Source organism: Lysobacter enzymogenes (genome assembly GCF_017168095.1).
Taxonomy (GTDB): domain Bacteria; phylum Pseudomonadota; class Gammaproteobacteria; order Xanthomonadales; family Xanthomonadaceae; genus Lysobacter; species Lysobacter enzymogenes_D.
In genome coordinates, this window is record NZ_LXSD01000630.1 from 1 (window position 1) to 48,578 (window position 48,578).

General features: G+C 68.7%; 45 protein-coding genes and 1 tRNA gene. 23 read left to right on the forward strand and 23 right to left on the reverse strand.

All coding sequences use genetic code 11. The annotated features are described in order from the left end of the window. The coding region (locus A7A76_RS24365; RefSeq protein ID WP_206413743.1) for a hypothetical protein at positions 1-182 on the forward strand (182 nt) is incomplete at its 5' end. Positions 183-289: 107 nt separating this feature from the next. Here the strand turns inward: A7A76_RS24365 and A7A76_RS24370 are convergent. Continuing rightward, positions 290-1,225 (reverse strand): lauroyl acyltransferase, encoded by a 936-nt coding sequence (locus A7A76_RS24370; RefSeq protein ID WP_241201169.1) that lies wholly within the window; start codon positions 1,223-1,225, stop codon positions 290-292. Between the two features lie 130 nt (positions 1,226-1,355). On the opposite strand from A7A76_RS24370, the gene dtd reads away from it, so the two are divergent. The 3 genes from dtd to A7A76_RS24385 all read left to right on the forward strand — a co-directional run bounded on the left by dtd (position 1,356) and on the right by A7A76_RS24385 (position 4,388). Next, the gene (gene dtd, locus A7A76_RS24375; RefSeq protein WP_074870582.1) at positions 1,356-1,796 is read left to right on the forward strand and encodes a D-aminoacyl-tRNA deacylase; all 441 of its coding nucleotides are present in this window, start codon (positions 1,356-1,358) and stop codon (positions 1,794-1,796) included. Between the two features lie 95 nt (positions 1,797-1,891). Next, positions 1,892-3,757, forward strand: a complete 1,866-nt coding sequence (gene rpoD / locus A7A76_RS24380; protein ID WP_206413745.1) for an RNA polymerase sigma factor RpoD — start codon at positions 1,892-1,894, stop codon at positions 3,755-3,757. A gap of 196 nt (positions 3,758-3,953) precedes the next feature. Next, entirely contained in the window at positions 3,954-4,388 is a 435-nt protein-coding gene (locus A7A76_RS24385; protein WP_206413746.1) for a hypothetical protein, read from the forward strand. 192 nt (positions 4,389-4,580) lie between these two features. Here the strand turns inward: A7A76_RS24385 and A7A76_RS24390 are convergent, their stop codons facing one another. From A7A76_RS24390 to A7A76_RS24405, 4 genes are read right to left on the reverse strand one after another with little or no spacing between them, the layout of a single operon-like run. Continuing rightward, positions 4,581-5,795 (reverse strand): AGE family epimerase/isomerase, encoded by a 1,215-nt coding sequence (locus A7A76_RS24390; protein ID WP_206413747.1) that lies wholly within the window; start codon positions 5,793-5,795, stop codon positions 4,581-4,583. Next, positions 5,792-6,799 carry a carbohydrate kinase family protein gene (locus A7A76_RS24395; protein WP_206413748.1) on the reverse strand — a complete coding sequence of 336 codons (1,008 nt, stop codon included), beginning with the start codon at positions 6,797-6,799 and terminating at the stop codon, positions 5,792-5,794. The genes A7A76_RS24390 and A7A76_RS24395 overlap by 4 nt, the downstream gene beginning before the upstream one ends. After that, positions 6,799-8,097, reverse strand: coding sequence for a sugar MFS transporter (locus A7A76_RS24400; RefSeq protein ID WP_206413749.1), 1,299 nt, complete (start codon positions 8,095-8,097; stop codon positions 6,799-6,801). The genes A7A76_RS24395 and A7A76_RS24400 overlap by 1 nt, the downstream gene beginning before the upstream one ends. Then, on the reverse strand, positions 8,094-9,140 hold the full coding sequence (locus A7A76_RS24405; protein ID WP_206413750.1) for a LacI family DNA-binding transcriptional regulator: 1,047 nt from the start codon (positions 9,138-9,140) through the stop codon (positions 8,094-8,096). The genes A7A76_RS24400 and A7A76_RS24405 overlap by 4 nt, the downstream gene beginning before the upstream one ends. Positions 9,141-9,401: 261 nt before the next feature. Between A7A76_RS24405 and A7A76_RS24410 the strand changes: the two genes are divergently transcribed. Then, on the forward strand, positions 9,402-11,822 hold the full coding sequence (locus tag A7A76_RS24410) for a GH92 family glycosyl hydrolase (protein ID WP_206413751.1): 2,421 nt from the start codon (positions 9,402-9,404) through the stop codon (positions 11,820-11,822). Between the two features lie 48 nt (positions 11,823-11,870). On the opposite strand, the gene A7A76_RS24415 is transcribed toward A7A76_RS24410, so the two are convergent. Further along, a complete protein-coding gene (locus A7A76_RS24415) occupies positions 11,871-13,031 on the reverse strand; it encodes an alginate lyase family protein (RefSeq protein ID WP_206413752.1) in 1,161 nt (386 codons plus the stop codon). Positions 13,032-13,399: 368 nt separating this feature from the next. On the opposite strand from A7A76_RS24415, the gene A7A76_RS24420 reads away from it, so the two are divergent. Beyond that, positions 13,400-13,475, forward strand: a tRNA-Ile gene (locus A7A76_RS24420). Positions 13,476-13,480: 5 nt separating this feature from the next. Here the strand turns inward: A7A76_RS24420 and A7A76_RS24425 are convergent. Next, positions 13,481-13,738, reverse strand: coding sequence for a hypothetical protein (locus A7A76_RS24425; protein WP_206413753.1), 258 nt, complete (start codon positions 13,736-13,738; stop codon positions 13,481-13,483). A 119-nt stretch (positions 13,739-13,857) separates the two neighbouring features. Here A7A76_RS24425 and A7A76_RS24430 point away from each other — a divergent pair, with 119 nt between their 5' ends. Continuing rightward, positions 13,858-14,682 (forward strand): CPBP family intramembrane glutamic endopeptidase, encoded by an 825-nt coding sequence (locus A7A76_RS24430; RefSeq protein ID WP_206413754.1) that lies wholly within the window; start codon positions 13,858-13,860, stop codon positions 14,680-14,682. After that, complete coding sequence (locus A7A76_RS24435; protein ID WP_206413755.1) at positions 14,679-15,512, forward strand: CPBP family intramembrane glutamic endopeptidase; 834 nt, start codon at positions 14,679-14,681, stop codon at positions 15,510-15,512. The genes A7A76_RS24430 and A7A76_RS24435 overlap by 4 nt, the downstream gene beginning before the upstream one ends. A 54-nt stretch (positions 15,513-15,566) precedes the next feature. On the opposite strand, the gene A7A76_RS24440 is transcribed toward A7A76_RS24435, so the two are convergent. The 3 genes from A7A76_RS24440 to A7A76_RS24450 form a co-directional block, all read right to left on the reverse strand. Continuing rightward, a complete protein-coding gene (locus tag A7A76_RS24440; protein ID WP_206413756.1) occupies positions 15,567-16,451 on the reverse strand; it encodes an AraC family transcriptional regulator in 885 nt (294 codons plus the stop codon). Positions 16,452-16,627: 176 nt separating this feature from the next. Continuing rightward, positions 16,628-17,872, reverse strand: a complete 1,245-nt coding sequence (locus A7A76_RS24445; RefSeq protein ID WP_206413757.1) for a YcaO-like family protein — start codon at positions 17,870-17,872, stop codon at positions 16,628-16,630. Between the two features lie 74 nt (positions 17,873-17,946). Further along, the gene (locus A7A76_RS24450; protein ID WP_206413758.1) at positions 17,947-18,123 is read right to left on the reverse strand and encodes a hypothetical protein; all 177 of its coding nucleotides are present in this window, start codon (positions 18,121-18,123) and stop codon (positions 17,947-17,949) included. Positions 18,124-18,621: 498 nt separating this feature from the next. Between A7A76_RS24450 and A7A76_RS24455 the strand changes: the two genes are divergently transcribed. Next, on the forward strand, positions 18,622-19,383 hold the full coding sequence (locus A7A76_RS24455) for a hypothetical protein (protein WP_206413759.1): 762 nt from the start codon (positions 18,622-18,624) through the stop codon (positions 19,381-19,383). A 280-nt stretch (positions 19,384-19,663) separates the two neighbouring features. On the opposite strand, the gene A7A76_RS24460 is transcribed toward A7A76_RS24455, so the two are convergent. Further along, complete coding sequence (locus tag A7A76_RS24460) at positions 19,664-20,410, reverse strand: BPL-N domain-containing protein (RefSeq protein WP_206413760.1); 747 nt, start codon at positions 20,408-20,410, stop codon at positions 19,664-19,666. Positions 20,411-20,817: 407 nt separating this feature from the next. Further along, positions 20,818-20,979, reverse strand: coding sequence for a hypothetical protein (locus A7A76_RS24465; RefSeq protein WP_206413761.1), 162 nt, complete (start codon positions 20,977-20,979; stop codon positions 20,818-20,820). Positions 20,980-21,730: 751 nt separating this feature from the next. Here A7A76_RS24465 and A7A76_RS26115 point away from each other — a divergent pair. From A7A76_RS26115 to A7A76_RS24480, 3 genes are all read left to right on the forward strand, one after another. Further along, complete coding sequence (locus A7A76_RS26115) at positions 21,731-22,375, forward strand: LytTR family transcriptional regulator DNA-binding domain-containing protein (RefSeq protein WP_206413762.1); 645 nt, start codon at positions 21,731-21,733, stop codon at positions 22,373-22,375. Between the two features lie 110 nt (positions 22,376-22,485). Then, positions 22,486-23,229, forward strand: coding sequence for a hypothetical protein (locus A7A76_RS24475; protein ID WP_206413763.1), 744 nt, complete (start codon positions 22,486-22,488; stop codon positions 23,227-23,229). A 300-nt stretch (positions 23,230-23,529) separates the two neighbouring features. After that, the gene (locus A7A76_RS24480; RefSeq protein ID WP_206413764.1) at positions 23,530-24,540 is read left to right on the forward strand and encodes a hypothetical protein; all 1,011 of its coding nucleotides are present in this window, start codon (positions 23,530-23,532) and stop codon (positions 24,538-24,540) included. 63 nt (positions 24,541-24,603) lie between these two features. Here A7A76_RS24480 and A7A76_RS24485 read toward each other — a convergent pair whose 3' ends face one another. Together A7A76_RS24485 and A7A76_RS24490 are read right to left on the reverse strand one after the other, a co-directional pair. Further along, entirely contained in the window at positions 24,604-24,885 is a 282-nt protein-coding gene (locus A7A76_RS24485) for a hypothetical protein (RefSeq protein ID WP_206413765.1), read from the reverse strand. 111 nt (positions 24,886-24,996) lie between these two features. Further along, positions 24,997-25,986, reverse strand: a complete 990-nt coding sequence (locus A7A76_RS24490) for a trypsin-like serine peptidase (protein ID WP_241201170.1) — start codon at positions 25,984-25,986, stop codon at positions 24,997-24,999. Positions 25,987-27,424: 1,438 nt separating this feature from the next. Here A7A76_RS24490 and A7A76_RS24495 point away from each other — a divergent pair. The 3 genes from A7A76_RS24495 (at position 27,425) to A7A76_RS24505 (ending at position 32,012) form a co-directional block, all read left to right on the forward strand. Then, positions 27,425-27,850 (forward strand): hypothetical protein, encoded by a 426-nt coding sequence (locus tag A7A76_RS24495; protein ID WP_206413767.1) that lies wholly within the window; start codon positions 27,425-27,427, stop codon positions 27,848-27,850. Positions 27,851-27,968: 118 nt separating this feature from the next. Further along, a complete protein-coding gene (locus tag A7A76_RS24500) occupies positions 27,969-29,729 on the forward strand; it encodes a hypothetical protein (RefSeq protein WP_206413768.1) in 1,761 nt (586 codons plus the stop codon). Positions 29,730-30,215: 486 nt separating this feature from the next. Continuing rightward, on the forward strand, positions 30,216-32,012 hold the full coding sequence (locus A7A76_RS24505; protein WP_206413769.1) for an Ig-like domain-containing protein: 1,797 nt from the start codon (positions 30,216-30,218) through the stop codon (positions 32,010-32,012). 112 nt (positions 32,013-32,124) lie between these two features. Here the strand turns inward: A7A76_RS24505 and A7A76_RS24510 are convergent, their stop codons facing one another. The 4 genes from A7A76_RS24510 to A7A76_RS24525 all read right to left on the reverse strand — a co-directional run bounded on the left by A7A76_RS24510 (position 32,125) and on the right by A7A76_RS24525 (position 36,735). Further along, on the reverse strand, positions 32,125-32,598 hold the full coding sequence (locus A7A76_RS24510) for an SRPBCC family protein (protein ID WP_206413770.1): 474 nt from the start codon (positions 32,596-32,598) through the stop codon (positions 32,125-32,127). A 219-nt stretch (positions 32,599-32,817) separates the two neighbouring features. Beyond that, positions 32,818-33,363 carry a hypothetical protein gene (locus tag A7A76_RS24515; RefSeq protein ID WP_206413771.1) on the reverse strand — a complete coding sequence of 182 codons (546 nt, stop codon included), beginning with the start codon at positions 33,361-33,363 and terminating at the stop codon, positions 32,818-32,820. A 2-nt stretch (positions 33,364-33,365) separates the two neighbouring features. Continuing rightward, positions 33,366-35,096, reverse strand: a complete 1,731-nt coding sequence (locus A7A76_RS24520; RefSeq protein WP_206413772.1) for a S8 family serine peptidase — start codon at positions 35,094-35,096, stop codon at positions 33,366-33,368. A gap of 247 nt (positions 35,097-35,343) precedes the next feature. Further along, positions 35,344-36,735 carry a serine protease gene (locus A7A76_RS24525; RefSeq protein WP_206413773.1) on the reverse strand — a complete coding sequence of 464 codons (1,392 nt, stop codon included), beginning with the start codon at positions 36,733-36,735 and terminating at the stop codon, positions 35,344-35,346. Positions 36,736-37,056: 321 nt separating this feature from the next. Here A7A76_RS24525 and A7A76_RS24530 point away from each other — a divergent pair, with 321 nt between their 5' ends. Then, complete coding sequence (locus A7A76_RS24530; RefSeq protein ID WP_206413774.1) at positions 37,057-37,488, forward strand: hypothetical protein; 432 nt, start codon at positions 37,057-37,059, stop codon at positions 37,486-37,488. A gap of 188 nt (positions 37,489-37,676) precedes the next feature. Here the strand turns inward: A7A76_RS24530 and A7A76_RS24535 are convergent, their stop codons facing one another. Next, a complete protein-coding gene (locus A7A76_RS24535; RefSeq protein WP_206413775.1) occupies positions 37,677-38,096 on the reverse strand; it encodes an H-NS family nucleoid-associated regulatory protein in 420 nt (139 codons plus the stop codon). Between the two features lie 191 nt (positions 38,097-38,287). Then, positions 38,288-38,572 (reverse strand): Imm8 family immunity protein, encoded by a 285-nt coding sequence (locus A7A76_RS26120; protein WP_206413776.1) that lies wholly within the window; start codon positions 38,570-38,572, stop codon positions 38,288-38,290. Between A7A76_RS26120 and A7A76_RS24545 the strand changes: the two genes are divergently transcribed. Both A7A76_RS24545 and A7A76_RS24550 read left to right on the forward strand, forming a co-directional pair. Further along, complete coding sequence (locus A7A76_RS24545; RefSeq protein WP_206413777.1) at positions 38,571-38,792, forward strand: hypothetical protein; 222 nt, start codon at positions 38,571-38,573, stop codon at positions 38,790-38,792. The two genes, A7A76_RS26120 and A7A76_RS24545, sit on opposite strands and share 2 nt — an antisense overlap. 264 nt (positions 38,793-39,056) lie before the next feature. Then, on the forward strand, positions 39,057-39,398 hold the full coding sequence (locus A7A76_RS24550) for a hypothetical protein (RefSeq protein ID WP_206413778.1): 342 nt from the start codon (positions 39,057-39,059) through the stop codon (positions 39,396-39,398). A 21-nt stretch (positions 39,399-39,419) separates the two neighbouring features. Here A7A76_RS24550 and A7A76_RS24555 read toward each other — a convergent pair whose 3' ends face one another. Then, the gene (locus A7A76_RS24555) at positions 39,420-39,776 is read right to left on the reverse strand and encodes a hypothetical protein (RefSeq protein ID WP_206413779.1); all 357 of its coding nucleotides are present in this window, start codon (positions 39,774-39,776) and stop codon (positions 39,420-39,422) included. Between the two features lie 223 nt (positions 39,777-39,999). On the opposite strand from A7A76_RS24555, the gene A7A76_RS24560 reads away from it, so the two are divergent. Both A7A76_RS24560 and A7A76_RS24565 read left to right on the forward strand, forming a co-directional pair. Then, on the forward strand, positions 40,000-41,052 hold the full coding sequence (locus tag A7A76_RS24560; protein WP_206413780.1) for an AraC family transcriptional regulator: 1,053 nt from the start codon (positions 40,000-40,002) through the stop codon (positions 41,050-41,052). 91 nt (positions 41,053-41,143) lie between these two features. After that, on the forward strand, positions 41,144-43,171 hold the full coding sequence (locus tag A7A76_RS24565) for a serine hydrolase domain-containing protein (RefSeq protein ID WP_206413781.1): 2,028 nt from the start codon (positions 41,144-41,146) through the stop codon (positions 43,169-43,171). Between the two features lie 36 nt (positions 43,172-43,207). Here the strand turns inward: A7A76_RS24565 and A7A76_RS24570 are convergent, their stop codons facing one another. Further along, a complete protein-coding gene (locus tag A7A76_RS24570) occupies positions 43,208-43,873 on the reverse strand; it encodes a glutathione S-transferase family protein (protein WP_206413782.1) in 666 nt (221 codons plus the stop codon). 213 nt (positions 43,874-44,086) lie between these two features. On the opposite strand from A7A76_RS24570, the gene A7A76_RS24575 reads away from it, so the two are divergent. Then, a complete protein-coding gene (locus A7A76_RS24575) occupies positions 44,087-44,698 on the forward strand; it encodes a hypothetical protein (protein WP_206413783.1) in 612 nt (203 codons plus the stop codon). A gap of 73 nt (positions 44,699-44,771) precedes the next feature. Here the strand turns inward: A7A76_RS24575 and A7A76_RS24580 are convergent, their stop codons facing one another. Then, positions 44,772-46,400: a hypothetical protein gene (locus A7A76_RS24580; RefSeq protein ID WP_206413784.1), complete on the reverse strand. Its 1,629-nt coding sequence runs from the start codon at positions 46,398-46,400 to the stop codon at positions 44,772-44,774. Between the two features lie 248 nt (positions 46,401-46,648). Between A7A76_RS24580 and A7A76_RS24585 the strand changes: the two genes are divergently transcribed. Continuing rightward, positions 46,649-47,605 carry a hypothetical protein gene (locus A7A76_RS24585; protein ID WP_206413785.1) on the forward strand — a complete coding sequence of 319 codons (957 nt, stop codon included), beginning with the start codon at positions 46,649-46,651 and terminating at the stop codon, positions 47,603-47,605. 204 nt (positions 47,606-47,809) lie between these two features. Continuing rightward, a complete protein-coding gene (locus tag A7A76_RS24590; protein ID WP_206413786.1) occupies positions 47,810-48,517 on the forward strand; it encodes a PadR family transcriptional regulator in 708 nt (235 codons plus the stop codon). The last annotated feature ends 61 nt before the right edge of the window (positions 48,518-48,578 follow it).

The following is a 48,578-nucleotide window of genomic DNA, read 5'->3' on the forward strand; positions in this document are numbered from 1 at the left end:
GCGGGGGCGGCGCGGAGGCGGCCGCCTGGGACGGCGGCGCGAGCGGGGGCTCGATCGCCGATTGCGGTTCGTGCGCGCCGGCCGCGTCGGCCGGCGGCGGCGAGGATGCGGCGGATTCGGATTCGGAGCCGGGCGGTGTGGGCGTCATCGTGCGGCCAGGGCGAGGTTCTTCCCGAGTGTAGCGAGGTGAGTGGCGCGTGGCCGGTTTGTGCGCGCTGCCGGGCTCGCTGCGCGCAAGCGGCGGCGTGCGCCGCTGCCGATGGGGACGCGCAGCCGCGGCGCCAGCGGCTCAGCGGCGGTCGGTTTCGATCGACCGATACGGATTGTCGCGCCCGTCGCCCGACGGCCGCAGCGTGTAGCGCTTGTAGGTCCACTGGTACTGCGCCGGATCGCGCCGGGCGATGCGCTCCACCGCCTGATTGAGCGCGGCGCAGGCGCGGCGCGGGTCGGGATCGGCGATGCCCTCGGGCGCGGCCTCGATGTGCAGGGCGAAGCCGGGCCCGTCGGGGTGCTGGTCGATGCGCTCGCAGTAGCAGAACAGCACCGCCGCGCCGGTGCGCTCGGCGAGCCGGCCGAGCAGGGTCATGGTCAACGCTTCGACCCCGAAGAACGGAGCGAATTCGCCGTCGCCGGCCTTGGGCTGCTGGTCGGGCAGGATTCCGACCACGCCGCCGGCGCTGAGCCGCTTCCACAACTGGCGCACCGCAGCGCCTTCCGCGCGGATCTGGGTCACCCGTTCGGCGTCGGTATCGGCGCGCACCAGGTTCAGGAAGGCCTCGCCGACCGCCGACTCCGGCGGCTTGTACAGGATCGCCAGCGGCGTGCGCTGGGCCAGCCACTGGTTCAGCAGTTCCCAGTTGCCGTAGTGCGGGGCGGCCACGATCAGGCCCTTGCCGGCGGCCAGCGCGGCGTCGAACAGCTCGGTGCCGTGGCGCTCGCGCAGCAGGCCCAGGTTCTCTGCGTGGGGGCGGGTCCACAGGCGCAGGGTCTCGACCGCCTGGCGCGCGGTGGTGCGCACGATCGCCTGCTGCCATTGCTCGCGCTGCGCCGGCAGCAGCTCCGGATAGGCCAGGGCGAGGTTGACCCGGGCCACCCGCGCCTCGCGCGCGTCGCGGCGCTGCCACACCGAGGCCACGGCCTCGCCCAGGCGCCGCTGCCACGGCCAGGGCAGGCGGCCGATCAGGCTGGCGAAAAAGTACAGCAGGCGGGCGGCGAACTGGGTCATGCCGGCGAGTGTAGCCGCGCGCGCCGCGCCGGCACCCGCGCGCGGCCGCGGCGAACGCGGGCGAACGCCGCCATTGCCGGCGCGTTGCCCGCAGTACACTGGCGATCCCTGAAATTGACGGTGCGACGGCATGCTGAGCTTGATCCAGCGGGTGACCCAGGCCAGCGTGACGGTCGACGGCGAGACGGTCGGGGCGATCGGCCCCGGCCTGCTGGCCCTGGTCGGGATCGAGCCCGACGACGGCGAGGCCCAGATCGCCCGGATGGCCGACCGGCTGCTCGGATACCGTGTATTCGCCGATGAGGCCGGCCGCATGAACCGCGGCCTGGCCGACACCGGCGGCGGGTTGTTGCTGGTCAGCCAATTCACCCTGGCGGCCGACACCCGCAGCGGCATGCGTCCGGGCTTCAGCACCGCGGCCGCGCCGGCGCTGGCTGAACCGCTATTCAACCGATTGCTCGAAACCTGCCGTCAACGTCATTCCGCGGGGGTGGAAACCGGCCGCTTCGGCGCCCATATGGTCGTCAGCCTGGTCAACGACGGCCCGGTCACCTTCCTCCTCCGGTCCTGACCCGACGCTCCTCCCCGCGGCCCCGCCCCGGCCGGGGGCGCCGGACCTGATATACTGGAGCGTTCCCTATCCTCACTAGCGCGGTGGCGCAGCCCATGGCCAACGAACGTCAGCCCCCTCCGTCCGATATCAAGCTCCTGATCTCCAAGGGCTTGGAGCAGGGCTATCTGACCTATGCCGAGGTCAACGATCACCTGCCCGACGATTTGGTCGACGCCGAACAGATCGAAGACATCATCGGCATGATCAACGGCATGGGCATCGAGGTGCACGAAGTTGCGCCCGATGCCGAAACGCTGTTGCTCGCCGACGGCAACACCGGTAACCGCGAAGTCGACGACACCGCGGCCGAAGAAGCCGCCGCGGCGCTGACCGCGCTCGACGGCGAAGGCGGCCGCACCACCGATCCCGTGCGCATGTACATGCGCGAGATGGGCACCGTCGAACTGCTGACCCGCGAAGGCGAAATCGCCATCGCCAAGCGCATCGAGGAGGGCCTGAACCAGGTCCAGGCCTCGCTCGCGCTGTACCCGGGCACGATCCAGCTGATCCTGGAAGACTACGAGCAGCACAAGGCCGGCAAGAAGCGCCTGGCCGAGATCGTGGTCGGCTTCAACGATCACCTCGACGAAGAACCCGAGCCCGCCGCGCCGCCGGCGCCGGTGGCCGACGATGCCGACGCCGAGTCCGACGAGGACGAGGACGAAGCCGCCGGCGGCGACGAAGAAGCCGAAGAGACCGTGTCCGGTCCCGACCCGGTCGAAGTCGCCGCGCGCATGGAAGCCATCGCCGACCTGCACGGCAAGTTCCTCAAGGCGCACGCCAAGTACGGCTCGGCGCACAAGAACGCGACCAAGCTGCGCGAGGACATCGCCGCGGTGTTCGTCACCCTGAAGCTGCCGCTGGCCCTGACCGACACGCTGATGCGCAACCTGCGCGAAGTGGTCGGCTCGATCAAGGACCACGAGCGCAAGATCCTCGACCTGGCCACCCGCGTGGCCAAGATGCCGCGCAAGGACTTCATCCGCGCCTGGGAAGGCAACCAGACCAATCTGGAATGGGTGGACGAGCTGCTCAAGCGCAAGCAGAAGTGGTCGTCGGGCCTGCGCGACGTCAAGGACCAGATCGTGGCCGAACAGCAGGCCACCATCGAAGTCGAGACGCGCTCGCTGCTGACCCTGGAAGAGCTCAAGGAAATCAGCCGCGCCGTCGCCTACGGCGAGGCCAAGGCGCGCAAGGCCAAGAAGGAGATGGTCGAGGCCAACCTGCGCTTGGTGATCTCTATCGCCAAGAAGTACACCAACCGCGGCCTGCAGTTCCTCGACCTGATCCAGGAAGGCAACATCGGCCTGATGAAGGCGGTGGACAAGTTCGAATTCCGCCGCGGCTTCAAGTTCTCGACCTACGCCACCTGGTGGATCCGCCAGGCCATCACCCGTTCGATCGCCGATCAGGCCCGCACCATCCGCATCCCGGTGCACATGATCGAAACGATCAACAAGCTCAACCGCATCAGCCGCCAGATGCTGCAGCAGTACGGCCGCGAAGCGACTCCGGAAGAGCTGGCGAAGGAAATGGACATGCCGGAGGACAAGATCCGGAAGGTCATGAAGATCGCCAAGGAGCCCATCTCGATGGAGACCCCGATCGGCGACGACGAGGACTCGCATCTGGGCGACTTCATCGAGGACACCAACGTGGAGTCCCCGGTGGAAGCGACCACCAACATCAACCTCTCCGAGACGGTCCGCGACGTGCTCGCCGGCCTGACCCCGCGCGAGGCCAAGGTGTTGCGCATGCGTTTCGGCATCGACATGAACACCGACCACACCCTCGAGGAAGTCGGCAAGCAGTTCGACGTGACCCGCGAGCGCATCCGCCAGATCGAAGCCAAGGCGCTGCGCAAGCTGCGTCATCCGAGCCGGTCGGAGCAGTTGCGCAGCTTCCTCGACATCGACTGATCCGTCGCCAGGACGCAACCCGAACAGGCCCCGCATCGCGGGGCCTGTTTCGTTTCGGCGGCCGGTGCGGGCGCTAAGATCGCAGTCGTCACCTGCACGGAAGGGCCGCGGCGATGGAACCGGACAGCCTGCGATGAGCGAGCCGCGCGAACCGCAGCCGCCGGTCGTCGATCCTTACCGCGCGCCGAAAGCGCCGTTGCGGGCGCCGGCGGCGGACGATGCGTCGATCCGTTTGTTCGGGCCGGCGTCGTTGGCGATCGCGGGCTTGTTCGGTACAGCCATCGCCGGCGGTATTCTGATCGCGCTCAACTATGCCGCGATGCGGCGTTATGCGGCGATGGCGGTGGCTGCGTTGATCGTCGGGCCGACGTTGTTCGGCCTGCTGACTTCGCTGGTCGCTTATTCGGCGGGGCCGCAGGATCCTGGTTGGCAGATCGCGTTGAATTTCGTCGCGCTGCAATCGGCGGCCGCGGCTGCGGTGGGCGACATGCTGCAAGGTCGGTTCGTGCGTGCGCGACTACGCGCCGGTCAAGCGCTCGCTTCGCGCTGGCTGGCGCTGATCGTCGCGATCGTATCGCTGCCGCTGGTGGCGGTGATCGGCTTGCCGATCGTCGCGGCGACGATGCGCTGAGTCCCGGCTCGGTATCGTTGCTGGCTCAGCCTTGGCGGCACTCTTGCCCGTCGGCAGGCGGCGCATGAACGCGCGCTGTTGCGCGCGCTACCTGTAGGAGCGGCGCAAGCCGCGACCGCGACACCGCACATACGACGCAAGCGCGGTGTCGCGGTCGCGGCTCGCGCCGCTCCTACAGGGGCTTCGGGCGGCTTACGGGGTGCGCAGCCAGCGGATCACTTCGTAGCACGCGCCCATGGTGTGGTAGTCGGTCTTGCCGGCCGGGCTCTTCTCGTCGCTGTACTTGCCGTTGCGGCGGTCGAGGATGCGGTACCACGCGCCGTAACGGTGATCGACCAGGTGCTGCCACGCATACGCCCACAGCTTGTCGTACCACTGCCAGTACAGATCCTCGCCGGTGCGCACGGCCAGCAGCGCCGCGGTCGCCAGCGATTCGGCCTGGACCCAGAAGTATTTGTCGTCGTCGCAGATCGAGCCGTCCGGCGCGAAGCCGTAGGCGAGGCCGCCGAACTCGTCGTCCCACGAGCGCGCCACCGCGGTGTCGAACAGATGGCGCGCGGTCGGCACCAGCCACGCCGGCGCGTCGCCGCGCGCGGACAGGTGGCGGTCGAGGATCAGCAGCAGCTTGGCCCATTCGGTCTGGTGGCCGGGCTGGAAGCCCCACGGCCGAAACAGGTGCTTGGGATCGTCGCGGTGGTAGTCCCAGTCGATGTTCCAGTCGCGGTCGTAGTGCTCCCACACCAGGCCGTCGGCCTGGGCCGCCTGGCGCTGGGTCATGTTGTGCGCGAGCGTCAACGCGCGTTCGAGATAGCGCGCGTCGTTCGACGCCTCGAACGCCGCCAGCATCGCCTCGCACATGTGCATGTTGGCGTTCTGGCCGCGGTAGCCGCTGAAGTTCCAGTCGGCGTCGGCTTCGTCGCGGTACAGGCCGAATTCGGGCTCCCAGAAGCGCGCTTCCAGCAGGTTCCAGGTTTCGTCCATCCACGCCGCGGCTTCGGCGATCCCGGCCTTGACGCCGCACGAGTACGCCAGCAGCACGAAGGCCACGCCGTAGCAATGGTTCATGCGGTCTTCGGGCTGGCCGTCGCGGATGGTCCAGGCATAGCCGCCGGTGCGCGCGTCGCGGTGGACGTCGCGCAGGTAGCGCAGGCCGTGGCGCGCGCGTTCGCGGTAGTCGTCGCGGCCGAATTGCACCGCCGCCATCGCGTAGTTGAAGACGAAGCGGGTCGAGCTGACCAAGTGTCGGTGCGAGGCGTCGTAGACCGCGCCGTCGTCGCGGAAGTAATGGAAGAAGCCGCCGTCGGCGTCCAGCGCGACCGGGTCGTAGAACGCCATCGTGTCGCGGATGTGCGCCAGCAGCGTGTCGGCGTCGCGGAAGTTCGGCAGCGGATCGGCGGGAAGGTTCATGCTTGTTCCTGCATCAGTCGTTCGACCTCGGCGGCGCTGGGCATGGCCGCGAACGCGCCGTGGCGGGTGGTGGCCAGCGCGCCGGCGGCGGCGGCGTAGCGCAGCGCGTCGGTCAGTTCGTCTTCGCGCTGGAGGAAATCGTTGAAGTTGGCCGCGTCGACGCCGAGCGCGATCAGCCGGCGCAGCAGGCCGCCGACGAAGGCGTCGCCGGCGCCGGTGGTGTCGCTGGGCGAGACCTTGAACGTCGCCACCGAGCCGCTGCGGGTGCGCGTATGCCAGCGGATCGGGGTGGCGCCGTCGGTGATCAGCACGCAGGTCGCGTAGCCGTGCCACAGCCGCTGCAGCGCGGCTTCCTCGCCGCCGAGGTGGCGGGCGAGGAATTCGAACTCGCTGCCGCACAGCTTGATCAGGTCGGCTTCCAGCAGCGCCGCCAGCAGCCGCGGCGCCGGATCGACGCCGGCCGGCCACAGCGACGGGCGCAGGTTCATGTCCATGCTCACCAGCGCGCCGGCCAGGCGCGCGCGGCGCATGCCGGCGAGCGTGGTCGCGGCGATGGCTTCCTCGGTGAGGCTGTTGGAGCAGACGTGGAACACGCCGGCGTCTTCGAAGCCGTCGACGCGGAAGTCGCCGTCGCGGAACAGCAGGTCGGCCGCGGGCGGGCGATAGAAGCTGAAGCTGCGTTCGCCGTCGCCGTCGAGCGACACGAACGCCAGCGCGGTCTTGGCTTCATCCGTGCGGCGCACGTCGCGCGTGTCCACGCCGTAGCCGTCGAGCTGCTCGGCGATGAAGTCGCCGAACATGTCGTGGCCGAGCATGCCGACGAAGCGCGCGTTCGCGCCCAGCCGCGCCGCGGCGACGGCGACGTTGGCCGGCGCGCCGCCGGCGTATTCGACGAAATGGCGCGGCTGGCCGGGCGCGCCGCCCGGGCGGGCGAGGAAGTCGATCAGCGCTTCGCCGAAGCAGACGATGGCGCCGTCGGCGGGCGAAGGGGATACGGCGGACATCAATGCATCACTCCCGAAGCTTGGGCGCTGGCGTGCTGGCCCTGGCCTTCGCGGATGCGCGAACCCGACAGGCCGTACCAGACGATGAAGGCGTAGCAGACCGCCGGAATCACGAACGAATGCTGGATGCCGATGCTGTCCGACAGCAGGCCCTGCAGCAAAGGCACCACCGCGCCGCCGACGATGGCCATGATCAGCAGGCTCGAGGCCTTGCTGGTCATCGGCCCGAGCCGTTCGATGGCGATGGTGAAGATGGTCGGGAACATCACCGAGTTGAACAGGCCGATCGACAGCACCGCCCACATCGCCAGCGAACCGCGCGTGGCCATGGTCAGCGCCAGCAGCGCGATCGCCACCACCGCGGCCAGCGCCAGCAGCTTGCGCGCATCGACGTAGCGCAGCAGCACCGCGCCGACGAAGCGGCCGACCATCGCGCCGCCCCAGTACAGGCCCAGGTACTTGCTGGCGGTGGCGTGGTCGAAGCCGGCGATCTGCGGCTCGGACAAATAGTTCACCAGGAAGCTGCCGATCGAGACCTCGGCGCCGACGTAGACGAAGATCGCGATCACGCCGAACAGCAGATGGCGCTGGCCGAGCACTTCGCCGAAGCTGTGGCGGGCCGGGTCGGCGCTCTCGGTGGCCTCGGTCAGCGGCGGGATGCGCATCGCGTAGACGAACACCGCCAGCAGCACCAGGCAGCCGGCGATGACCATGTACGGCACCTGCACCGCGGCGGCTTCGTGCGCGCGGTAGGCGGCCTGCTCGGCGACGCTCATCGCCTTGAGCTCGGCGGCGCCGAGCACCGCGGAGGACAGGATCAGCGGGCCGATGAAGGTCGGGAACACCGTGGTGCCCAGCGAGTTCAGCGCCTGCGCCAGGTTGAGCCGGCTCGGCGCGCCGGCCGGATCGCCGAGCAGGCTGATGTAGGGATTGGCCGACACCTGCAGCACGGTGATGCCGCTGGCGAGCACGAACAGCGCGCCCAGGAACAGCGGATACGAGGGAATGCGCGCGGCCGGGAAGAACATCGCCGCGCCGATCGCGGCGACGATCAGGCCGATCACGATGCTGTGCTTGTAGCCGAACTTCGCCACCACCCGGCTGGCCGGCAGCGACATCAGGAAATACGCGCCGAAGAACGTCGACTGGATCAGCATCGACTGGGCGTAGTTCATGTTGAACACGGCCTTGAGATGCGGGATCAGCACGTCGTTGAGGCTGGTCAGGCCGCCCCAGGTGAAGAAGATCGTGGTCACCACCGCCAGCGCGGCGGTGTAGGACATGACGCGACGGCTCATGCGGACTCTCCGGACAAGTGCACCTCGCTGCTGCTGCGGGCCTGCAGGCGCACCGGGGCGATGGTGTGGGCGCGCGGCATGGCCGGTTCGCGCAGGCGCTTGAGGATCAGCTCGGCGGCCTGGCGGCCGCGCGCGCGCGGATCCACCGCGATGGTGGTCAGCGGCGGCGAGGCCACCGCGGCTTCGGGAATGTCGTCGAAGCCGACCACGGCGAAGTCGGCGCCGGCGCGGCGTCCGCGCGCGACCAGGCCGGCCATCAGGCCGAGCGCGACCGCGTCGTTGTAGCAGACCGCCGCGGTCGGCGCGGGATCGCGCACGAACAGCGCGCCGGTCTGCTGCGCCGCTTCCAGGCGCGTGGGCGCGCACTCGACCAGCCACTGCGGTTCCGGCTCGATCCCGGCCTCGGCCAGCGCCTCGCGATAGCCCTGGCGGCGCTGCCGGCACGAGGACGAATCGCGGTGGCCGCCGAAGAAGGCGATGCGGCGATGGCCGCGGTCGAGCAGGTGGCGGGTGGCCAGGCGCGCGCCGTGGGTGTTGTCCAGGGCGAGGAAGTCCCAGCTGGTGCCGTCGAGCTCGCGGTTGAACACCAGCACCGGCGTGCGCTCGCCGACCTGCGCGCGCACCCGCGCGCCGTCGCTGCCTTCGGCCGGCGAGAGGATGATCCCGGCCGGGTCGTGCTCCATCAGCGAGTTGAGCACCGCCTGCTGTCGCTCCACCGATTCGTTGGTGCTGCCCAGCAGGGTGACGAAGCCGGCGGTGGCCAGCCATTCGTCCACGCCCGCGGCGAATTCGGCGAAGAACGGGTTGGACAGGTCGTTGATGACCAGGGCCACGCCGGTGGACACCTTGCGCCGCAGATTGGCCGCGCCGCGGTGATAGACGTAGCCTTGGCGCTTGAGCTCGGCCTCGACCCGGGCGCGGGTGTCGGCGTGGACCAGCGGGCTGCCGCGCAGCACCAGCGAGACGGTCGCGCGCGACAGGCCGCAGGCGCGGGCGATATCGGCCAGGGTGACCCGGCCTCGGGGGGCGGGCGCGTCGTTCATCTTGGGCACCTCGCGGTGGATGGTCGGGCGGGACTCATGGGCCGGGTTCGGGTGGAAGGAAGGCTTTTGGATCGTTCTAAATGCCGCCATCCTGCGGCCTGGGCCCCGTCGCTGCATTCTGCAATGCAGCATGAACGGGTTCCGGGCGCGTGCTAGCTTGCCGATATTTAGAACGATCTAAAAGTGGCGGCCCGTCCCCGGGGCGGCCGCCGTTGCGAACCTGTTCCTAATCCCGATCACGAATCAGACGGAGTACTGCGGATGGCCCGGCCGATCCAGTCCCGAACGACCCAGCTCACAGCGACCCAGCCCCAGCCCGATCCGTCCGGCCGCTGGCCCGGCGCCGCCATCCTCGCCTTGCTGGCCGCGGTGTTCGCCGTCCCGACCGCGCTGGCCGCGCCCGTCGGCGGCGCCGACGCCGGCCGCCGCGCCTTCGAAGCGGTCGACCCGTTCATCGGCACCGGCGGCGAAGGCCACACCTTCCCGGGCGCCACGGTCCCGTTCGGCATGATCCAGCTCAGCCCGGACACCGAAATCAAGCCGCGCAAGGAAGCCTACGGCTGGGCCGCCGGCTACCGCCACGGCGATCCGACCATCGTCGGCTTCTCCCACACCCACTTCTCCGGCACCGGCCATTCCGACCTCGGCGACGTGCTGGTGATGCCGATCGCCGGCGAGGTCAAGCTCGAGCGCGGCGATTCGAAAACGCCGCGCAGCGGTTACCGCTCGGCGTTCCGCCACGACGACGAAGTCGCCCAGCCGGGCTACTACGCCGTCACCCTCGACGACTACAAGATCCGCGCCGAGCTGACCGCCAGCGAGCGCGTCGGCGTGCACCGCTACCGTTACCCGAGCGGGCGGGCCGCGCATGTGCTGATCGACCTGCGCACCAGCCTGTACGACTACCCCGGCAAGGTGCTGTGGTCGCGGGTGCGGCTGCGCGCCGACGGCACCGTGACAGGTTTCCGCGAAACCCGCGGCTGGGCGCCGGGCCGGCAGCTGTACTTCGCCATGCGCTTCTCGCGGCCGGTGACCGGGCACGCTTTCCACGACACCGAGGCCGACGTGCTCTACAAGGGCTTCGCGCCGCCGGGCGAGAAAGACCCGGGCCAGCGCGCGCAGATCGAAGGCCGCCAGCTCGTCGCCAGCCTCGACTTCAAGGACGCGCCGGGCCAGGAGCTGATCGTCAAGGTCGCGATCTCGCCGGTCAGCGAAGACAGCGCCATCGCCAACCTCGACGCCGAAGTGCCCGGCTTCGACTTCGACCGCGTGCGCGCGCAGGCGCGCGAACGCTGGAGCGACGCACTGTCGGCGATCGACGCCGAAGGCGACGAGGCCGCGCGCAAGAGCTTCTACACCGCGCTCTACCACACGCTGATGGGCCCGAGCCTGTTCATGGACAGCGACGGCCGTTATCGCGGCCCGGACAACGCGGTGCACGAGGCCAAGGGTTTCCGCTACCACTCCACGTTCTCGCTGTGGGACACCTACCGCGCGCTGCACCCGCTGCTGACCCTGGTGCAACCGGAACAGCGCAACAACGATTTCGTCAATTCGCTGCTGGCTTCGCGCAAGCACAGCCCGTACGGGATCCTGCCGGTGTGGGCGTTCCACGGCCAGGAGACGTGGTGCATGATCGGCTACCACGCCGTGCCGGTGATCGCCGATGCCTACCTGAAAGGCATTCGCGGCTACGACGCGAACGAAGCGCTGCAGGCGATGGTCGCCAGCGCCGACTACGGACCCTACGACGGCATCGCCCAGTACAAGGAACTGGGCTACGTGCCGATCGACGAGGAAGGCGAAGCCGCGTCGAAGACCCTGGAATACGCGTTCGACGACTGGACCATCGCGCGCATGGCCGGGGCGATGGGGCGCAAGGACATCGCCGCGAGATTCGAGAAGCGAGCCGGGAACTGGCGCCATGCATTCGACGCGTCGAGTGGCTTCATGCGCGCGCGCAAGCGCGACGGCAGCTTCCGCGAACCTTTCGACCCCAGCGCCAGCGGCTACGGCACCGACTACACCGAAGGCAACGCCTGGCAGTACTCGTGGTACGTGCCGCAGGACGTGGCCGGTCTCGCCGCCGCGCACGGCGGCGCCGACAGGCTGATCGCGCGACTCGACCAGGTGTTCGAGGCCAAGGTCGATCCGAAGATCTTCGCCCACATGGAAGACATCACCGGTTTGATCGGCTGGTACGCGCACGGCAACGAGCCCAGCCATCATGTCGCGTATCTGTACGGCTACGCCGGCCAGCCCTGGCGCACCCAGGAGCGGCTCAAGCAGATCATGGCCAGCCAGTACGCGCCGCGTCCCGACGGCCTGGCCGGCAACGACGACCTCGGCCAGATGTCGGTCTGGTACGTGTTCACCGCGCTGGGCTTCTATCCGGTGGCGCCGGCCAGCAACGAATACATCATCGGCCGTCCGTTCCTGCCGAAGGCCACGCTCAACCTGCCCAACGGCAAGCGCTTCACAGTGATCGCCGAGGGCCTGGATGAGGCGCACAGCTACATCGGCAGCGCCACGCTCAACGGCCGGCCGCTGGAGCGCGCGTTCCTGCGCCACGAGGAAATCGTCGCCGGCGGCGAGCTGCGCTTCGTCATGCAGGCGCAGCCCAATCGCGAATGGGCCAGCCATCCGAAGCAGTTGCCTTACTCGATGAGCAAGGCGCGATGAAAACCGCGCGCAGGCCGCAGCGATGCGGCCTGCGCGCGCTGCGCCGGCTTAGAAATCGTCGCGGCCGTGCGTCGCCGCCGACCAGCCGATGAACTCCGCGGCATTGCCGTCCGGTCGGCCGCGCTTGGTCGCGTTCTGGAAATTCGCAATCGGCGTGCCGCGATTCATGTAGCCGTTGACCGCGATCTCGCTGTAGCCCGGATACAGCCCGTTCGAGCGGCAATCGCGCACGCCCTCGCCGTACAGGATCGACTTGGCCATGTACTCCAGCCCGCGCGAGAACCGCGGCTGCGCCTCGTTGCCGACCTTGAACAGCCACACGCTGGTGTCGCCCTGGATCGTCGCCATCTCCGCCGCCTGGGCGATGCCGGCCAGCGAATACTGCGGATGGTGGCAATCGCGCGCGGCCAGTTCCTGCACTTCGCCGCTGCTGTAGACGATCAGCGGAATCAGCTGCTTCATCCGGTTGAGCCCGGCGTTGTAGCGAGTGGCGTCGTCCTGATAGACGCCGGTGGCCATCGTCGCCAGCGCGCCGGACACGCCCCAGTTGTTGGTGCGCGCCGAGGCCTGGTTGGCGTAAGCGTAGAGTCGGTTGAGATAGCTATTGAAGCGATCCTGCGAGGCCTGCGGCCAACCCGCCGCGCCGCCGTCGTGATGGCGCAGGATCTCCGCCGCGCTGGCCCACACCGGCAATCCCCACGCCGCCTCCAGCCATGCCTGCGGCGCATCGGTGCCCGGCGCCAGGGTGAAGCCGGTGAACTTCGCCGACCACGCATCGATGATCTGGATCGCCTTGTCGCGATTGCGCGTATCGCCGCTGACCGCCCAACGCAGCGCGTTCAAGTACACCGCGAACCCATCGTTCTTCCAGCGTCCCTCCTGCGGCCCGCCCGCCGCGCGCACCACCTCCACCGTCGCCAGCGCCTGATGCGCGTAGGTGTGCGAACCGCGGCTGTCCTGCAGCAGGCGGTCGTAGCCGGTCTTCATCGCGCTGCTGTTGCCCGATTGCACCGCGGCGCGTATCGAGGCGAGGCGATTCTGGGTCATCAGCAGACCCGGGTGCTTGAACGGCGGCACGGCCGCGGCGGCTGCGTCGTAACCCGCAGCCGATGCGGTGGCGGACGGCTCGGCGGCGTAGCTGGAACCCGCGGCGGCGATCAGCAACGCCAGCGGCATCGTGCGGAAACGGAACTGGGCAATGCGCGACATGGAAACCTCGTTCGATGGGTGAGGCGATACCGGACACCGCCGGCAACGGCGGCGCGCCCGGATCGCGGCCCCCCTCGAATGCGCCGAACGCAGCGGCGTCGCCGCCGCGCCCGGCAGCGCCGCTCGATCGCGGCGCCAGCGCGCATCTGTCGTGCGCATCGAGGCCATGCTGCCCGAGTCGGCCGCGCGAAAGTGCGACTGGCGCTGGGCAAGTCGGCGGGCGGGAATCGTATAAAAGCGAGGGAATTCGCAGTTCGGCGAGCCGCGGCCCGGCGCCGCGGCCGACACCGGGGCGGGTGCGGCTCCCCGGCGCGCCGGCGCCCGGGCTGACGAGGCCGGGCCGGTGCTTTAGAATCCAGCCCTCTCGCGGGCCTATAGCTCAATGGTTAGAGCAGAGGACTCATAATCCTTTGGTTCCAGGTTCGAGTCCTGGTGGGCCCACCACGCCGTTACGTCGAACGGCTTTCTCCGCCTTTCCGCGCCTCACGAAAACGCTTTTTTGGTTTTTCGTCGCACGCCTGCGGTTTTGAGAAAATCGGACGAGTCATTTTGGGCGGAATTTTCGCCACTTTTTCTCCGCTTTCCCTGCCGACCAGAGGGGTGCGCGAGCGATTCGATTGGGTGTTTCCGTTCGAGACATTCTCGCTGGCTTGCGTTTCAATCGGTTGGCTTCGGACTTGCCAAACGAGTTTTTTCTCGATCAACATGCCGGTGACGATTCAAATTTGACACCACAGTCGCGGTGGTAACCGAGCGAGCTTATGGCGGACGAAAGGCCGTCCAGGCGACTCGCGGGAAATACGTATCATCCACACGGAGCGAAGTCATGCCGAAACGGCCCGTTTGGTATGTCTGGGGATACTTGCTGTTGATATCGACGGTCGCGTTTGCGGGCGCATTGCTGGCGATGGTTGTGCTCGGGCGAAACACCGACGCGGCGTTGGCTTGGCTCGTGCGATGTTCGCTGATCATGCTGCTGGTAGTCGCGACTACTTCCTGGTTCATTCGGCGAGATCGGCTCTCGTGGGTCAGGTACGGCGTTGCGGCAAACGGGCGAGCGGTCGATTCGGTTTTCGTTGGCTTTCTCGGCGGTGGTGCCTTGGCGCTACTCTGGGCGCTGATCGTCCAGGTATGGGCTCCTTTCGAGTGGAGCTGGAATCCCGCGTTTCGCATGCGGGCCCTCTTGATGGCGGCAGCGGCTGCGATGGCCCTTGGCGTGGCCGAAGAGGTCGGATATCGCAGCTACGGTTTGGAGCGCATGTATGAGCAGCACGGCGCGTTAGCCGCGGTCGTAGTGCCGAGCGCGGTTTTCGTGCTCGCCCATCTGTCAGGCGGCATGCCTTGGCAAGCCGCCGTTCTTGTGGTCGGCACCTGCAGTCTTCTGTACGGATGCCTGATGCTGGTCACTCGCAGCTTGCCGTTGGTCGCGGCCTTTCATGTCGCCAACAATCTCATTCAGGACGCACTGCTGCGAACGGGCGAGGGCTCGTTGTGGCGGCCTGAGTTCCAGAACGCTGATGCGCCTCACGATCATCAAATGGCCATATGGGCCTGCATGGGGGGCGCCAACGTAATCGTTGCTGCCTGTGTGTGGCTGTTCCGAGCGAAATTTCGCCGGGATGGCGCCGTAGCCTCATGGCCCAAGCAATGAGTATCGCAGTGCGAAATTCGTTGAAGGCCGTAGTTCGCGCGCTCGGATTCTGCGCCGCGGCGGCGCTTGTTCTCGTGCTCGCCAGTATCGCGGCGAAGAACTTCGCGGCGTTTCGGGAGGAGATAGTGGTAGGGGCTGTTGGGGTAGCGCTTACCTTTGCTTTGACTGCGATCTTTCTTCGCTGTGAGCGCAGGGGCTTCAGCGACGTGGGGCTGGCATGGCGTCGTGGAACCCTTGCGCACTTTGGGATTGGCTGCGCATTGGGAGGCGCATTGCTGGCCCTGCACGTTGCGGCGATGTCCATGAGCGGAAAGGTGAGCTGGACTCGAAATGAAAGTGTTGACGCATCCGGAATGGTCGCCGCGGCGGTCGGGTATTTGCTGCTCGCCTTGCGCGAGGAGATGGCATTTCGAGCTTATCCGCTACGGACGCTACTGCCGGCTCTTGGCGCAGTCGGGGCTCAAGGAATAGTGTTCGCGGTTTTCGTTCTGGAGCACCGGTTGGGTGGCGCCTCCTGGATCAACGCCATCTTCGGAGCGGGACTGGGCGCGCTGGTGTTCGGCATGGCCGCGTTGGCCACGCGCGGAATTGCGCTTCCGTTCGGGATGCACGTTGCGTGGAACTTCGGAGACTGGCTGCGGGGAGGGAAGGGAAATCAAGGCGGGTGGGTGATGCATGTGGATGAAGCGCACACGACCTACATCGAGATCTTTGGCCTGGCGACCTACGCAGTGATAATGCTTTTGGCTTTGACGGCTCTCATCGTGCTGTACCGTCGTGCGGATACGGCTCGACATCCGCATTCGCGAGGGATGTCGAAATCCGCCTGAGATGCGGTAGCGGTGGCTGCCGACCAGCCAAGAAGGTGCAGGCCGGATATTCATCTATTTCAGCGGCAGGAAGAGTTCCACGACGACCTCATGCGCCGACATCCCCGGGATCGGCGTGAGCCGGCGTTGGCAATAAAGGGGAAAATCGCGCGCTTCTTCGCCGCTGGCCGGGAGCCAGTCGCGATAGAGATACAGCGCGGCGGGTTCGAGGTTGTTGGTGTTGCCGGGGTAGCGCAACACGGCGCAGCGGCCGCCTGGAATCGTTCCTGGTTTCACCTGGGCGTCGTTCGCCGCGATGGGCCGGTCGGTGGCTACGCACAAATCCATGCTGTAGTCGGCGGGGTTCGCGGGCGTTCGTTCGGATCGGAACACCATGAAGCTGGGGCTGGATTCCGGCGGCAGGCCGACGCTGTTGCGCCAACGCATGAAGCGTTCGCGTGTTTCGCCGATCGCGCTTCGGTCGCCGCGATGCTCGATAATCGCCACGGGCGTGGACGCGACCTCGCGGACGATTACATCGTCGTGTTCGAAAGTGATGTGCATGAGCTTGTTCCTTGCGTTGTCGAGGGGGCCGAAGGCCGCGAGCCACGCTCCCCAATCGGGAGATTCCCGGAACGATGAAGGCGACTGCCCGAGCCGCTGCCTGAAGGCGCGGGCGAACGCGTCGGGCGCGTCGTAGCCGGCTTCCATCGCGATGTCCGTAACGCTTTGCGGCTCGCTGGATGTCAACCGATGCGAGGCGCGCTTCAGGCGCATCAGCTGGACGTAGCGGTGCAGCGACAATCCGAGCGCGGCCGCGAACTGACGATGAAAGTGAAACTTCGAGAAGGCGGCGACCCGGCTGACTGCGTCCAGGTCCAGGTCGGAGTCGAGGTTCCGGTCGATGTGCGCCAGCACTTTCTGCATCCGCGAACGGTAGTTTTGCGTCGCCGCTTTCATGGGCCGCCTGGTTCGTTCGTTCCTGAGTGGCGCGCTTATCCTGGCGCCTGAAATCGCGTCGCGCTCGACCGATCTTGCTGACATGCTACTGGGCGAAGCAGCGCTGAGCGACCGAAACAAGCCGAACGGCTCGCTTCGATCACTTCGGGTTGGCGGCGGGATGTCGCCGCCCGCGCCTAAGCCGCGGCGGCGCGACGATGCCGTTCGAGGAAGTCGCGCCCGCGCCGTCCCGGCGCCATCGCCACGCCGGTGGTGACCAGGAAGAAACGTTCCAGGTCCGGCGACAGGCTGCTGACGACCCAGAAGTCGTCGGCCTCGCGGTGGTTGACCGCGTGGTACAGGATCAGGCCGCGCGCGCGCAGGTCGGCGACGACCGCCGGCAGCAATCGCTGCGGCGTCTGCCGCTCGGGCTCGATGAAGTCCCAGCGCGCGCGGTGCAGGCGGCGCGGGTCGATTTCGCCCATCGCGCAGTCGCGCAGGCGCGGGTACGCGGCCAGCAGCTCCAGCGCGAGCCGGTCGAGTCCGGCCAGATGCTCGGTGTCGCGCTTGATGTCGACACACTGCACCAGCTCGCTCAGCGCGCGCGACGCCGCGTGTTGCGGATAGGGCGAAGCGCCGCAGCCGTGCGAGAACACGACTTCGTCCTCGAGCCGCCGTTCGGGCACGGCGATGAAGGCGGGATAGGCCAGGTCGCTGGCGATGTCGATCAGCCGCACCCGGCTACCGACGCGCCGCTCGGCGGTGCGATGCGTGCGCGCCAGTTCGTCGGGCAGCGACGCCGGGTCGATCCAGCGCCCGTAGACGCCGTCGCCGCCGAGGTAATGCGCCATCAGGAACAGCGACCAGGCGTCGCGCTCGACGATCTCGCCGATGCCGTGCAGCGCCGCTTCCTCGAAGCTGGCGCCGATCGCGGTTCCGCTGTTGCTGCCGAAGCGCAAGGCGCGGGTGTAATCGAAATCGTCGCGCGGATCGGCGGCGCGGGCGCCGCCGGGATAGTCGGGGAAACTCAGGAACAGCGGCACGGGCAGGGCGTCCTCGCCCGAGTACGCGGCGTAGTCGCGGCAGGCGAGGCGCCGCTGCGGCTGTTGCTCGAACGCCGACAGGAACGGCAGCGCCGCATAACGCGGGTCGTCGGCGATCGCGCGCGCGGCCGGGTACTCCCACTGCTGCGGCAGCGCCGAGGCTTTGCAGTAGTAGTGTTCGACCGCTTCGTACACCGCGCCGGTGTAGGCCGCATCCGGCGCGCCCTTGCCGCCGCCGAAGGCGAGGATTTCGCCGCCGGCGTCGAGCAGGAAGCACTTGGCGGCGACCAGGCCCTCGCCCAATCGGTCGGTATCGATGCTCCAGCCGCGCCGCGCGATGCACTCGCGGATGATGCGGTCGGCCTCGTCGAGGCTGCGCTCGCGTTCGTACGGAATCATGCCGGCGCTCCGGTTCGTTGGCGGCGAACGCGCGGCGCGCAAGCCCGCGCCGCGCGTCCGGCGGCGCAAGCCGCTTACTTGGCGAACTCGTCGAGGAAGGCCTGTTCCTGCGCGGTCGGCGCGTTGAGTTCGACCATCGCCGCCTTGAACTCGGCGGCCGAAGCGCTGTTGGCGCGCAAGGCTTCGCTGGCCGGAATGGCCGATCCCTTCTGGAGCACGGTCTTGATCACTGCGGGACGCTCGTTGCCCATGATTCGACTCCCTTGGTCGCAGAAGACTCAAGGGCGCGCCGCGGGCCGCTCGGGGCCGTGGTTGCGGTTCGTCCTTGTGCCGCAGCCCGCGGCTGCGCTTGCAGGCTCGGGGCGACGAGGGCGGTCGTCAGTGATAGGGGTCACAAATGCTTCGGCGGCTTGCGCGCGAGGCGACCAGCGGAGCGTGCGATGCGCGGCAGGCGCCTCATCCGCGGGGATGAAGCGCCGGACAGGTTCGGCGCTCGGGCGGATTCATGCCGCAAACCTCGCAGTAACGGTAGTCCGCCCAACGACCGGCGGCTCCGTCGTCCTCGACGGCCCTCGGCAGGCATCGCCGACCGCGCCGCGGCGTTCCGATGAGCCGAACCGCGCGCCGTTTGCGAGTAACCGAACGCCCGCTGCATCCCAGCCGGCCGTCGGCGCGACGCCCGCGATGCGATCGCGCATCGTCCGGGCCCAGCCCCGTCCATCGCCTACACCCCTGACAGGAGCGACATCATGAAATGGTTTTCGGCAACCAGCGCGGTTCTGCTCGCCGCGCTCGGCCTGGTCCAGTTGACCGGTTCCACCGCGGCGGCCGCGACGCCCGCCTTCACCCTGAATCCGGCGTTCTGCACGCCAGTCTGCGGCGCCTCGCAGCTGGCCAGCCGGTCGTGGATCAAGCCGGCGCGGGCGATGTTCGAAGACCAGACCGTCGAGGTCGACGTCGCCGCGTCCGACCTGCTCCAGGCCGGCATCGAAAACGTCTTCGTCAGCACCATGTCCGGCGATCAGGCCTTCACCGCCTCGGGCCAGTTCACCGCCAGCGCGACCGGCGGCGGCGTCGGCATCGTGCTGGGTTCGGCGCGCCCGCCGTACCACCCGACCTGCGTCGGCGCGACCGCGGACAACCGCCAGTTCGGCATCTTCGCCTACAGCTGGGGCGATCCCTACGGCCCGACCGCGGGCATGGTGGCGTGCAAGAACGTCGCCAAGACCCAGATCACCGGCACTGTGCGCATCTCGGTGACCACCAGCTGCGGCGCGGGCCTGAAGCCGTATTGCGCGGTGTCGGCCACGCTCAAGGACGCGGCGACCGGCGCGCTGCTGGCGTCGGCCTCGGTCGACAGCGTGCGCATCACCAACCCGAACAACCAGCGCAAGATCTGGTACGGCGTCAGCAACTACGACGCGGCCGCGCCGAACTATCCGGTCGTCTTCACTCCGCGCTCGGAGACCTATTACGCGGAAGTGGAGCAGTGCAATCCGATTTGCCCGTAAGCCGTCCGAAGCGCAGCCATGAAGCCGCGCGCCGCTGGCGGCGTCGCGGCGATGCGTTCCAGCGCCGGGCCCCGGAATCGTTCCGGGGCCCGGCCTGCGTTCATCGTCCGCAGCGCAGTCCCGGCTCGGCGGGCACCGACTTGCACGCCGGAGCGCCGTACTCGTCCAGGCATTGGCGCGCCGATGCGCACGAGCGGCAGCGTCCGTCTGCGCAGAGGTAAGCGCCGCAGGCATTGAGTTTCCCGTCGCGCAACGCAGCCGGCGCGCGCGGCGCGGGAGATCAGCGGCCGAGGGCGGCCAGCAACGAGCGCAGCAGCCGGTCGTCCGGCCTGTCCTCCAGCGGCAGGCCGGCATCCTCGAACCAGCTCTCGTCGGCTTCCGGATGCGGGCCGCTCAGTACCACCGCGCCGTGGCCGAACGAGTAGCGCGCAGCGGCGATGTCGTCGTTTGCGTAGGTGGCGATGACGCGGAAGCCAGGGTCTTTCGCCGCGCGCAATAGGTAGGGGCCGTCCTGATAGAAGACGGTTTGCGCGCGGCCCTGCCAGCGCACGGCGACGCTGGCGTCTTCGCTGTTGTCGACCTCGAAGCCGGGACGCCCGACTTCCGACTCCAGTTCGTGCGGCACCAGGCCGAGTCCGGACCCGCTGGCGAGGTAGGCTCCCATGCAAATGCCGAGGTAGCGGCCGCCGTGGGCGACGTAATCGTGGATGGCGCCGACCCGCTCGTCGCCGAGGCTGGCGAACGCCGCCGGGATGTTCTGGCCGCCGCCGGGCTGCGCGTAAACGTCGTAGCGCGCAAGATTCGCGGGAGTGATGTCGATGGGTTCGTCCGCGCCGACGAAGTCGACGCGGTACTTCGCACCCAGCGCCTCGATCGCGCGCTTCAGCGTTTCCGAGCAGTGGTCGCACGCGGCCGGGCCGCGGTAGACGGCTACGCGAACGGTGTCGCCGCGGGTGCCGGCGAAGGCATGGAACGCGAGTGCGGCCGACAGGACCGATGCGACGATCTTCAGGGCGACGCTTCGCATACGCTCGATCCTCCGGCGGTGGGCAAGGGCGATGCGCCCGCGGGCGGTCGGACGCTGTGCCGGCAGCCTACATCCGCTGGCCGCGCGGAAAGGTAACGGTTGTTGATCGTTGCGTAACTCGACCCGACCGCGATCGCGCTACCGCGGGACATGCCCCGACGCGTGGCCAAACGATGTGCAGGCGCCGTCTGCTTTTTGCGGCGCCGGCGGCGGAAGATCGATCGCCTGCGGCGAGCAGCCATCCAGCAGGCTCGACCGCCAACTGGCGAGTGGGCGTTGGCGATCAATCACGAGTTCAAGCAAGGGCTGCAGCAAGGAGCTAACCGTCTTCGGGCCTGGCGCTATACAGCGCAAAACAACAGAGCCCCATTTTTGGGGGCTCTCTTGTTCAAGCGACTTTGCATCGCTCAATCCCGCGGATTCTGCCCGCCGCGCTTGTGCTGGTCGTTCTGGTCGTCGTCGCCCTGGTTCGGGTTGCGCCCTTCGCGGCCCTCGCGCTCGCGGTCCTTCTGATCCTGTTGGTTCTGTTGGCCCTGTTGGTCGCCCTGGCCTTGCTGGTTGGTGCCCATTTTGATCACCTCTCGCTGGAGCCGAATCGAAGTTGATTCGGATGGCGCGACAGTGCGCGCGCTGAGGTTAACAAGCCATCGCTCCTGATCCCGAATAAGATCACGGCTTACGAACGTTGCATAAACGTTCGTTATTTCCCGTTCGAACAGTGAGCAGCAATTGGCGGATTTCAACTAAATCGTTCATGGCGCTCGGTGCAGGCGCATCCCCGTGGTCGCGCGACTGAGGCGACCCAGGTAGTCGGGATCGTGTCGTTGGCTGTGTTCTGGTCCTAAACCCGCACCGCCGCCACCACCGCGCGCCTTTCCCTGTGCAACAGGTTCTCGCCACGCCCCGTGTATCGCTGATCGACCTCTCGGCCGTTGGCCTTCGGCCTAGGTCACTGGCCGTCGGCGTCGACTCCGCCGAGAGTGCGAAGCGCACACAAGCGCGCCCGGCCCACCGGCGAGCGAGCGCCATCCGCGCCGCGCCGCCAACCAACGGCAGGTTACAAGCGCAGCAAAACCCAGCAGACTCCCGCTCCGGGTTCCCCGAGAGAATCGAACTTCGATGCGCCAGGCGTGGGACAGGATTCGAACCCGGATCGAGGCGCGCCTGCCTGCGTCCGGCGCGCGCTCGATACTGCTCGGCGTGGCGGCGTGGGCCTTGGCGACCCTGATCAGCGCAGCGCAAGGGCAGGCCTTCGCCGCCTACCGGGGCCGTCCCCAGGAATGGTGGGGCGCGCTGGGGTATACCGCGGCGATCTTCGCGGTGTGGGCGGCGCTGGCGCCGGCGATCATGGCCGCGGCCGAGCGCTTGTTCGCGAGCGCTTGGAACAAGAGCCTGCAGGCGGCCGTCGCCGTGCTCGGATACTTGGTCGCCACCGCGCTGCACGTCGCCTTGTTCGTCGTGGTTTTCTGGCCGATTTACGGGTCGGGGCTGGCGAACCCGTTGGCGATGGTAGCGCCGGTGCTCTTGGCCAACTTCGACAAGGCCGCCGTCGCGTATGCCGGCTTGATGATCGCCGTGCTGATCCGTCGGCGCCTGCGCCAGCGCCCCGTCGCCGCCGAGCCGGCGCCGGAACGGCGCGAAAGCGAGGGGCTGTGGATTCGCGTCGGCGCCGGCTCGCGCCTGGTCCGCTTTCAGGAGATCGACTGGATCGCCGCCGCCGGCGACTACGCCGAGGTGCACGCCGGCGGCCGCAGCCTGCTCATGGACCGGTCGCTCGCCGCCCTGACCGGCGAGCTCCCGGCCGACTTCGCCCGCATCCATCGCGGCGCGATCGTGCGCCTGGACCGGATCCGCGAGATCCGCAACCTGGGCCGGGGCGACGCCAACGTGGTCCTGCAGGGCGGCCACACCCTGCGTCTGAGCCGGCGCTACCGGGACAATCTCGCGGGTCTGATCGCCCGCTAGCCCGCTCGCCGACCGGGCGATCCCGCTCGCAGAATTGCGCTGGCCGCTGCGGCCGGCGCGGGCTTAGCTTGCCTCCAGGTACTGGAACGAGGTGCTACGCCGTGCGCAATATGTACTCCGCCTTGCTGTTCGCTCTTCCCATCCTGTTGCTGGCGTTCGGCTCGATCAAGGCGTTCGACGCCGACGACCGGGTCGTGGTCGTCGGCGCCCTGCACGGCCTGCATGATCGCGAGCCGGCCTTTGGCTACGATCGTCTGCGCTCGGCGATCGTCGACTTCCGGCCGGACGTGCTGGTTCTGGAGGTCCGGCCCGACGAACTGGCGGAGAAGAAGCCGACCCCCGGGCGGCCGGAATACCCGGCGGTGATCTGGCCGCTGCTCGCCCGGATGCGGGTCGATGCGGTCGCCATGGAGCCCGGCGGCGATCGTTATAAAGAGATTACCGGCCAGGCGGGGGCGGCGTTCGCGGCGCTCAAGCAACGCAACCCGGCCGGAGCCGCCGCCCTGACCCGCCTGGACGAGGCGACCGACGAAGCGCTTCTGGCCTACTGGCAGACGCCGGGGCAGGTCCAGGACGAAAAGACCGCGGCGGTGGCCGCGGGCTTGCAGTCGGCCCAGTTCGCGCTGGCCGGCCCGGATTTCGCGGCCGCGCAGGCCCGTTGGGACGGTTACATGGCCAGCCAGGTGCGGCAGGCCGTGCGCGACCACCCGGGCAAGCGGGTCATGGTCGTCGCCAGCTACCGCAATCGCGCGCTGCTCGACCGGGTCGCGCGCGAGCAGGCGCCGCAGCGCATCGTCGACGCGCGCGCCTGGGTCGGCAAGGCCGCTGCGCCTTCGGCCGCGGGCGCGAACTGAGCCCGGCTTCGCCTGCGCGATGCATCGCCTGCCGTGAATTTTCCGCGCAGTCGTTTGCGGATCGAGGACAGAGGCTGTCCCTGATCGAGCGCGTGCGCGCCATCGGACTGCACAAGCGTGATGCCGAGCAAGCCGGCGCATGATGGTCGGTCCGGATCATGGCGTCGGCGAAGAACCGGACCGTCGACAGATTCGCCGGCGCGGCGCCAACCGTCGCCCCGGCCCTGCACAGCGCGGCCTCAGTCGAGCCTGCGGACGCGCATCCCCATTACCGACCACCACTCCCCGGAGAGAGCCACGATGAATGTCGGAACACCCGCACGCGCCGCCTGCTTTGTCACAGTCCTCCGCGTTCTCGCCTGCAGCGCGCTCGTCGCGCTTGCCGGCGCCGCCAACGCACAGCAGGCGCTGCGCGGCTGGCAGCTGACCCCCGCCAACACCGGCCTGGCCGCGCTCGGACGGCATACCTGCGATTCCCTGCCGCGCTACACCGGCAACGCCAAGCTGCCGGCGGGCGCGCGGATCAGCGACGTGCGCTTCGAGACGCCGCTGGATTTGTCGGCCGGCGACATCGTCGTCGAACGCTCGTGCTTCCGCCCGACCTCGCTCAGCGAAGGCGCCGCCGTGCTGACCACGACCGACTATTCGCGCTGCGTCGACGACCGCTGCCCGCCGGCCAAGGGCCGGGTCGAGATCCGCGACTCGGAGATCTCCGGCGCGCTGATATCGCAACGACGCATCTCGCGTTCGTGCGCGTTCCTCGGCGTGGGCATTCTCGAGCGCAACTATATTCACGACACCGGCAGCGGCATCTGTTTCTACAACACCGGCCCGCAGTACGACGCCGTGGCCGACGGCAACTACGTCCACCGCCTGCGTTCCTACGGCACCGGCTCCAGCGCGTCGCACAATTCGGCTGCGACCGTGCGCGACTTCTCCACCGCCGCCAATCCCCTGCGGCGCATGCTGATCCGCAACAACCGCCTCGACATCCGCTCGGGCAACGACACCGGCGCGCTGTTCTTGCAGACCGCCGCCGACATCGATCAAGTCCGGGTCGAGGGCAACTTGTTCGAGGGCGAGGGTTACCAGCTGATCCTGGAGTCGCGCTGGGGCAACCGCTACGGCCGCGCGCTGAGCGCGGTCGACAACCGCTTCAGCGTGACCGGCTACGGCTACGGTTATGTGTACGACGAGGGCGCGCGGCTCGGCTACGGCTGGAGCCAGTGGGCCGACAACTATCGCAACGATCCCGCTCAGCCCGATCACCGCGGCGCGGCGTTGGCCAATCCGGAGCCTTATTCGGACTGAAGCAGGGTGCGATCGCAGCCGCGGGGCGGGCGCCGACCGCGGCGGCGCTCGGCACAGGCGATATCAGCGCAAGCCGCCGGTCCGCGGCATCTGGTTCAACTCGTCGATGACCGCTTTGGGCGCGCGCAAGCGGATCTGCACCGGAAAGGATTCCTGCACGACCACGTCCTTGACCACGCCGCGCTTCTCCAGCTCCATGACCTTGGCCAGCACCGGATCCGGAGATTCGGCGCTGCCGACGATCGTCGCGCTCTCCAGCGGGGCTTGCGCCTGCGCCGTTCGGTTGCTGTCGGGTCCGCAGCCGGTCAACAGCGTCAGCGCGGCGATCAGGGCGATGGATTTCATGTCTGCCTCGTAGTCCTGTCAACGAGCGGAAGTCGTGGCGCACCGCGAGGGTGCGCCACGTTGTTGCGGGGCCGGCGCCGGATCGGACTGCTCCGAACCGGCGCCGCGGGCTCAGGGATTGCTCGAAATCCAGCCCTGCAAGGTGTTGTACACCGTGCTGGTCAGGCGCGTGCCGCAATTCTGGCTCGACGAGCCGGTGGTGTGGATGCCGCGAACGTAGTCGCCGGCGGCGATGCCGCTGCCGCTGTTGCCGCCCGAGGTATCGATGGTGTAGCACAGCCGATACGAACCGCTGGTCGACACCGGTCCCGAATGGGTCCACATCGTGCCCAAGGGCTTTTCGCCGGGATAGCCGGTGATCACGTAGTTGCCGTCGGAGTAGGTGCCCCAGCCCGAGTGTCCGCCGTGAGGCGCCGAGGCGAGCACGATCATGCCGTAGTCGAAATTGCTGTCGGCGCCGTTATGCCAGGCGGTCGTGGTCAGCGCGCGCGCCCAGGTGGTCGTGCCCCAGGGCTGGTAGCTGCCGTTCTGGGCGGTGGTGAAGTCCAGGGCGGAGTACCAGGTGCCGGAGCCGTTGGACACGCAATGGCCCGCCGTCAGCACATGCTTCGGCCCGATCAAGGTGCCGGTGCAGCCGATGCCGATGCGGCCGATATGCCAGTACGGGTTCGCGACGGTGTTGGTGATCTGCACCCGGTCGTCGGCGCCGATGACGACCTTGGGCGTGTACAGGGCGTTGCGCTGCGTCGCCGGCAAGACCGGCGGGGTGCTGAACGACGCCGGCGTGCGGCCCACCTTCTCCAGGTCGGCGATGGCCTTTTCGAAGATGGCCACGTCCTCGGGATTCATCGTCGATGCGTACTGCGCGCCGTCGCGAGTGACCATGACCGTGCTCAAGCCGGCCGCCTTTTGCCGGGGCGAGAGCAGGCGCGCGTCGATGGACGCGCCGGTTTCCGGCAACGCGCGGGTCACCAGGTTTTCGCCATGGATGAAGCGGGCTTTCTCGTTCAATTTCTTGAATGCCGTCTGTTGCGCTTCCGCGGTGTTCACCAGCGGGGCCGAGACCAACAACACCAAACCAAACGCGGCCAGATTTTTCATAACACGCTCCATTGTCGGTTGAATAGTCCATTGGCAAGCGATCGGGCGGGCGCGTCCTGCGCTCGCACGATGCGTCCGGCCCGGCATCGGCCTGGGTCGGAGTCGCGACAACGAACCTGTCGGTTGTCGCGTCGCGGCCCTCCGTGGCCGCGCAGCAGGGCGGCGGTGCGCCCTGTGGCTGATTCGCACTGCATCGCGGTTCTCATCGCGTCCGTGCGCGTTCTTGCGCATGCGTTGTGCGACGGCGCGCCGGCGCGCGCGGCGCGCGCGGCGCGAGCATTCGATTTCCAGGCCGAGCGGCCTCGATCCGGGGCGAAGGCCTGCGTGGATGGATCTGGCCACCTCCATGTTCGTGCACAGAATGCGCGGCGCTCTTCGGTGCGCTTCGTTTGATCCGATATCCGCAGCCTCCGAATCTTGTTACTCCCTAATTCCTGGGGTCGTCGTGATAGCTCTCACAGTTGCTTGTCGGTGATTTCGACCATATCGGTAATAGTGTCGTGTGTGTCGCAATCGAGATTCAGCAGTGGATCGGTTGATCGACAACATCGAGGCAGGCGATAGAGCGATACGTTTTTTTGTGTGTTTTTGTTGATTGGTATCGTCGCGGTCGATTCGAGCGGCCGGCGACATCGGTATCGCCAGAGTGGTTCGCCGGTCGGCGGTCGCGTGTTGCCTGGTCGCAACGACCGAGTCGATGCCGTCCTGAGCGCGCCGAATTTCGCGTTTTAGAGCTTGGCTGTGAGATCGGCTCCGCGATCGCCCGCTTTCAGGGCAAATCGACTTTTCTCCAAGGCGTCAGCGCCGGTCTGGCTGCCGTGCGCATGGAGCGTCTTGCTCGTTGATGGCGGAGGCTTTTGCGGGCGAAGTCGCAACGATGCGAAACAGGGGGCGATTTTTGTGAGCTGAATCAAGCATCGGTCGAAAAAGTTGGCCGCAGCGTGCGCTCGACAGCGTAGTAGCTGGCGATGGACCAAGGCGCAGGCGCTTGGACCTTGAGGCGGCGCTCCTGGCGAATCACGCGAAGGGTTCTCCATGAGCCTCGAGGCTGCTTCGTTGCTTGTCGCCCAGTGTCGCGATCAAGGAAGGTCGCCGCGCGAAGCGCCGGGAACCAGTTGAGGCCCGCGTGTTTCGGCGTCGTCGAGCACGGGCGGGATCGCAGCAGGGAACGATATTCCTGTGAATAGTGGAGCTGTCGCCGCGGCGGCAGCGCCCGTCCGGGACGTGCTCGCAATAGTTCGGCACCGCCACGCACCACGCTGTCGAGGTGGGCCGGTGGAAGAAAGCTTCTTGATCCACGAACCGCTCGACGATGCTGTCTCGACAGGCATTCGCCGCACGGCGCCCGTTGCACCGAATCGGCGGCATCGCAGCCGATGAAGGCAGGCAAGGCGCCTGACCCAGTCCCGGAAGTCAATCGATAAAAGGAGATTCCATCGTGGCAGGCATCCAATGGTCGGCCCCTCAGTCGCTGGCCTATATCCCCGACGGCAAGCTGGTGACGTTCACGGCGATGCATCAGGCCGCGTACACGCAGTACGTCCAGATCATCGACGGCAACGGCAACCCCATCAGCTTCTATTGCCTGGACGCCAGTCAGGCGAGCTTTCCGATCTCCGGAAGCGGTGTCGAGGTCGGCTTTCTCCAGAACGGAGCCGGCAGGTTCACCATGGCGTCCGGTATGCAGGTCCAGTTCGGCAGCAGCGGGCCGTATGTTCCGAAGGTCTCGGCGGGCAATCCGGTCCAGTTCTTCATCAGCGGCGTCGTACGCGGCGGGGGAACCTTGTACGTGACCGAAGACGGTACCGATAACGACTACAACGACACCAGCTTCGTGATCCAGTGGTACCAGTCCGTGGGCTGACCCGCCCCTCGACCCGTTCCCGATCGAATCGGGCGGCACGACCACTCATGAATTCCCACGGCTGCCGCGACGGATCGCGTGGATCCGTCGCGGAGCGAGACACTGACGGAGTGCGGCAATGAAGACCAGCATCATCATGTTCGGCGCGCTCGCCAGCGCGCTGGCGATGGCCACAGCGTGTACGAAAACCGAACCCACCGTCGCCGCTGCATCGGTCGCCAAGGAGCAAACGACGGCATTTCCGGGCGGCGAACCGATCACGCCGGCCGACCTGACCGCGACCCCGGCGGCGCTGCCCGCCGCTCCGCCGGCGTACAACTACGATCCCTACAACCCCAACATCACCCACGCGCAATACGCGCGCTTCGCCTGGCGGCAGTTCATCCACTTCAATTCCCCGGCGCAGAAAAACGGCGTCGATGTCGCCGGCAAGTCGCCGGTGGTGCGCGGGAGCATCGATCCGAGCCGCAACTTCGCCGCATCCGGCGCCAGCGACTTCTATCGCAGCGGCACCACCGCCGCATCCAACTTCAGCAGCAATCAGCTGGTCTGGGAAACCTTCGCCCATCGGTCCGAACTGTTCCCGGCGGGGTCGGCTCCCAAGGGCAACCTGGCCGCCCTGGATCCGGAGTACGTCTTCCAGGGGAATCTGAAGGTCGCCTCGGCCGACGCCCGATTCAACAATCTCGACGAAAACAGCCAGATCGGCCAGAACCAGATCTTCTTCCCCAAAAACGGCAACACGCCGTCGACCAATCCGCAGGACGATCACATCATCCTGTTCCAGGCCAAGGTGAACCCGGTCGAATACGACTATATAAAATCCATCTATAACGCCGGCAATCCGCCGGCGTCGCTGGAATTGCCGCCCAACGCGACGAACCAGAACGAATCGGTGGAGGTCAAGTCGGCGTGGCGGGAAATGACGCCCGAACTGATCGCGTCCGGCCGCTATCACACGGCCGAGGCCTTGTACTACTACAACGAAAACGGCGTCACCCAGGCCCGGGTGGCCACCTTCGGCCTGGTCGGCCTGCACATCCTGCGCAAGATGGAGAACTACCCGACCTTCGTCTACACCACCTTCGAACAGGTCGACAGCCTGACCACGCCGGACAAGAAGGAGACCGGGTTGTACCTCATCAACCTGTACAACGAAATGCAGTACGACGCATCGGTGCCGCCGGGGACGCGGCCGACGGCGATCCTCAACTCGGGTTCCAACCGCACGGCAGTCACGCTGCCGTTGGCGGGGCCGGTCGACAGCGCGCACGGCTACGATGTCGTTCCCGGAAAATTCAACGTGCCCAGCGGATTTTCGGGGCCGATCAAGGTCCAGAATCCGCCGGTAGCGACCAGCGCGGTGTATGAGGTCAACAACGAAGTCCAGCAAGCGATGGCCAGCACGCCTGCGTTCAAGGATTCGGTGTGGCGCTATTACCGTCTGGTCGGGCTGCAGGTGTTGCCCACCAACGAGGACAGCTCGGTCACGCCGGCCAAGCCCGATCCGCTGACCCAGGACTTTTACCTGGCGAACATCGTGATCGAGAGCAGCCAGCCCGGCATCCAGTTGTTCAAGGGCGGCGTCAAGGATCCCGACCCCGACCAGAAGCAATTCACCCTGCTGGCCAAGCGCGGTCTGCCGAGCATCCTGGACGTGAAGAAGCTGCCGCCGAATTCCGACCAGCTGGTGATGGGCGGATGCATGGGCTGCCACGGCAACGCGCAATATCCCAGGGGCAAGGACGGCAAGGGTCCGAGCATCTTCAGTTTCCTGATCAACCAGGGCACCCTGACCGGCGGAGGTTTCAGCGCCGACGTGCGCAACGAATCGTCGGCGTCGTTGAGCGCGAAGCGCCTGGAGTATCTGGTTTATTGAGTAGTGAGCAGGCCCGGAAGCGTTGCCGCTTCCGGGCCGTGCGCGGTGATCGCGCCGCGTGCTTCCGGCGCCGGAGCGGCTGGAAGGAGCGCCGGATGCAGCGGCTATCCGCCGGCGGGCGCCGACGCGTTCGCTCGCGTAGGTTGTCAACGCCGAACGCCGGGTTCGTCCAATGCCTGTGGCGATCGCAGCTGCATGCCCGAATCGCTGCACAGCAGCATATTTCGCAGCGTGACGATCGCCGCATTAATCGCAGACCCGGCAGCTTGACACCCGAGTCGCCGCCCACCAAAGTCGGCAGCGCCCAATAGCGCTGCACACGCATGCAGCGCACTGCGCGGATCGGCCACCGACCGCACGACGATCGTCATTGTTCTCTGGGGGGAACGGCCGCGCCGCAACAGGTTTGCCGCGTGGCTCGAAAAGGCTGGCGCCTCTTGCGCCGGCCTCCTTCCCTATTCACCAGGCACCTGGAGAACACATCCAATGAGCACCAGATTGACAGGATTCTTGCTGTCCGGCGTTTTGCTGGCGGCCGGGCTCGCGCCCGCGCACGCGCAGAGCGTCAGTTGCGCGGGGATCGCCGATTGGAACGCGTCCACCATCTATAGCGCGGGCGACAAGCTCGTGTATCAGGGGCGGCTGTACCAGGCGACGACCTCGATCTGGAACACGCCGCCCACGCACTGCCCGAGCTGCGGCTATTACCAGGATCTGGGCGCCTGCAGCGCCGGCGGCAACACGCCGCCGACGGTCGCGTTGACCGCACCGGCGAACGGCGCCACCTTCGCCGCCGGCGCCACCATCAACGTCACCGCGAATGCGGCCGACGCCAACGGCAGCGTCGCCCAGGTGCAGTTCTTCCGCGGCAGCACTTCGCTCGGCGTCGACACCACGGCCCCGTACAGCGCGAGCTGGACCAACGCGGCCGCGGGCAGCTACGCGATCACCGCGGTCGCCACCGACAACCAGGGCGCCACCACCACCTCCGCCGCGGCCAACATCACCGTCAACGCCGGAACCCCCGACACCACCCCGCCGAGCGTGCCGGCCGGGCTGGCCGCGACCTCGGTGACCTCCTCCAGCGTCAACCTGAGCTGGAACGCTTCGACCGACAACGCGGGCGGCAGCGGCGTCGTCGGCTACGACGTCTATCGCAACGGCACGCTGGTCGGCTCGCCCGCCGGTACGTCGTTCGGCGACACCGGCCTGGCCGCGTCCACGGCCTACACCTACCGAGTGCGCGCGCGCGACAACGCCGGCAACGCCTCGGCCCAAGGCGCGCAAATCAGCGCGACCACCAGCGCCGGCGGCGGCGACAACACCCTGCCGCGGCATGCGCTGGTCGGGTACTGGCACAACTTCACCAATCCGTCCGGCCCGACCTATCCGATCAGCCAGGTCTCCAACGACTTCGACGTCATCGTGGTCGCGTTCGGCGACGACGCGGGCAACGGCGCGGTCAGCTTCACGGTCGATCCGGGCGCCGGCACCGAAGCGCAGTTCAAGGCCGACGTGGCCGCGGCGCGTGCGCGCGGCAAGAAGGTCGTGCTGTCGCTCGGCGGCCAGAACGGCACGGTGACGTTGAACAACGCGACCCAGGTGGCCAACTTCGTCAACAGCATGGAAGACCTGATCCGCTACTACGGCTTCGACGGCGTGGACATCGACCTGGAAAGCGGCGCGGGCGTCTATCACGGCGCGGCCGTGCAGACCAACCTGGTCACGGCGATCAAGCAGCTCAATACCCGCATCGGCCCGTCGTTCTACCTGTCGATGGCGCCCGAGCATCCGTATGTGCAGGGCGGCTTCACCGCGTACAGCGGGATCTGGGGCGCGTACCTGCCGATCATCGACGGACTGCGCCAGGAGCTGGACCTGATCCATGTGCAGTACTACAACAACGGCGCGCTGTACACGCCGTACAGCCAGAACGGCCTGGCCGAAGGAACGGTCGACATGCTGGTCGGTGCCAGCCTGATGTTGATCGAAGGGTTCCGCACCAACAACAACACCGGCGTCGTCTTCAACGGCCTGCGGCCGGATCAGGTCGCGCTCGGACTGCCCTCGGGCCCGTCCTCGGCCAACAGCGGACAGGCTTCGTCGGCGACGATCGCCAATGCGCTGAACTGCCTGACGCGGCTGCAGAACTGCGGAACCATCCGGCCCCAGCAGGCCTATCCGACCTTCCGCGGCGTCATGACCTGGTCGGTCAATTGGGACCGGCGCGATGGGTTCAACTTCTCCAAGCCGGTGCGGGCGACGTTGAACACCTTGCCCTGAGCGGCGGCGAAAAAGCCGAAGGGCGGGCGATGCTTCGCCCGCCCTTCGATTCCTCTGCGTTCGGCGCCCTGGGTGGGCGCCGATTCTGTTTCGTCGCTCGATCGGCGGATCGTCATTTCAGGTAATGCGCTTTCTGCGCCGGATAGTAATCGCCGAACGACGGCAACGGTTTGCCCTCGCGAGCGGCGACGAGCATGTCGAGGTAGTACTCCCACCCCGGCCCGACTTCGCCGGCCATCGTCCTGTCGCTCAGCGCTTGTACGAAACGCAGCTGCGTTTCGGCGCCGATCTGAGTCAGTGTCAGCTCGATGCGCCAGTCGCCGTAATCGTCCTTCATGGCGACGACCAGACGGTGCGGCGCCGCGCATGCTTCGATCCGCACATCCGACCACGGCTGGCCTTTCTCGTGCAGCATCTGCAGCCGCACGACCTTGCCGGGCCCGGCCTCGCCTTCCCAGCGCCCGAACCAGAGCGCGGTCTTCTCGGGTTGGGTCACGCTGGCCCAGACCTCATCGACGGATGCGGCAAAGCTGCGTTCGATGATCAAGTCGTTGCCATCGAGATGGCCGGTGGGCTTGGGGCTCATGTCGTCTCTCCGCGGGGCTCGCAGATCCAGGCCGGACAAGGGCGGCTGTTCTGCGGCGATAGTACCCGCTCGCGAGACACGGCGAATCCGCAGCAGGCGCAGCGACTGCGCTCGGTCGAGACCGAGCGCTGCAATACGCCGCAAGCCGCGTCCTTGCGGCTCGGGCGAGCGCAGCTGCCGACCGTTCGTGCCGATACGGAGCCGCGCCACGGGGGAACGTCAATTCATCCGGTCTTCGCCCTGGATGATCTCGGGGCTGACTTCCTTCACTCCGGCCAGCGCCTGGATCTTGGCAATCGCCGCCATCGCGTCGGCGACCGAATCGAATTCGATCCGGCCGTTGCCGCCGGCCTTGGACGAGTTGATCAAGGTGCCGCCGCTGACGCGCGCCGCGTCCTGCAGCACGGCGACGTCGCTGTGGTAGACCTCGAGCGTGGACGTCACCACCACCGGCCGGCCGTCGTCGCTCATCGCGGCCGCCAGCTTGGTCTTCGGCGCCGCGGTCTTGGCCACCGCGCCGGTCTGCGCCGCCTTGGACCGCACGGCATAGGCGCCGACGCGGACTTCGTTGGCGTCGGCGGCCTTCCTGGCTTGCGTGCGGCTCACCACCGAATCCGGCACCAGGCGGAACTCGCTGTAGCCGATGCGGAAGGACGGGCCGGTCGCGGCCTGTTGCAGTTGCTCGCGCGCCGTGTCTTGCGATTGCGCGTGCGCGCTCGCGGCCATGGCCAGCAGGATCGGATAAACGAACATCGCGATTTTCATGATCAATGCCCCAGGACGCGAATCTTGAAGGACGCCAGCTTGCCCTTGGAGGCGGCGCCGGCGGCGAGCGGCACGTCGGCCAGTTCCAGGGTCCAGGTGCCCTGGCCGGACTCGTCGAGGAAGGCGTTGCTGGTGAAGAAGTCCGCGCGGAACGCGCTGGTGCTCAGCCGGGTCATGGCCGGGAACACGGTGCTGCGGGTTCCGCTCGGCGAGATCAGCGTGACCTGCACCGGGAACGGCGTGACGGCGTCGTTGCGATAGTCGGTCGACCAGCCCAGTTGCACGGATTCGACCTTGCGGATGCCGTTGCCGATGGCGATGCGCAGACGCGCCGGCGCGGCCGGGTTGCCGATCGCCACCGCGGCCTCGGGTTGCACCCGCTGCCAGCCCGAATCCACCAGGGGCGGCAGGTTCTTGAACTTGCCGGCCGCCTCCACCGCGAGCGTGGCGTCGACCAGGCCGTAGCCGAACCAGTTGCTGAAGCTGTGGCCGGCGGCGTTGCGGGTCCAGCCGGGAACCAGCACGGTTCCGTTCGCGTGCACCGCCGCCGGCTGGTCCGGATCGACCTTGCGCGCGGTCGTGGCCAGGATGTACTTGACGTCGCGATAGGTGAGCCTGGGATTGGCCTGCAGCACCAGCGCCACCACGCCGGAGACCGTCGGCGCCGCGGCCGAGGTGCCGTTCATGATGCCGGTGTAGTTGCAGCTGTCGTCGATGGTGGACGCGCTGGAATCCAGATCGTTGACCCGATCGAGGTTGAAGCTGGATTTGATGACGAAGTTGTTGTAGCCGCGGTCGCAGCCGACCAGGTCGGTCGTCGCGATCGCCGGCTCGTAGCGGTTCGACGCCAGGCCCGGCTGATGCTTGGCCTGGCGGCCGTATTCGCCGCCGAGCCCGGACACCCACAGGCTAGATCCCGGGCTCGAATAGCTCGAGCGTTTTCCGTTGGCGTTGACCGCGGCGATGGTCATGACGTTGAACAGGTTGTTGCGGTAGTCCAGCCCGGTCTGCTTGCAGCCGACATTGGCGTCGACGACCGCCTTGGGGCAGTCCGAAATGAAATCGTTGCCGGCGGATTTGACGTAGCTGATGCCGCGGCCTTCGCGGGTCTGCGACATCGGGCCCTCGTAGGAGGCGACGCTGTTCTCGGAGAACGTCTGCATCGTCGTCCCGCTGTAGCCCCAGCTGTTGTTGGACACGTCCTGGCGCTTGGCCTCGGCGCCGTCCCACCAGGCGTAAAAGATCTCGCCGGTGGACAGGCCGCAGAACAGGAAGCAGTCGCCGAATCCGTTGAAGCTCTTGAGCTGGGCGGACGGGGCCACGCCGCGCACGCCGATGCCGTTCCAGCCGACCGCCGCGATGATGCCCGCGACCGCGTTGCCGTGCGCGTTGCCGGCGTTGGTCGGGCTGGTGTCGTGGGTTTGGGTGTCGAAGTTCCACGAGCCGTCGGGCACCATGTTCGCGGCGAGATCGGGATGGGCGATGTCCACGCCGGAATCGAGCACGCCGACGACCACGCCCTTGCCGCGGATGTTGTAGTCGTGCAGGTCGTCGATGCCCAAATCGACGGCGAACGCCGGCTTGGTATCGGCCAGGACGCTCTGGCCGTAACTCATCAGATGCCATTGATAGCGGTACAAGGGATCGCCCTGTTGCGCCTGCGCGGCGCTGGCGGACAAGGCCAGCAGCGTCGCCAGACTCAGAATCGTCCGCTTGCGGTTGGATGGGTGCATATGCCTGCTCCTCGGGGTGGCGGGTGCGGCGAGCCGTCGCGGCGCAGCGTTCGCTCGCGCCGACACGGCTTGCGGATGCAGCGGCGCAGTCGCCGGTGGAAAATCGGTTGGTTGCCGCGGCGGTGCGTCGTGCCGGTTTCAGCGGCGCTGGCCTATCGCACCGGCGGTCGCATCGGCGACGGTCGCATCGGATACGCACCGATGCGACGCGTTACGCGGTACGCGACCGGGTCGCGCACCGGCGCGGTTACGGCGAGAAATACGCCTTGATGCTCGACCACACGCCATCGAGCTGCGAGTAGTAGTCCGGATCGCTGGGCGCGCTGCAGTACGAGGTGCCGCCGTACAGGCCGCCGCGCAACTGGTAGCCGCCGGTCGCGGAAATCGTGAACAGGCCCGAGCCCGACGAGCCGCCTTCGGTGACGCCGGTGGTCCAGGTAACCTTGGTCAGCGGTTTCTTGCCGTCGATCGTGCTGGACAGCGCGCTCACCGAGCCGAGCGAGTACTTCTTCAAGTCGCCGGACGGGTGGTGGATGCCTTCGATCGCGGTGCCGTTGGTCGAAATGGCGGAGCTGTTCCAGCCGGCGTAATAAGCGCCGCTGGGCGGAGCGGACTTGAGCTCGAGCAGCAGCGTGTCGCGGGTCGCGTGGCTGTACAGCAGGGTGGCGCCGCCGGTCAGGGTGACCGCCTTGTCGCTCAAGGTGTCGTTGTCGCAGCCGGTGGCGTCGTACAGCCAATAGGTCTGCAGCGTGTTCGCGACCTTCTGGGTCGAGATGCAGTGCGCTGCCGACCAGAACAACTGGCGCTTGGGCGAGTTCGAATTGTTGAGCAAGGTGCCCGAGCAGTAGCCGGTGTAGCCGGTCTTCGGGGTGAACACCATGCGCGCCACGGACTTGCTGGCCGACAGGAACTCGGCGCTGGGCTTGACCCGGCAAACGATGTCCTTTTCGCAGTAATCGCTGCTGCCGATGTCGCCGACGCCCTTGGCGAAGGACGGCTGCGAGGCGGAAGGGTCGACCTGCAGATGCGAGAACATCGGCGCGCTGAGGGTGTAGTCGCTGGGGCGCGCGGATTTGGGCAGGACGATTTCGACGGTGATGGTGTCGCCGGAGATCACCGGCGACCAGCCCATGTCGTCGCCGGCGAAGGCGCTGCCGTTGTCGGCGAAGATGCGGCCGTCGGCGCCGGCGAAGCGCAGCGTCACCTTCGACGGGTCGGCATGCGCGCCCTTCGCCGAGCCCAGGCGCAGGCCGGCGCGCAGCGCGGCCGCGGCGCTGGAGGTCAGGGTGAAGCGCGCGCCCTGGGCGCCGCCGGGCAGGGGTTCCCAATCCAGTCCGCCCAGGTCGATGCGCGCACGCGCCACCTTGCGCGGAAAGCCGATTTCCAGCGGCTGGCCGCGCTTGAAGCGGTCGTTCCTGCGCTTTTGCGCGTCGGCCAGGGTGGCCGAGTCGGGCGATGCGAGATCGACCGCGCGCAGCGCGCGGCGCTTGGCGCCGGTGACGAAGCTGTCGCCGCCGAAGGTCTTGGCGACCGGCGTGCCGGTCACCGGAGCGCCGCCCATTTCATCGGCTGCGGCGTTGCCGCCGAGCATCGAGATACCGCTGACCACCGCGATCAACAACGCGTTCTTGACGGACATTTGCGAACTCCTCGGATGGGGCCGGACACCGCGCCGGCCGATGGTTTCCCCGGCGTCGCGCGGGGACGGTTCGCGCCTGCGAGGGCCTCATGCCGAGAGCCGCAACGACGACGACAGCGGCAGTGTTGTCGAGCCGATCAGAGTGCGAGGCGCCGTGGAGTTAACATTTGGCGCGAAAAATGAGAGTGCGGCCACGGATCGAAAATGTGATATTTCGATAGACGCGACAACGAATTCGCGCGAAAACTCCCTACCTTTTCGCTGGTTTCGCGTTGCGGTCGGGAGCGCGTTCGAAGCGCGGGCCGGGCACGGGAGCAAGGCATGGGCGATGAAGCGGCGGGCGATGATCCGCGTCCGCTCTGGTTGTTGGCGGGCTTCCTGGCGGCGCCGCTCGCGCCGGCTTTCGTGCTGGCGGCGCGCAGCCCCGGCCTCGGCGTCGAGTCCGGCGACATGGCGTCCTGGCTTGCGGTCGCCGCGCTGTTGTATCTGCCGAGTTTCGTCGCGGTCGCCCTGGTCGGCGGCTTCGCGCTGGCGGCTGCGCATCGCCTGAAACGGGTGCGGTGGTGGTCCGGGCTGCTGGCCGGATCCGTCGCCGCGGCGCTGCTGAGCTGCCTGTTCGCCGGGTTCCGCGGGCTCGACGCGCGCTGGTTCATCGCCGATTCGACCGGCACGCTCGTGTGGGCCGCCTGCGGTGCGGCGGCTGGCTTGATCGTCTGGCTGGGGTGGCGGCTCAGCGGTATCGAAAAGCGCTGACAGCGGACGCTGGAGCGACCCGCGTCCGGCGAGCAGGGGCTTTCATGAGGTTGGCTTCATGAAGTTTGCGGCGGCGCTGTCTCGAGCCCGTCCGGACGGCGATGCCAGTGTCCAGGCGGGGCGCGGACTCGCGTCGCGGTTCGCCTTGGTTATGACAGCCGCCGATGTGCGTTTGCGCTTGTGCGCGCTCAGCCCTGCCTGACGATCTTCTTCTGGCCGATCGCGCCGCTCTTGCTCGCGGTGGGCCGGGCCAGGCCGGGAATCAGGAAGTCGGTGACGCTGCGGCCGTGCTTGGTCTTCTGCGCCAGCCACCGCGGCATCCGCCCGCGGCCCGACCAGGTGTTGCGCTTGTTGTCCGGATCGCGGTACTTCGGGGCGACCTTGCCGAGCTTGCGCCGCGAGCCGCGCTTCTTGCCGGAAACCTCGGCTGCCGGCAGATCGCCATAAAGCTCCTCGATCGTATAGCCGTGCTGGGCGGCGAGCGCGATGACCGCTTTACGCACCACGGCGACGGGGCGACGGCTGGATAGCAGCTGTTTCCGCTGTTCCGCGGCGTTCAGAAGGGAGGTCAGTTCGCGCAGGCTGAGCTTTTCGACATCGATATTCATGCCGCCAAGGGTCCGGCCCGGCCTAGCGACCTGTCAAGCGAAGCCGCCGTGGGACCGTGGGGCCGGGTTCGAGCGCCGGCATCGGTCGCCGCTCGGATCGGGGGATCGGCCTGATTCCGGCGTTGTTCGCGGGATTCCAGGGGCGCCGCCCCGCCGGCGTGGCTCGATGCGGTCGCCCGGACACAGGGGCGCTATCGGCGCTCGAGGCCCTCGTACTCCCAGAAGAATTTCGCGCGCAGGCAGTCCAGCGATTCGGCCCAGGTCGCTCGCTCGCAGCCGGCCACCCGCTCCGACAGCGAGTCGCGCAGCGACGGCCAGTGGTAGCGATCCAGCACCAGCATAGCGTCGATGCCGAGGCCGTTCCTGCGTTCGCTCTTCGCGTCGAGCCTCGCCTCGCCGTCTTCGCTGTTCCCTCGCCGCCGCCATTGCCGGGGTCTTGGCGCCGGCCGGCCCATCCAGAAGGAGCTTGGCATCATGAAGATTCAACATCGATCCAACCGCCTGAGCCTGCTCGCGGCCGCCGCTTTCGGCTTGGCCGCATCGCTGTCGGCGTTCGCCACCGAACCCACTTGCGAGAGCTGCCGGCTCGCCTATGTCGACTGCCTGAACTTCGCGGCGCCTCTGGGTTACGAGCGGTGCAACTACGAGTATGTGCAGTGCTCGGTGCATCTGGATTGCCCGATCTCGAACCTCTGAGCCGTGCCGCAGCTCGCGGCGGCGGACGGTTCCGCCGCCGCGAAACGCGAACGCGCTGCGCCGTTTCCTTTCGCGGACGTCCGGGTTCGAACGAACGGACCGCGCCCATGCGCGCCGGGTCGCAATTTGCTTGCGCAGCCTCCCCGAAAGTGCGGGCGACGCCGTCAGGCGCCACTAGGATGGCCGGGCAGCAACACGTCCGCGGCGATCCGCGCAGCAGCGCGCGCAGCCGTCCCATCGGTCCGAACTCTCGGGAGAATTCCAATGTCGAAAGCCAACTGCGCGATCGCGCTCGCCACCCTCGGCCTGGCCTTGTTCGCCTGCTCCACCGCCGCCAACGCGACGCTGGTGCAGACCATCCGCACCTTCGCCTTCAACTACCCCGGCGGCAGCCAGCAGCAGTACAGCGCGATGTGCGATCCCGGCGAGAAGGCGAGCGGCGGCGGCTATCAGATCAATTCGGGCTACAGCATCTTCATCTTCGCCAACGCGCCGGTGGTGGCGCCGAACGGCACCCAGGGCTGGACCTTGCGCTTCACCGGCGTGCCTTCGGGTTCGCCGACCATCGGCGGCACGGTCTATGCGATCTGCCTCAAGGAGCAGTGATCGCGGGTTTCGCCGGCGGGTTTACCGCGGGCTCGCGGCGGCCGTCGCATCGTCGGATGCGGGCCCGGCGTCGGCGGCGACCGGTTCGCCGCCGGCCGGCGGCGGCCGCAGCCCCGGCGATGCGACGAAATCGAGTTCGATCGCCAGGCCGTAACGGGCGAGCGCCGCCGCGGGGATATCGACGCCGCCGGCGCCGTGCCAGCGGAAGTGCACCAGCAGTTCGCCGTGCGCGCATTGCAGCGTCTGCAGCGACTCGATGTGGGGAATCGAACCCAGCGCGGCGCGCGCCAGTTCGTTGAGCGGGATCGGTTCCAGCGCCGCGCTGGGCGAGCGGCGGATCCTGGCGAGGATGTAGGTGGTCGAGGACAGCGGCGGCATGGGGCCATCGCAGCAGTTCGCCGCCGGCGGCACCACCGGCGCGGTGCGATTGTGCTTACGGCCTCAAGCATCCGCGCGTCCGGGCCGACGGCGCGCACGGGCGGCGCGTGCGCCGCGGCCGGATTCGGTGTGGACGAACGCCGACGCTGCGCGGCCCGCGCCCGCCGCGCGGCCGAGGTATTCTGCGCCGCAACGATTCTCCGCCGCGTCCCGTCCCGCCGCCATGATCGCTCCCTACCTGCTGTTCTTCTTCGCTGGCATAGGCGCGTTCAACGGCTGGGTGCTGGCTGCGTACCTGTGGTTGCGGCCGCCGGGCACGCCGGCGCAGCGCTGGCTGGCGGCGCTGGTGCTGGCGATCAGCATCCGCACCGGCAAGTCGGTGCTGTTCTATTTCTACCCGCAGATCTCCAAGTCGGTCCTGCAGGTGGGCCTGACCGCCTGCTTCCTGATCGGCCCCTGCCTGCTCGGCTTCGTGCGCGCCTGGGCCGACCCCGCGGGCGAGCGCACCCGCAACGACTGGCGCTTCGTCGCGGCGCTGCTGGCCGCGGCGGCGGCGTTCGGCGTGGCTTACCCCTATGCGAGCTATCCGCAATGGTGGAGCGCGGCGCCGGCCTGGCGGGCGGTGACCTACAGCTGGCTGGCCTGTCTGCTGGCGGCCGGCGCGGTCGGCCTGCGTGCGTTCCGCCGCGCGCCGCCGCCCGCGGCCGACGGGCTGACCCGCGGCCATGCCGCCGCGGTCGTGGCCGGCACTGCGGTCGTCTGGCTGGCCTACTTCACCGCGGGATTCACCTCCTACATCGTCGGCGCGCTGTCGTTCTCGCTGGTGCTGTACCTGGGCGTGATCGTGGTGCTGGCGCGGCGCAAGGCCGGCGCCGCGGCGGCCGCCGCCGAGCCTTACCAGGACCGCAAGATCACCCCGGACGAAGCGCAGGCGGCGCTGCAGTCGCTGCACCGGCTGATGGCGGCCGAGGCGCTGTACACCGATGCGCGCCTGAGCCTGGCCAAGGTCGCGCGCCGGCTCAACATGCCGCCGGCGCGGCTGTCGCAGCTGTTGAACGACAACCACAAGACCGCGTTCAAGGCCTACCTGATGCAACTGCGGGTCGACGCCGCCAAGCAGCGGCTGCGCGCGCCCGGCCAGGTGATGATGGAGCAGGTGGCCGAGGCGTCGGGCTTCCTGTCGATGTCGAGCTTCTACAGCAGCTTCAAGAAGCTGGAGGGCACCACGCCCGCGGCCTGGCGGCAGGCCCAGCTGCGCGCCGCGACCGACTCCTGAAACGGGTTCCCGGACTCCGCGAACGCGTGGCAAGACGCTGATCCTGAAGCGGTTTGCGCACAGTAGGCGGGTCCAGCCCACGGAGCCTTCGATGCCGCCATTCTCGCCCCAGCGCGCAGCGCGCTTGCCCTTCGCCACGTGGCTCAAGCGCTGCGCGTTCGCCGCCGCGCTGGCCTGCGTTCCCGCCGCCGCCTGGGCGCAGGCGGCGGCCGATGCTGCGACCGCAGCGCCGCCGGCCACCGAAATCGCGGGCCGGACGCCGTCCGGACACGGCTTCGTGCGGCCGCAAGACTGGACCCAATCGCGTCGCGGCAGCGCGGTGGTGCTGCAGGCGCCCGAAGGCGGTTCGTGGATCGCCCTGGTCGAGGTCGATGCCAGCGACGCGGCCGGCGCAGTGGCCCAGGCCTGGCAGCGCTATGCCGGCCGCGCGGCGCCGCAGCCGTCGATGACGCTGCCGCTGGCCAACCGCAACGGTTGGGTCGACGGCCGCAGCTACGTCTACCGCGCGGCGGGCGCCGAACCGCGCCAGCTCAGCGCGCAGGCGATGCGCAGCGGCCCGCGGTGGGTCGTGCGCATCGACGATCTGGCCAACGCGGTCGCCGGCAAGCGCCAGGCCGACTTGAACCTGATCCGCGACGAGTTCGTCCCGGCCGGCCATGTGCGGGAAAGTTTCGCCGGACGCAAGGCGCGGCGGCTGGATGCGGGCCGGATCGAGCAACTGAAGGCGTTCGTGCGCCGCTCGCAGCGCCTGCTCGGCGTGCCCGGCCTGTCGCTCGGCGTCGTGCAGGGCGGCAAGGTGGTCTACGCCGGCGGTTTCGGCGTGCGCGAAGCCGGCAAGCCGGAGTCGGTGGATGCCGACACGCTGTACCTGATCGCGTCCAACACCAAATCGCTGACCACCTTGATGCTGGCCACCCTGGTCGACGAAGGGCGCCTGCGCTGGGACACGCCGGTGGCCGAGGTCTGGCCCGGCTTCAGGCTCGCCGACCCGCAAGCGACCGCGCAGATGCGGATCAAGCATCTGTCCTGCGCCTGCGCCGGCCTGCCGTACCGCAACCTGGACTGGGAATTCGCGCGGCCCGGCGCGCCGGCCTCGATCGTGTTCGACATCCTCGCGCGCATGCGCCCCACCAGCGCGTTCGGCGCCAGCTACCAGTACACCAATCCGCCGGCCGCGGCCGCGGGCTATGTCGGCGCCCATGTCGCCTATCCCGACCTGGAGCTGGGCCAGGCCTACGACCGGGCGATGGCCGAGCGCGTGTTCGCGCCGCTGGGCATGGGGCGCACCACCTTCGACTTCGACCGCGCGATGCGCGGCAACTTCGCCCGCTCCCACGGCGTGGGGCTCGACGGCAGCCTGGAACCGATCGACCCGCGCCGCGACCGGCAGATGCACGCGGTGCGTCCGACCGGCGGCGCGTGGAGCAACGTCCACGACCTGCTCGCCTACGTGAAGCTGGAACTCAGCGGCGGCACGCTCGACGACGGCCAGCGCTTCATTTCCGAAGCGGCGCTGCGCGAGCGCTGGAAACCGCAGATCGCCACCGGCCGCAACGCCTGGTACGGGCTGGGCCTGGACACCGACGTTTCCAGCGGCACGCCGATGCTGTCGCACGGCGGCCGCCTGTACGGCCAGCGCAGCAACATGGCGTGGTGGCCCGAGCACGGCCTGGGCCTGGTGATCCTGACCAATGCCAGCACCGGCAACGTGTTGATGGACGCGTTGCCGCGCAAGCTGATGGAACTGGCGTTCGACGCGCAGTCCGAAGCCGACAGCATGGTCGCCGCGGCCGCGGCCGGCGAGCGCGAACAGCGCCGGGCGCGGCGGCGCGAGTGGAAATTTCCGGCCGACCCAGAGCAGGCCGCGACCCTGGCATCGCGCTATCGCAACGACCTGCTCGGCGAACTGCGCGTGCAGCGCAGCGACGGCGCGCTGCGTTTCGCGTTCGACGCCTGGGACATGCCGGTCGCCTCGCGCCTCAACGCCGACGGCGCGGTGGAATTCGCCGGCGCGATCGCCAGCCCGCCGTTTCCGTTCCTGGCTGGTCGCTCCGCGGCCGGACGCACGCTGACCTTGCGCGATGCGCAGAACGAGTATGTGTTCGTCGAGGTGCAGTAGCGACGCGGCCGGGCGCGCGCGTAGCCCTGTGCGGAACTAGGGCGCCGCTTCGGCAGCCGCCTGCGCCTGCAAGAACACCTCGCGCTGCGCCGCGAACGCGCGCTGGTAGGCCGGCCGCGCGGTGGCGCGGGCGACATAGGCGGCGAGGTTGGCGAACTCGTCGACGATGCCGGCGCTGCGCAGCCGCAGCAACACCGTGGTCATCAACAGATCGCCGGCGCTGAAACCGCCGTCGAGCCAGTCCGCGTCGCCGAGATGCCGCGACAGTTCGCCCAGCCGCCGGCGCACGCGTTCGTCCAGCATCGTCAGGCGTTGCGCGTACCAGCTCTGCTCGCGTTCGAACAGCCAGGCCATCGAGCGCTCGACGATCGGCGGCTCGACCGTGCTGAGCGCGGCGAACATCCAGGCGATGGCGCGCGCGCGCGCGTCGGCGTCGGCCGGCAGCAGGCCCGGGTGGCGTTCGGCCAGGTGCAGGAGGATCGCGCCGGATTCGAACAGCGCCAGGCCGTCTTCCTCGTAGGTGGGAATCTGCCCGAACGGATGCAGCGCCAGGTGCGCGGGCTGCTTCATCTCGGCGAACGACAGCAGGCGCACCTGGTAGGGCTGGCCGAGTTCTTCCAGCGCCCAGCGCACGCGCATGTCGCGGGCCAGTCCGGCGCCGCGGTCGGGCGAGCGTTCGAAGGCGGTGATGGTCGGGGTCATGGCGTCGGCTCCGGTCGAGGGTGGGTCGCGCTCGCGCGGCGCGGTTGTGGGGCGGCGGCGGGGCGGGCGAGGCGCTGCGCCGGCCTTCATGCGCTCGCCTTCGATGATCCGCCTTTCCTGGTTAGACGAACCGGCGGCGGCGAAATCGACACGCCGTCGTCCGGGCCGGTGCGTGGCGGGCGCGGCGTCATATCGGGCCGTTACCATGCGGCCATGCCCAAGCCTCCCGCGCTCGATTACGCCGACGGCCGCGTCGTCCACCTGCTGCCGCGGCTGGACCCGCCCGCGTCGGCGCGGCCGCCCGACGCGCTGGCGTTGCCGAGCCGGCTGGGCCCGGCCGGGCGGGCGTGGTTCGCGGTCGCCAACACGTTCGCGTCCGCGCTCGCGGCGTGGGGCATCTGCATCCTGTGGACGCACGCCACGCCGGGATGGTGGTTCGACCTGCTGTTCACGCTGATGCTCGCCGGCCTGGCGGCGGCGCTGTGGGCGCTGCGCGCCGCGTCGATCCGGCAGGCGCGGTTCGAGCGCGGGCTGCAGGCGCGCTGGCGCGAACTCGCGCCGGCCGCGGTCGCCACGGCCGGCCGCGTCGTCGGCCGCGATTGGGTGCTGGCCGAGGACGGCTCGGTCTCCTCGTTCGTGCTGACGGTGCAGGCCGGCGAAGGCGAAAGCGTGAGCGGTCTGTGGCAACCGGCGAACGCGCGCCAGTCGCTGCTGCAGGCGCAGGTGCCCGGCATCGGCGCGCCGGTGCGGATCTGGCGGGCGCCCGGCGCGCCGGCCGATGCGCCGCTGGCGATCGAAGTCGCCGATCCGTCGGTGGTGGAGTGATCCGCGCGTCAGCGCGTTCGAAGGCGGACGCCGGCCCGGCGCGCGCCGTCCGTGCGCGGCGCGGCGGCCGCGCCTAGCGGGTCCAGTGCGCGCCGCCGGGCCGCGAACAAAGATTGCAGGTCCGCGCGCACTGCTGGCTCATCAGCGTCTGGTAGAAGCTGCTGCTGCACAGCGACTCGCGGCCGCGGCAGCCCGGGGTCTTGTCTTCGCACGAGAGCGGCGCGCCGGACGGCAGCGACGCGGCGCCGCCGGGCGGGTATTGCGGGCAGCGGCTGCAGGTCTTCGGGCACTGGCTGGTCATCAAGGCGTAGTAGGCGGCGTTGTTGCACAGGTAGGCCATTTGCGGGCAGTCCGCACTCAAGTCCTGGCACGAGGACGGGGATTCCAGCCGCGCGGCCGCGCGATCGCGACCGATGGCGAGCGCCGCATCCGGCTGCGCGCGCGTGGCCGCCGCGAGCCGTTGCCCCGGCCCGATCCGGTACGCCTGCCGTTGCCCGGCCGCATTCGCGCTGGTGCCGACGATCCACAGGCCGTTGCGGCTGATCGCCGCGGGCGTGTTGGTGCGGCCGCCGAGCGTGCCGAGCTCGGCGATGGCCGCGGCCGGGCCCCAGGCGAAACCGACTTCCGCGCCCTGCGCGTTTTCGGCCGAGCCGATGATGCGGCCGTCGTCGGCGATCTGGCGCGCGTACACGGCGGCGCCGCCGAGCGTGCCCAGGTCGAGCGCGTCCTCGCTGGCCGGATCCTGGCTCGGCGCCCAGACGAAGCTGCGCGAACGCCCGGCGCTGTCGATGTAGTGGCCGGCGACGATGCCGGCCTGGTTGAGATCGACCGCGGACAGCTGCTGCCCCGCCGCCGCCTCGCGCGGCAGGCCGTGCAGCACCGCGGGCGCGGCCTGCGCGTCGTTCCAGCGCACCGCGGCGAGATCGCCGGCCGCGTCCTCGCAGGTGCCGGCGATCTGGCCGGCGGCGTTGACCGCGGCGGCCGTGCAATCGGCGCCGGCGGCGAGGGCCGGCAGCACGCTCACGCTGTAGCCGCCGAGCGCGTTCGGCGTCCACTGCACCGCGGCGACGCCGCCGCGGCGCAGCTCGCACTGGCCGACCGCGACCGGCGTCGGCGCGGGGCCCAGGGCGACGACGCTGCAGTCGGTCGCCGGTGACAGCAGCGGCGGCAGCAGGCCGGGCACCGGCAGCGCGGTGGCGGCGCGCTGTCCGCTCTTCCACACCACCGGCTGATCCTTGCCGCCGGGCGTGGTGCTGATGCCGGCGACGGCGCCGGCGGCATTGACGATCCAGGCTTCGGCGCGGTCGTCGCCGGTGCGCGCGTTGAGCACCTGCGGCCGTTGCGACGGCAACGACGGCGTCGGCCAGCGCACCGGCGTCTGTTCGCCGCTGTCGCCCCAGTCGCAATTGCCGCCGATCGCGCCGTCCGCGGCGATGCCGACCGCGCTGCACGCGCCGCCGTCGCGCAGCGCCGACAGCACCAGCGCGCCGGTGCCGGCGGCGGGCCAGTACACCGGCACGAAATCGCCGCCGCCGGTGCGGCAACTGCCGATCGCCGCGCCGCCGTCGTTGACGTCGATGGCGCGGCAGGTGCCGCCGCCGAGCGCGCCCAGCGCGGTGGGCGCGGCGAGGGCGGGGGCTGCGCACAGCGACAGCGCGAGCGCCGGGACGAAGAGCGGGACGAGGGACGACGGCGCGCGCATGGCGGACTCCGGTTCGGCACAAGGCGCTCGCCAGCCTCGGCGACGCGTTGCGCCCAGGCTACGCAACGGCGCGCGCGGTTCGGGCGGCGCGCGTCACAGCATGAGGGTCGGTGAGCGTGCGCGCGTGCCGGCGCCGACGCGCGACCGTCGGCGAGCCGCGGGCCGGGCGAGACTGCGTTCCTTTCGGCACGGTGGGCGCCGATCCGCGCGGGCTAAGCTGCCGGCAGCCGTTTCCGCCGGAGTCCGCCGTGATCAAGCCGCAGGGGTGGGTGTTGTCCATCGCGATCGCCGCGGCCGCCGCCGCGCCCGCGCAGGCGCGCATGCAGTACGCGCCGTTCGCGATGGTGGAGCATTTCGGCGACCGTCCCGTGGTGCAGGCGCGCATCGATGCGACGCCGATCGCGCTGCAAGTGCACTCCGGCGCGTCGGGCACGATCGAGATCACGCCGGAAGCGGCCGATGCGCTGGGCTATCGCGAGCGCACCGCATCGGGGCGCTACGGCATCGACCGCAGCGGCCACCTCGCCGCCGCCGGCGCCTCGCGCACCGTCTTGCGCCGTTTGAGCGTCGGGCCGAGCGCGCTCGCCGAGGTTCCCGCGTTCGTGCATGCGCTGCCGGGCGCGAAGGTCGAACTGCCCGGCGCCGGCGAAGCGGGCATGCTCGGGGTCGGCTGGTTGCGCAAGACCCGCGCGATCGTCGACTTCGACGGCAAGCGCATCGGCTTTCCCGACCAGGACGGCGACAGCGCCGCCGAGCGCGCGCGCCTGGTCGCGGCCGGCTACGCCGCGCTGCGCATGGTCTGGGACGAGAAGGAAGCGTGCTACCTGATCGATGCGAGCCTGGACGGCCATCCGGCGCGGCTGATCGTCAACACCGTGTCCAAGGGCTATCTGGATCTGCCGTCCGCGCGCGCGGCGAAACTGAAGTTCGGCGGCCGCACCGGCACCGCCGGCGGTCCGGGCGGCGCCAGCGTGCCGGTGCACAAGCCGCTCAAGCCGGTCGGCGTGCGCATCGGCGGCGTCGATTACGGCCGCATCCAGCCGCCGGCGTGGGACACCGGGGCGTATCTGTCGGCGGCCTCCGCCAAGGGCGGCGGGCCGATCCAGGGCGCGCTCGGCGCCACGTTCTGGATCGCGCAGAAGGCGTCGATCGACTTCGGCGACGGCTGGCTGCTGCTGGCTCCGCCCGCGCGCAGCGGCCGATAAGGCCGGCCGGCGCGCCCCGTCCGCAGGGGCGGCCCGATAACCCCGGATATACGAGCGTTCCATCGCCGGCTTGCCCTGAAGGGCAGGCCGGCGAGGCCGTGGGCGCGATCCGTCCCGTCCGACGAGCGGTCGTCCCGGGGCATTGATTTCATATCTTACGATATATATCGTAAAACACATCTTACGACATATCAGGACGCTCCCATGCGCCGTTTCTTCGTGTTCGGCTCCCACCGCGACTGCGACCGCGACGAGTCTTCGCGCTTCGACCGCTTCGCCGGCCACCCCTTCGCCCACTTCGGCGGCCACCACCCGCGCGGCGGCGGCCGCGGCGGGCGCCGCGGCGGTTTTCCCGGCGGCCCGGGCGGGCCCGGCTTCCCCGGCGGTTTCGACGACGGCGAAGGCTTCTCACGCGGCCGCAAGTTCTCGTCCGACGATCTGCAACTGCTGTTGCTGGCCCTGCTGGAGGACAAGCCCAGTCATGGCTATGAATTGATCAAGGCGCTGGAAACGCGCTCGAACGGTTTCTACAGCCCGAGCCCGGGCATGGTCTATCCGGCGCTGACCTACCTGGAAGAACTCGGCTACGTGACCGTCGAGCTGGAAGGCAACCGCAAGCGCTACGCGCTGGACGAGCCGGGCCGCGCGCATCTGCTCGCCCATCGCGAGCGCGTCGACACGATGCTGGCCAAGCTCAACCACATCGCGCGCAAGATGGATTCGGTGCGGCGCGCGCTGGCCGGCGAGGAGCCGGCCGACCCGAGCGAAGGCGGCTGGGTGCCGGAATTGATCCAGGCGCGGCGCGCGCTCAAGACCGCGCTGTTCCGCCGCGACGACGTGCCGGCCGACGAGCAGCGCCGGATCGCCGCGATCCTGCAGCGCGCGACCCGCGAGATCGAGGACGGCGCCTGATCGCCGCGGCCGCGATCGCCGCCACCGTCGCGGCGGCCGTCGCCGCGACGCAGCGCGGCGA

Bases quoted from the DNA above. Each gene is read 5' to 3' on its own strand.
- A7A76_RS24550 (WP_206413778.1), top strand. From the start codon at position 39,057: ATGTCGAAAGCCAACTGCGCGATCGCGCTCGCCACCCTCGGCCTGGCC.
- A7A76_RS24520 (WP_206413772.1), bottom strand. From the start codon at position 35,096: ATGCACCCATCCAACCGCAAGCGGACGATTCTGAGTCTGGCGACGCTG.
- A7A76_RS26120 (WP_206413776.1), bottom strand. From the start codon at position 38,572: ATGATGCCAAGCTCCTTCTGGATGGGCCGGCCGGCGCCAAGACCCCGG.
- A7A76_RS24485 (WP_206413765.1), bottom strand. From the start codon at position 24,885: ATGAAATCCATCGCCCTGATCGCCGCGCTGACGCTGTTGACCGGCTGC.
- A7A76_RS24415 (WP_206413752.1), bottom strand. From the start codon at position 13,031: ATGTCGCGCATTGCCCAGTTCCGTTTCCGCACGATGCCGCTGGCGTTG.
- A7A76_RS24505 (WP_206413769.1), top strand. From the start codon at position 30,216: ATGAGCACCAGATTGACAGGATTCTTGCTGTCCGGCGTTTTGCTGGCG.
- A7A76_RS24515 (WP_206413771.1), bottom strand. From the start codon at position 33,363: ATGAAAATCGCGATGTTCGTTTATCCGATCCTGCTGGCCATGGCCGCG.
- dtd (WP_074870582.1), top strand. From the start codon at position 1,356: ATGCTGAGCTTGATCCAGCGGGTGACCCAGGCCAGCGTGACGGTCGAC.
- A7A76_RS24410 (WP_206413751.1), top strand. From the start codon at position 9,402: ATGGCCCGGCCGATCCAGTCCCGAACGACCCAGCTCACAGCGACCCAG.
- A7A76_RS24450 (WP_206413758.1), bottom strand. From the start codon at position 18,123: ATGGGCAACGAGCGTCCCGCAGTGATCAAGACCGTGCTCCAGAAGGGA.
- A7A76_RS24480 (WP_206413764.1), top strand. From the start codon at position 23,530: ATGAATGTCGGAACACCCGCACGCGCCGCCTGCTTTGTCACAGTCCTC.
- A7A76_RS24500 (WP_206413768.1), top strand. From the start codon at position 27,969: ATGAAGACCAGCATCATCATGTTCGGCGCGCTCGCCAGCGCGCTGGCG.
- A7A76_RS24475 (WP_206413763.1), top strand. From the start codon at position 22,486: ATGTACTCCGCCTTGCTGTTCGCTCTTCCCATCCTGTTGCTGGCGTTC.
- A7A76_RS24510 (WP_206413770.1), bottom strand. From the start codon at position 32,598: ATGAGCCCCAAGCCCACCGGCCATCTCGATGGCAACGACTTGATCATC.
- A7A76_RS24400 (WP_206413749.1), bottom strand. From the start codon at position 8,097: ATGAGCCGTCGCGTCATGTCCTACACCGCCGCGCTGGCGGTGGTGACC.
- A7A76_RS24435 (WP_206413755.1), top strand. From the start codon at position 14,679: ATGAGTATCGCAGTGCGAAATTCGTTGAAGGCCGTAGTTCGCGCGCTC.
- rpoD (WP_206413745.1), top strand. From the start codon at position 1,892: ATGGCCAACGAACGTCAGCCCCCTCCGTCCGATATCAAGCTCCTGATC.
- A7A76_RS24370 (WP_241201169.1), bottom strand. From the start codon at position 1,225: ATGACCCAGTTCGCCGCCCGCCTGCTGTACTTTTTCGCCAGCCTGATC.
- A7A76_RS24430 (WP_206413754.1), top strand. From the start codon at position 13,858: ATGCCGAAACGGCCCGTTTGGTATGTCTGGGGATACTTGCTGTTGATA.
- A7A76_RS24565 (WP_206413781.1), top strand. From the start codon at position 41,144: ATGCCGCCATTCTCGCCCCAGCGCGCAGCGCGCTTGCCCTTCGCCACG.
- A7A76_RS24455 (WP_206413759.1), top strand. From the start codon at position 18,622: ATGAAATGGTTTTCGGCAACCAGCGCGGTTCTGCTCGCCGCGCTCGGC.
- A7A76_RS24405 (WP_206413750.1), bottom strand. From the start codon at position 9,140: ATGAACGACGCGCCCGCCCCCCGAGGCCGGGTCACCCTGGCCGATATC.
- A7A76_RS24390 (WP_206413747.1), bottom strand. From the start codon at position 5,795: ATGAACCTTCCCGCCGATCCGCTGCCGAACTTCCGCGACGCCGACACG.
- A7A76_RS24460 (WP_206413760.1), bottom strand. From the start codon at position 20,410: ATGCGAAGCGTCGCCCTGAAGATCGTCGCATCGGTCCTGTCGGCCGCA.
- A7A76_RS24545 (WP_206413777.1), top strand. From the start codon at position 38,571: ATGAAGATTCAACATCGATCCAACCGCCTGAGCCTGCTCGCGGCCGCC.
- A7A76_RS24575 (WP_206413783.1), top strand. From the start codon at position 44,087: ATGCCCAAGCCTCCCGCGCTCGATTACGCCGACGGCCGCGTCGTCCAC.
- A7A76_RS24590 (WP_206413786.1), top strand. From the start codon at position 47,810: ATGCGCCGTTTCTTCGTGTTCGGCTCCCACCGCGACTGCGACCGCGAC.
- A7A76_RS24440 (WP_206413756.1), bottom strand. From the start codon at position 16,451: ATGAAAGCGGCGACGCAAAACTACCGTTCGCGGATGCAGAAAGTGCTG.
- A7A76_RS24425 (WP_206413753.1), bottom strand. From the start codon at position 13,738: ATGTTGATCGAGAAAAAACTCGTTTGGCAAGTCCGAAGCCAACCGATT.
- A7A76_RS24560 (WP_206413780.1), top strand. From the start codon at position 40,000: ATGATCGCTCCCTACCTGCTGTTCTTCTTCGCTGGCATAGGCGCGTTC.
- A7A76_RS24465 (WP_206413761.1), bottom strand. From the start codon at position 20,979: ATGGGCACCAACCAGCAAGGCCAGGGCGACCAACAGGGCCAACAGAAC.
- A7A76_RS24445 (WP_206413757.1), bottom strand. From the start codon at position 17,872: ATGATTCCGTACGAACGCGAGCGCAGCCTCGACGAGGCCGACCGCATC.
- A7A76_RS24490 (WP_241201170.1), bottom strand. From the start codon at position 25,986: ATGAAAAATCTGGCCGCGTTTGGTTTGGTGTTGTTGGTCTCGGCCCCG.
- A7A76_RS24530 (WP_206413774.1), top strand. From the start codon at position 37,057: ATGGGCGATGAAGCGGCGGGCGATGATCCGCGTCCGCTCTGGTTGTTG.
- A7A76_RS24535 (WP_206413775.1), bottom strand. From the start codon at position 38,096: ATGAATATCGATGTCGAAAAGCTCAGCCTGCGCGAACTGACCTCCCTT.
- A7A76_RS24580 (WP_206413784.1), bottom strand. From the start codon at position 46,400: ATGCGCGCGCCGTCGTCCCTCGTCCCGCTCTTCGTCCCGGCGCTCGCG.
- A7A76_RS24395 (WP_206413748.1), bottom strand. From the start codon at position 6,799: ATGTCCGCCGTATCCCCTTCGCCCGCCGACGGCGCCATCGTCTGCTTC.
- A7A76_RS24570 (WP_206413782.1), bottom strand. From the start codon at position 43,873: ATGACCCCGACCATCACCGCCTTCGAACGCTCGCCCGACCGCGGCGCC.
- A7A76_RS24525 (WP_206413773.1), bottom strand. From the start codon at position 36,735: ATGTCCGTCAAGAACGCGTTGTTGATCGCGGTGGTCAGCGGTATCTCG.
- A7A76_RS24555 (WP_206413779.1), bottom strand. From the start codon at position 39,776: ATGCCGCCGCTGTCCTCGACCACCTACATCCTCGCCAGGATCCGCCGC.